The following is a 57671-nucleotide window of genomic DNA, read 5'->3' on the forward strand; positions in this document are numbered from 1 at the left end:
TTGCTTTAGGATTATATTCCATGACTTGCTGTATAACAATCTCTACACTTGATGTATCAAAATAATTTCTTTCTGGATCATAATCAGTAGGTGTTGATATTATCACATAGTCTGCACCTTGATAAGCCATTTGAGGGTCAATTGTAGCAAATAAATTTAGTTTTCGATTACTTAAATACGTAGAAATATCTTCATCAATAAGCGGTGAAACTTTACTATTTATCATATCAACCTTTTCTTCCACAACATCTAAAGCTAAAACTTCGTGATGTTGAGATAAAAGTATTGCATTGGATAATCCAACATAACCAATTCCTACTATTGTAATTTTCATCTAATTACCTCTTTCTTGACATAGATATCTTAAATTTATTAATCAGTATTTAATGTGAATTATAATTACTCAACAACTTTGCCTGGGTAATAGTATTTATTTATCCCCAATCTATGTGCCTTTGAATCTTTAATGACATCTAAGTTAAGCCTACTACAAAATATAAAATAGGCCTGATTTTCAGATTTTCTAAATGACTTAACTTTATAATATATCCATCTATACAAATGATATATATACCTATAGCTTGTATAGATAAGAGCAAATCTTGAATGCCTCTTACCCATATCTATTGCGTTTCTATATCCATAATAACTTTTCCAATTCAATCTTTTATTTTCATCAATTGTAGTTTTATGATAAATTATAGCACTGTTAACATTCTTAATTTTGGTATATTTAATGACTCTCATTGAATATTCTGTATCGTCATACCAAATAAAATACTCTTTAAGCGGCAGACCTATTTTATGGATTACCTCAGTACTAACCATTAAACCACAAAAAGTAGATAAGTCATAAAGAAAGGATGAACTACTATATTCATCAATTTTAACATCTTTTTTTTGCATGAGAATAGAATTTACAAGATTTCTACGGTGAGATGTATCTACATTGCCATTAACCAATACCGGGCCAGAATACGCAAAGATACTCTCCTCAATTTCATCATATATATTCTTTAAGAAGCAAGGATCTAACATGGCATCGTCGTCTATTAGTAATACATAGTCCATATTATTATCAACTTTAGTTACCCCTAGTGAAAATCCTCCTGCTCCACCAATATTTTTTTCTGTGGTATATATATTTAGTATATCACAATCATCTTTAATTTTAGATAGATACTTATCAGTACCATCCGTGCTACAATTATTAATTATAATAATCTCATCAAACTTTTTATTTTGATTTATGACATTTTCTAGACACTCTTTTAAAAGTTCTAATCTATTATAAGTTACAATAACAACTGAAAACTTAAAATCTTTCTTCATAATTACAACTCCATTCTAAGAAACTTTTACTAGATGGCATATCTTAGTAGATATATAATAAACTTAAAAATAAAACAATATAACTATAGTAATTAAGAAATAAATATATTCTCTGCCATATTTAAATTACTATGAAAGAAAATCAATAATACTCCCAATCTCTTTCTTAAACATTATTTAAAAATCCTGTTTTAAATATAACTTTTCACCAAATACCTTATCTATAAAATATGCATATAGTAAAATAATTATATAAATAGATTGCCCCCACATGTATGAATAAAAAGACAATGCTAAAACCGAGCTAATCCACGATGTACATACATCACAGAAAAAACTGGTACGTTTAGGATTATAAAATAATCCTGCAACTGTTCCCATCAAAAAAGGTCCAATTATAAAACCTGCAAATGAATAATCCATATAGAATGTTCTAAAAAAAGTATATACATTAGTACTTTCATGCGCAATATCTATAAACTCCGAGTGTGAAGAAAGAATACTATTATTACTAACGATATTTAGACGTGATAAAACTCGATAGAATATAGTAAAGGAATTTTTACCAAGTGCAACTTCGCTAGTATATAGTGATATGTACTTTGCTAAAGCTTCTACAGAACCAGAAAAATAGAAAAATGCTTTATTGATTACAACTTGAATGATTGATTCACCAAATTGACTATAATTTCTTTGCTTACCAATGACTAAAAGAAAACCAAAAATAACCAATGCCAAAATAGGAATATATCGCAAAAATATCCTTTTTTGTATTTTTATATTTATTAAATTATTCATACATGTTATAAATAAAACTGACAAAAAGACTATGAAACACATTTTAGACATAGTTACTATAGCATATAGTAATTCCAAGAGACTCCATACAAAGATATACCTTATTTTTATTTTCTTATTGATTGTTGAATATATTCCAACAGTAACATATCCTAACATAGCATTAATATTCAAAAAAAACTCTGTGAAGTTTTCTATTAGTCCACTTTCTCTAACTAGATACAAATTTCTTACATAGGTATTATTTGATAGAAACATAGAAAAAGATCCAGCTAATGAAAATACAACATAGGACATATATATTAGACGTAAAATCTCAATTATTGTTAATATAAACAATATCTTCTTCATTATATCTTCATTATATACATAACTACATCTATTAACATTAACTATATTCGTTTTCGCAAATAACCAAAATCCAATGGCTAAGGCTGTAATTCCACTTAAAATAAGTATATAAGCTGTATTTGTATAATACTGTTTTTCAAAATATAATTTATGAACAATCAAAACAAAAAACCAAACATATATAAAAATAGACAAAGGATTTAATATCTTATAATTGGTTTTTAAATATTGTTTATTTATGGTATTAAAAAGTATTATCATAATAATACAAATAAAGAACATGTTGCTACTCCTCTATGTTATTTTTATATTAATTCACTTTTTGATTGCATTTTTTCGTAATAGTAAATAATAGATTTTCTAAGTTCATTATTTTCATTAATATTAGATATTCCAACACTTCCATCTTCTTTATGAAGAATTAAAATATCTGTTGTAAATACGGTATTTATACCTAAATGTTTTAACTTATGAGCTAACAGGGCTTCTTCCGCAAATAAGAACATATTATTATCATATACTATATTAATTTTATCTAAAGCTTTTTTCGAAAAAATTATAAAACTTCCATGTGCTGCAAAAATACTTTTTTTATTTACTTTAAAAATTTTAATTATTAATAAAAAAAATACTCTAATAATTTTATTTAATGCTAGTCCGCAATAGAGAATTAGTGTTTTTTTTCGTTTATAACCATAATAAATAAAAAACTCAGCAGCTTTAAAATTTACTGCCCAATATGGATTTTGATTTTTTTTTGACAGAGTTACAATTTGAGGAGCAAATACCACTTCATTATGTTTGTATAGATCAAAATCTAAATCATTTTTTCTTATTATTATATCTGGATTTGATACAATTAAAAAATCAAAGATATAATTAGCTTTGCAATATTCTATTCCTTTGTTATTTCCATAACTATAACCTTTGTTATCTATACTTAGAAAATCACAGTTATTTTTTATAGCAATTTGTCGTATTTCCGTTTCAGAATATTCATCATAGTAAGAATTAACGATTATTATTTTATAATCCTTAAATTTATTTTTAAGACTCTCAAACAATTCAAGTAAATCACTATGGTCTCTGTAAGTTAAAACTACAATTACATAAGTATACTTTTTCTTATCCATGTTAATCTCACTTTATTAAGTATTTTCTTAATGCATTAAGAATAAACCAAAATGTGTTATAGTAAGCTTTAATTATATTCACTTTCTCTTGATATACTTGAACAGACCAAACTTGTTTAATACTTTTAAGTTTATTAGATGATAATGACCCTTTAGTAATTCGATACTTCACTAGCCCCTCATTTATTCCGTATGCCACTGCACCACCTCTCAGTAAAAAAAGCCAGGTTGCATAATCTTGTCCAGATCTTAGCATTGGCATGTGAAATACACCATGAAAATTTCTATCTACTATAACAGATGAAGTAGCAATCACTGTATTCTTCAATAAAATATTATAATCCAACTTATTAATTACGTTTCGTTTTTTTCTAATTACATTTCCCTGTTCATCGATCATTACAATTGCTGTATAAGAAATTGATGCTCGTTTGCTCTCCATCAATAAAATCTGCTTTTCTATTTTTATAGGTTCCCATATATCATCACTATCCAAAAAAGCTACATACTGTCCACAAGCTAAGTCAAGACCAATATTTCTGGCTACTGCAACTCCTTGATTATTAACTTGACGATAGTAAGAAATATTATTATATAATTCACTATAATGCTTTATAATCAAAGGTGTGCTATCTTTTGAACAATCATCAATGATTATAATTTCAACTTTTTTATAGGTTTGATTTATAACAGACTCTATTGATTGTTTTAAAAATCGCTCCGCATTATATACAGGAATAATAACTGAAACTAAACCATTTTCAAAGTTTCTATTTAAACTCATTATATTCTACCTATTAACTATATATTGGAGTAAGCCATTTAGAATACTCCTGTGAATCACCAGTTACAACTCTCAAATATTCTTTATGTATTTTATCAGTAATCGGGCCCTTCTCCCCATTATTTATCAGATACTTATCAATAGAAAAGATTGGCGTTATCTCCATTGCAGAACCACATAAAAAAGCTTCATCACACAAATACAGTTCCGTCCTATCAATACTCCGTTCCTGAACTGCTAAACCCAGTTCTTTCGCTATAACTATTATTGTATCACGAGTTATACTTTCCAAAACACTATCTGTTATAAGCGGTGTAATTAGTACATTGTCCCTTACTATAAATATACAAGACCCTGGACCTTCTGCTACCGTTCCACGGTTGTTTAGAAATATAGTAGTATCATAGCCATTATTTAAGGCTTCTATTTGAGCCATCCTACTATTGATATAATTGGCACCGCACTTAATTCTTGGAGATATTGAATTATCATTAATACGTTGCCAAGAGCTCACACAACAATTCAATCCATTTTTATTATATTCAGAATTTGATTTTGCTTTTGGTATGGGTGAAATAAACATATTTATGGTTCCATGTGAAGCCCATGAGCCAAATCCATCTACAAATATTGTTTGTCTAACCGAGATATCTTCTCTATATTCATTAGCAATAATTGTATTAAATAATGCAGCTTCCAAATCTTTTATTGTATATTTATCTTCTAGCTGCATTAATTTTTGTGATCTCTTAAGTCTTTTTAAATGATCATTTAAACGAAATGCATACAGATTTTGTTTCTTATCACTCCAATAGCATCGAATTCCTTCAAAAACGTTCAACCCAAATTGTGATGTAGGAGATAATACATTAATATTAGCCTCATTTACAGGCACTATTTTACCTCCTAACCACACCCTACGCTCATCGACTGTGAATTTTGCCATAATTAATACTCCTCTCTATATCGTTATTAGCTACTGATTTATTCTTCCTGATGTGCTCTTCTGATTATCTCGATTTCTTGCATTTTTGCAGACTCTTGGTCATCAATGATACCAGATATTTTATCTTCATATATGCTATTTCTCTTAAATACACTAGAAAATGTTTTTACAAGAATTAATAAATCTATTAGTATACCTCTTTTTATAAATAAGTCAATATACTCATTATCTAGATTAACCTTTTCATCCCACGTTATCTCATTTCTTCCTTTAATTTGGGCGTAACCTGTTATACCAGGTAAAACACTAAAACGTCTCTTATATCGTCTATTTAAGGTTTCATAGTCACCTAATTCATATGTTACACAAGGTCTTGGTCCAACCAAACTCATATCCCCTTTAATTACGTTAATTAGCTGAGGAAGCTCATCTAAGCTAGTATTTCTTAAAAAATCACCAAATCTTGTCACTCTAGGATCATTTGAATAATTAAACAGACCAGCTCCTGTCTTTTCTGCATTTACAATCATCGTACGGAACTTTAATATCATAAACTCTTTACCATTTAAAGATAAGCGGGCTTGCTTAAAAAAAATGGGCCCCCTTGAATCAATCTTTAAAAAAAGCGATATTACTATAAATAAAGGAATTAACAATAATAATAACGTAACTGAAATTAATATATCTAATCCCCTTTTGAAATAAAGATCTGATTTTCTAAATTTATACATAAATTTATGACTCCTATATTTTATTACGAAAAAGTGTACTTATAAAAATAAAAATTCACAATAAACTTAATTGAATTCAAAGCTATAAGTATGAAATATATCATCAAAATTTTCTTTTCTCTTTATTAACCTAACCTCTTCTCCATCATATTCAAGGACGGAAAAGTTCGGCAAAATAAAAGGAGGTTTTAATACTATGGAATATGACCCTACATTATCAAATACTATGTAATCCTCAACAGCTAATTTTCCTGTATAATTACGATAGAGATAATCTGATTCAATACAAGTAAAACCTCCAAAATCAATATTATTAAATAATTCTAAATTGGAGTCATTATTATGATAAACATTTATGGGAGGATTTTTTTTGTTCAAGGTTGGATTTATATTGTAAATACTTCCTAATAAAGTAGCTATATACTTTCCTCTAATATTTTTTATAGATACTACCTTAGTAGCGAATTTCATTACATCTCCTACTAATGCACTCCCAGGTTCAATAAAAAGCATAGGCTTGATACCGCTATACTTTTGTGCAAATTCATTTGCCACTATCTCAGCATATTCAACGTAAGATGGTATATATGAATCAAATTGCCTTTTTAATTCCTCACCCATTTTTCCATACAACCCACCGCCTAAGTCTATGCGTTCAGGAATCATATCAAGCTTTTCCTCTACCAAACTTATAATTCTTTCTGTTCGGGTATGCCAAGTATTTAAATCTCTTGTCGCAAAATGACAATGTAATCCATTTAAATTAATATTGGTATAATGTTTTACAGATGATATAATATCATCAATTTCACTAGTATTAGTATCTATACCAAAACGTGAGATTAAGTTATCGTTAATAGGAAAATTACAGCGTATTCCAACATTAATTGTTTTGTCTACATTATCTTCAGCTATTTTACAAATCAGTTTTAATTCATTCTTTGAATCAATGTTAACAGTCCCACCTGCAAGTAATAATTCTCTAACTGCATCTTGGTCTTTGTAAGGTCCATTAAAAATGATTCTTTCAGGTTCTACACCAATGCGCTTCGCTAACTCATACTCCATATCCGATACAACTTCTGCATAACCTCCAAGATCATCTACCATCTTGCACAGCCTTGGAATATAATTTGTCTTATATGAATATGCTATACAAAAATTAGAGTACCTTTCTTCAAAAGTCTCCTTTAGTTCTAGGTAATTTTTTTTAAATTGTTCGGTATCCAAAATATAAAAGGTTTCTCCATATTCTTTTTCAATCTGCTTTAAAAATTTATAATCTAGTTTCATTAATCTTTCTGTCCCTTTCATTTATTTCCACTAAAATATTATTAACCAAATCCTTTACCAATTTTTGATTAGACGAATAACACTCTTTGGACGATAACTCAATTAATTTTTCATATTCATGAATTTCACTAATTCCAATCCGAAATATCTCTTCAATTTGATCAAGGTTCATATTAGAAGAATCACAAAAACCTCTTGATAGAATTGCACATTCGGAGCCTAATCTATAATGCTCTGATATAATATACTTTGCCGGTAATTTACCTTCATTTAAGCGAGCAATTCCACCAAAACCATACGGAATTTTGGCATCCTTTATTGTAGCACACATCTCTTCGATAATTCCATTAGCTAGTAATTCGAACATGAACTTTTTTTTATATTCTAAATGCAAATCATTCAAACCTATATGAATTTCATTTACTCCCGGAACTCTAACAATATCTTTTAAATTCATTTTGGCTTCTATAGTCTCTACTAAGAGCATAGTCTTAGCCCTACCATTAACCAAATATACAAAGCGGTTTACTTCATCTATCGTTCTAAACATTGGTAGCATTACTATGTCTGCCCCCCGTCTAATCACCTCATCTATTTCTCTCTGTGATTCCTCATAGATTGAATTTACTCGTACAAGTAGATTTGAACTTTTTAAACAATTTTTAATATTAGATACATCTTCTATTACGTGATTTGATTTAACAGTATTTAAACCTTTCTGTCGCTCTTCCTTGCCTCTCCATTCTAAGTCAACCCAAATTCTATCAACACCGTATTTCTCCGCAATAATTGCCACCTCTGGCTTGTTTGTTATATACATTAACTTTAGAGACATAATCCTTAACCACCTTATAATTATTGTTTCATTTATTTCTTTAAAAGCCTTTTAAAATTATCAATAAAAAACTTATCTCTTAAAATAATTAACATTAAAATATAAACTACAGCACCAATCGTTACTAATATCAAAGAATTTACTAATGATGGGACTAAATAAAAAGATAAAATCCTCAAAAAAATATACATTATGATACCTGCCATCAAATAATTTTTGCACATTTTTATAATTACTAATGCTGACAGTTCTTTCCTTACAATATATAGCTGCAAGGTCGCTATAATTACTTCAGCAGTTACTGACGAAAGTGATGCACCAACTGATTGAAAGCGCGGTATTAAAATTAAATTCATCATAAAATTAATAATAGCTCCAACGCAAACACTTAAAGTAAAATAGTTTTGTCGTTTTGTGGGAACCATATATTGTATTCCAGTAACATTGTTTATACCAATAGCTAAAACCAAAAAGCCAAGAATGGATAAAAGTACAACCACTTTATCATATCCATCTCCATAAAACCAGGGAACTAAATTTCCAGATACTCCAATTAAACCAAAACATAAAGGTATTCCTAAAAGCCAAACAAAATTATATCCTCTATACAAATAAAGCTTAACATTCTCAATATCATTTTTATTGTAATAATGTCCAATACGAGGTACCATAACCGTTCCTAATGATGTTACAATAGTTAATGCCATTTTAGATAATTTTAAAGCCTGCTCATAATACCCATTTTCGGAGGGTTCATTCGTAAAAATACCTATCATTGTCTTGTCAAGTACAGTATAGATTTGAATTGCAATGGTAGGTATAAATAATGACATAACAAATTTAAAGTGGCGAAGTGGCCTTAATTTATTGAATTCAGGCAAATCTACATATAGTTTTAAAGAAGGCCATATTGATATTGTATTTAAAAATACAAGAAAGCACAAACCAAAGATGTATAAATTTAAATCACCTACTGACCTAATCATGAGAAACACGAATAAAATATTTAGTAATTTAGTAATTAAATTACGAACAACTATCCTCCCAAATTCTTCCATACCAGCAAATAACCATGTAATATCAGTGGCCACCGCTATAATAGATAGGCTTTGAATAATATATATTAAAGAAAATCCTTTACTTAAAATAAATATAAAGTATAAAGCCAAAACAAAGAACGTGCTTATTATACTTAAAAGTTCTATCTCCCAAAAGGTTCTAGTTCTTTGTTTGCGATCATTTTGTAAATATGATATTTCTCTTTGACCATAAGTTGCCGTTCCCATAGCTGCAAACAGAGTGAAATATGATACTATAGAGGCTGTAAAACTATAAATACCGATTGCATCAACCCCCAATACACGGGATATATAAGGGGTTGTTAATAATGGTACAATTAGATTCAGTATCTGATATCCTGTATTATATATATAATTCATTTTAATACTTTTAGGTTTCATTCTTTTAATTCCTTTATATTTTACAAACCAAATTTTCTACACCTGCATTCAAAAAAAATTGTCTTATCTCCTCAACTTCTGCATTGGAGATTGGAGGTGCGTAATACATTGATTTATTTAATGCTAAGTACTTCTTTTCTGCTAAATTATGTCCAAGTATAAGTTCTACATGTGGGTTTTTAAAGCTACTAACTAAATTAACAATATCTTGTACATTTTTTTTACTCGAGGTATAAGGGCTAATTAGTGGAATTCGAAAAACGATATTAGCTTTACCCTCATATAAGATGCTTAGATTATTCAAATATTCATTTATATTACCACCTATGATACTCTTACAATATAACTCATCTAAAATTTTAATATCTACATAAAAAAGATCTATATAATTTAATGCAATTTTAGTTAGAGAGGTAGGTACAAATAAAGCAGTCTCAACACATTGATGAATTCCTTCTTTCTTTAAACGGTCCAGAAGAGGCACTAACTTTTTCATCCAAAGTAACGCCTCTCCTCCAGAAAAAGTAACACCACCATTTGTATCATAATAGATTCTATCTTTCATTACCTCTTGATATAAATCGTCAATCCCCCACCACTGTCCTTGAAAATTTACATCCTGTTTATTTATATTAAACTCTATATTTTCTGGATTTGAACACCATGGACAGTGCAAAGAACATCCTTTTAAAAAAACTGTGGTACGTATACCTGGACCATCATGTAAGCTAAATCGTTGAATATTTGTAATTAGTAACCCCCTATTATCTGTCATATATACTCTCATTTTCCAGAGCTCTCTTTATAAGAATGTCTTTATATTCCTCAGGTAAATCACTAAAAAATGCACTAAACCCCCATACACGGACAATTAAATCAGGAAATTTATCAGGATTATTCTTAGCATCAATCAGCGTATTGCTACTTACTATGTTCATCTGCATTTGAAAAAAACCTTGTTTAATTGCGATTTGTAAAAATATAATAAACTTATCAAAATTCTTATTCATAAAATCAGGAGTAGAAATTATATCAACAACGTTACCGTTAAAGCCACCATTTCCATAATCTATTTTAGAAGCAAATGACATTATTTCTGTAAATGCTGTTGTTTGGGACGCCGAAATATGTGTGGCGAAAGCATCTCCTGCTTTTCGTCCATCACATGTCGCCCCAATTTCTTTACCACCTGTAAGATATGAGGGTGAACTCAAACCAACTTTATATCTTCCACCAAGATAATTTATCTTCACACTTATGACTGTTTTAACAGTATTAAATATCCTATTTGTCAATTCTATTACTTCCTCATTATCAGTGCCAAAATATGGCCTAATATTCATAAGTCTTTTGCGTATTTCATTATCATTTATATAATTATTTTTAATAGCTTCATTTAATTGACTAATGGTTAATTCTTTATTTATAAAAACATATTTTTTTATATTTATTAATGAGTTAACAGTTGAGGCCAGCCCTATAGTTAATAAACCATAATTATTATACTTAGCACCTCCAAATGCTATATCAACTTTGCTTTTAACACATTCAGTAAAAAACATAGAGAGCAATGGGTCTTCACTCCATTTAATCGACTCAATCTGGCTTACTATATCCATAGAATATACTTTTAATTGCTCTAAGTAGAAATCCAAAAATTGTTCATAGGAGTGAAATGTTTTTGCCATGTCCATAGTTTTTTTTAACGGTTCTACAAAGTTAATATTAATTAAGTTGTTTTGATCTAATGTTTTTCCTGGAACAAGTGGCTCCCAACAAGCTGAAACACAATAATTGTAAGCATCTTCATTTGCATACCCAAATTCTATCATTTTGGGAATAACTACATCGTCATTAGAAATAATAGGGCTTCCATTACCTGTAATCATGCATCTAACTGCTAATTCTAATAAGTCAATAGGAGTTTTTTCACAAACCCTTAGCATTAACTTAGGGTCAGGTAGGTTTAAGTTTATAACAACTTTTATAAATTCATACGTCAACCAATTACAAAAATATTCACCATTTTCCTCAAGCCCTCCAAGTATAATAAGCTGCCCAGTATCACCAAGCAATTCTTGACTTTTATATTCATAATGATTATGTAAGATAATTAAAAAATCCTTAATTACTTCCGTGTCTTCATTATTGACGCTATCATTAATTATTTCGTTTAATATCTTATCCAATCGTCCTAATCCCATTAATGTATGTCCACTCTGATGAAATAATGAGTTCCAGATTAATATTCTTTGAAAGGAATCTTCTAAATCACTAGCCCGGTGTGTCAATATCTTCAAGATTCTATTAGCTAAATAATTGGATTTTGAAGTTTGAAATGTAAATATATAATCAGCAATTTTTTTAATATATATTTCTATAGCATCTAACAAATCATCATATTTGTCATTATCTAGAGATTGATGATACTTTCGCAAATCTGCAATAGACCAATAAGAGCATTTCGAATAATCAATCGGCATATTTCCTAATAATTTATCATTATGACTCAGTATTAAATCTTCATCAATATAATAATAATATCTAGTTTCATTCCACATAAGCTTAATTTCTTTTAACATCAATAATAGTTGTTCTTTTTTAGTCCTTTTCTCCAAAATCACCCGGGAACTAAATATCGCATTTATTACTAAGGCAATTTTAGATTTGTTTCTATTTATTTTTTTCATTCCTCGAGCTCTATCATAGATCAAATGTTCGTACTCTAAAAGTTTATTCATAAAAATTATCCTCAAATCTAATATTAATAAAAATTGCGTTAGAGTGGGCTGTACCTATTTAAATATATTCAGCATTATACTAAACTTATACCATCGTTATAGTATAGCACTTATACTTTGTAAGTACAATCATAATACCATTATAATAACAGACTATTTACTTAAGTTTTCTTTAATAAAATATATTTGTCAGCAAGTTATATTTAAAAAAACTTATATTTTTATTAAGCATTATACTTAGCTGTTTAAATTTTTACCTAATTGTTTCCTGTGAAGCACTTATACCCAATAGAAGCCAAAATATGGGAGTAGTAATAGGTAGATTAATATTAACAACTGCTTGAATGCTATAACAAATAATACCAAATGTAACAGCCATAAAATAAGGATTATTCCTTCTACATTTAATGCAATTTTGTATACTACATATCAGAAACATCAAATAAGATAAAAGTCCTGCAAAACCGACCGTAAGTAGCAATTGAATGTATTCATTGTGGGCGCTATCAAATAATAACTTATATGGATTATTTGCTGTTTTAGCCAACAATAAAATGCCAAATGTTTCAGGACCATAACCAAAGATTTTTTTCCAAGTTGATAACCCTGAAAAGCATTCTATAGCATTCCTCCATATGTAACCCCTATTGGTTCCCCAATCATCATCAAATAAAAGATATGAACTTAAACTTCCATATTTCAAAGCATTTCCTAAGACATTTGCATCATATATAATATAAAAAACAATCACTAACAATATAGTTAAAGAAAGTAACCATATGTACTTTAGAATATTACCATATTCTTTTTCTTCTCTGAAATATTTACAACAGATATACTTGAAAGCAATAACAATGATCCACAGAATAATTACTAATAAATGTAGCCATTTAAAACTAATAATTATATTAAATGCGCTATTAATTCCTATTACATTTTTGCTAAAATATGTATTAATCCAATCAATACACTGAACCACGGTAAGAAAAGTTGCTATAACTATCAAGTACTTTTGTAGACTGTTTTTATTATTAAATAGGAAAAGTGGAAGTAAGACAAACAATGATACTAAACTTAGATATGCATTATCACTAGCCCCCATAATAATTGCAAAAAAACTTATAATCATACACATATAATAAAATATAGACTGCTTAATGCTTTTACTTAACGTGTATAATACGGTTGACATTGCAACAATTATACCTATATATGCTGTATAAGTATTTATATTACCTATCGTCGATGTAAATATGTTACGTTCCTCAATTATTAGCGGAGCCTTAAAATTTAGAATATCCATTTGAAAATAATCAGTGATGCCAAATATACAAACCAACAATCCTGCAAAAAGTATAATATCAATATATTTATCTTTTAATGACCAAAGCCTGCTAACACAAAAGTAAGATACTATATACCAAGTGATTAGAAACAAACCTGTCAATCTACCTTCATTCCCCCAGAATGACTCATATACATAATCTGAAGTTATTGTAGATATAACACTAATAGCATAAAATAATAATATAAAAAAATCAGCCAATGTAATACTTTTTATAAATGTCTTATATATTCCCTTTTTTACTGAGTTAACATTTTTTGTTTTGTTATATACAATACAACCAATTAGTATAATAATCATGGCAATAGTACATGTACAAAAAAAGTAATACTTAACAATAAGAATATCAAAATATTTATCTCTAACAACCAAAGGTAGCCCAAAGCCTATTAATACTACATATACATTAATTAGAAAAGATATAAACCTAAAGTTATTATTATTTTCATGGCTTAAAATGTTTAATTCCTTCATATCTGTTCCTTCCATTTTTTTCTAATTTACTACATTTTTTTCTCATTTAAGTATATCATCACAATAAATATAAAGCAACTTTATGCATTATATTTATTCTTACAATTTTTATGTAAATTATCATAATTTTACATATAATTACATTAAACGAAAAGTAATATAGTCAAATAGCTGTTGATTTTAAATTTTACATTGTATAAACTATAACTTTTTTTCGATAAATATTGAAAATATTTCTTTAACTTTCCATTTTTTTTGTAATAAATCTTTAAAATCTCCCCTTTTAACAAAATATCTATATACTCTCCAAAAATGATATGTATATAATTAGGGAGAATAAAACCAATTATGAAAAAAAGAGCAAACTTCGAGCGTAATATTCATTGATGCTTCTTATTTGAGGTAAATATTTAATTTTCTGGCGTTGATTAGAGATTTATAACCTCACACTAAGATTAGCATTAGCAATCATTATTTTATTTTGCCCCTTTAGCCTCACTTATCAAGAATGCACATAAATGATTTCAATAATTTATTGGTATAATTTTCTGAAGCACTACAGATAGAACTAAAGATTAATCAATATAAATTATTAAACGAAATTTAAAAATATGTAAATCTATGGTAACAAACTTCAACATGTAATAGACCACGTCAGCTTAGGATGGGCTAGATATGATTAACAAGTTCTATCAACTAGACTCCAAGCCTTACCTCAAGAATCAAGAGTAATGCAATAATTGTATTGCTATGTCAGAGACTTATAACATAAAATCATGTCCATACATAACGGATATATGCGAAATAAATTTCATGTATTTTCTAACTTTTGGCAACACTGGAATTACAAAGGAAATAACAACAAAATTGTATATATTTATTAAGTTTTTACGATTCAGAACTTCAGTCAACTCCTCTTCTATAATCATGTTTATATTTATTATTATAAATATGTACCGTAATACAGGCACTTTACTCTATATGTCCGAGATAGTATATAATAGGATCAGCATCGAAATTGGACATTGGTGCAATAGAGTAGGAGGCAGATGATTATTTCACCTACCGTCCTCTCCAACACCTTGGTACGGTTCTAGTATATGACGTTTCAATCTTATAACTAAACATGAACAAACTGATATTTGTCTAGTAGTGATACTAGACCGAACCTTTTTAATCTTTCGTTAGAAATAGTTGTGCTAAGAATCGATGAATTAGCAACACGTGCATATCCTAATCTAGTATTAGCCCATCGAATTGCTTCATAGTGCTTAATCCCCAGTTTCCTGAGGTTTTATATCTTGTTTTCACTTTTCTTCCATTGCTTCCATGTACACTACGTAAGCAGAATCTGATATGTTTATCTAGCTCTCTACACAGCTTTTTCATATGACTTATTTTAAAACAATTTACCCAACCTACTATTAACTGTTTAAGTTTTATAACTCGATATGTTGTACTGACTTCCCAATTTCTTGATGTCAATTGTTTCAACTTTTCCTTTAGCTTATTTACCGATATCTGGTGTGGTTTTGCCTTGAATTGATGACTAAATACATCACAGTAGAAACCAAAACCCAAGTAGTTTATTCCGTTAGGTCTATACACTTTACTCTTGCTAACATTAACTCTTAAACCCAGCTTCTCTTTCAAGAACTTTGTTACACTTACCATCACTCGGTTTGCATTTTTTCACTCTTTATCAAAATAGATACAGTTGTTTGCATATCTCACAATGAATAAGCCCCTTTCTTCGAGTTCTTCATCAAGTTCATTAATCAATGATACCTAGAAATGGGGATAGATTTCCACCTTGTGGTGTTCCTATTATTGTTTCCTTATATTAGTCATTAATTATTACTCCACTTACGAGATATTTTCTGATTAGTGATATAACATCTCCATCTTTAACCGTCTTAGAAACGATGTTCATTAGCTTATCGTGATTTTCGTTGTCAAAAAACTTTTCTAAGTCTATATCTACTAACCACGTATAACCTTCATTCATCATCTCAAAGCATTTGATGATTGCCATTTCTGCACATCTACCGGCCTGAAACTATAACTGCTATCACTGCACTGCTCCTCATAGACCGGCATCAGCATTTGGGTTATCGCCTGTTGAATAAATCGGTCTGTTACTGCGGGAACGCCTAAATTCCTGATACCTCCGTCCAGTTTTGGTATTTCTATCCGTCTTACCGGCTGTAGTTTATACTTTCTGCATCTTATCTGTTCTTTGATTACTTCGCGATTCGCTCTCAGGTATTCTCCGAGATCCCCGACTTTCATTCCGTCTACTACATATGCACCTTTGTTGCGTTTGACTTGCAGGAATGCTTCATTCAAATTTTCCAAACTCAGTATCTGCTAGATTATCAGTTTTCATGTTCGTTACCTTCATTCTTCTCGTGGTTTCTTTGCCATTACCATACTTTTCAGTAGAGTGCTATATACACCTGATGTTGCAATGATACACAATCTCGATTCTAGTAACTGATAAGATTGTTCAGTCATTCGCTCCTTCTGGCTTTCATCACTACTAAGGTTTCTGCTAACTTCTGACATATAATTCTTATATCACTGCAAGCCTTTGGTGTAACATATGAGGCCTCCCCTGTTAAGAACGAACCACTTCCCTCCACCTATCCGCCAATTTACTTACTCCTACAAAAGTCGTAGTTATTGGACTTCACTTTGTTTTGCAAGCCTATCCCTCGGAGAAAAGCCTTATATGTGATTTCTTTACATCGGACCAGAGGTATGCCTCCAGATTCCGCCTCACGATGGACACCCTTGCTTTTGGCTATGTACTTCCCACCACGCATGGTATGTTCAGGACTTTCACCTGTAAGAATTCACCCAGCATGGTCGAAAAAAAGGAGTGAGATTCATATGAATCTCACTCCTTTTTAATAAAGAGCTTTATAAAAAATAAATTTATTAGTTCTCTGTAAATACTCTCTTGATGTTACCGCTAGCTAATACTTCGTAGCAACGATCATTACCATCTTTTGCTTTGCTCTTGCCCTTCTGAACAGTACCAGCTGTATTAACTAATCTATACTCTACATTAGTATTAGCAGCAACTGCAGTTGATACATCATATTCCTCAGAATACTTATCAGCATTTGTTACATCGTTTTCTACTCCAAGCGCTCTCATTTCAGTGATAAATTCGTCAGTAGTAAGAAGCTCCATATGAGAGTAGTTAGAACCATCTTTAGTTGCTTTAACTACAGCATACTTATCATCTTTATCTGCTGCCATTAACATACCAGACTGATAATATTTCTTATTATCAACACCTGTCTTACCGGCGCCCTTATAGCTACCAGACTTGTTAAGAAGGAAGCTATTAGATTCGCCATCAATGTCGATATTTACTTTGTTAGTCTTCATCGCTCCGTCATCGCCTGAACCGAAGTAATAGAACTTGTAGCCTGAATTTTCCCAAGATGAAGCATGCTTCTTAAAGCCATCTACTGTATCAAACTTATAGTTGGTATCTTCTACCAGAGCATGCTCAGGCTCAGCAGAAGTATCATTCTTAATAATCTCTACGATGGTTTTGTTATCAGAAGCAAGCTGAAGGAATCTATATCCATCAATCATAACACCACTCTTGTCGAAAGCATATTTCTTTCCACTGATTGTCTTGATTTCGCCTGCTACAAGCTTACCATCTTTATCAGAATAATACCAATTTTCAGAATCATCATTGAAGTCGCCTTCATCTAAGTAAGAACCTGGTACAACCTGGAACCAACCCTTAGTTTTTCTAGCGCCATCTTCTGGGCTACCATAATATCTGAAGCCCTTTGTATAAGCTGCTGTTCCCTGAGTAGCAGTAGCTGTGGTTGGTGTAGCATCCCAGTTAACCCACTCAGCATTCATACGGCCATTTTCATCAAAGCTGTACTTTTTACCATTAATGGTCTCACCTTTTTTGTCAACCATCTTCTTGCCGTTACCCTTGAAGTAGAACCAACGATCCTGTTCTTCATCATCAAAAGTATCTTTGCTGGAAACGCCCTTACTATCATCATCCTGCCACTGAGTATCTGTGATATGAAGGAATACCCATCCATTAGCCTGAGCTCCGTCATTTTCATCGCCACAGTAGTAAAGACCGCCTGTTGAGCCATCACCTCTCCAAGCATCATCACCAGTTTCTCTCTGGCCTGATTCGTTAATCCAGCCATATAACATCTTACCTTCTTCATCAAAGATGTACTTTTTACCATTAATTGTCTTGAAAGAAGCTGTTCCGCTTGAACTTGCAGTTTTGTAAGCCTTACCATTGTTACCAAAATAGTACCAATTGTTAACTGGCTCATTATCATCACTACCATCATAATCAGCATTCTCAACGGAAACCCACTTATTAGCAACCATGGAACCGTTCTCATCTACATAGTAGTAGTTATCATTGTATTCAACGATAACGTCGGTAGCCATCTCGCCATCTTCGTTTAAGTAGAACCAGTTGTCACCGGATTTCTCCCACTTCTCTGTTTCCTTGTCGCCGTTCTTGTCATAGTACACCCATGTACCATTTTCTTCCTGCCAGCCAGTAGCTGCGAAAGAGGACATGGAAGCGCCTAAAGCAAGAAGTGCTGCTGTTGATAAAACAGCAACTAATTTAGTCTGCTTTCTCATAATAAATGCACTCTCCTTTTTCTTCTTGAAATACTTTTCTGAAATTCCTAATAGCATTACGAGGTAATTATACTTCCTCAAATGGAAATTATCAATACTTTTTTTACATTTTTTGCATATTTTGCAAAATATAAATAAAATTAACATTTCCGGAAGAAGCTATCAATTCCTCCATCACATGGAACAGTATAATACATATTCTGGGAAATTACTATAACTTTTCTCTGTTCATTTTCTTACATAATTATTACGAAACTGGATTTTGCATCAGCAATTGTACTTTTATCAATACAAATCACGTGTTTAGGGAGAAAGCAGGGTCTGGATGCGTCTTTTTAGATTGATATTTTATTATGAATGTAATATTGATTTTTACCATTTCAATGGTATAATGTTCACATAATCATTATTTGGCATTAAGATTGAACATGCTATTATATTTTATTTTATACTATCATACTTATTATTTATATACGGAGGCGTAATGCTATGGATCGTAATGTTATTGTTTGCCGCTCAATTTTTGAAAATCCTGCTGTGACTCAAAGAGAGCTTGCAAAGGAACTTCATATTTCCCTGGGAACAGCTAATAGTCTGGTTAAGGAATGTCTGGATAAACAGCTGATTGAAGTTAACAAGGGAAATGAAACTTATGAACTTCTTCCCGAAGGACAAGCTCTGCTGGAGAAGCATAAAGTGGATGGTGCTGTTATCATTGCGGCCGGCTTCGGTTCCCGCTTTGTTCCATTGACCTTTGAAACACCAAAAGGACTCCTTGAAGTGTTTGGTGAGCGTATGATTGAACGCCAGATCCGCCAGCTTCATGAGGTAGGAATCACTGATATTACCATTGTAGTTGGATATTTGAAAGAAAAGTTTGAATACCTTATTGATAAATATCAGGTCAAGCTTTTATATAATCCGGAATACTCCAAGAAGAATACACTTACCACCATTTATCAAGCCAGAGAGCTTTTTCGCGGAAAAAACATATATGTTCTATCATCTGATAACTGGATGAGACACAACATGTACCACGCCTATGAAGGCGGTGCGTGGTACTCCTCCTCTTATATGGAAGGCGAAACTTCAGAATGGTGTCTTGATTATAATAAGAAAGGACGCATTCTAAACGTTTTTGTTGGAGGTAAGGACCAGTGGGTCATGTATGGGCCTGCTTTTTTCTCTAAATCATTTTCCAGTAAGTTTCTACCAGTACTGGAAGAATACTACCATCTTCCAGGAACAGAGCAGTTCTACTGGGAAAATGTCTATATGGAAATGCTATCCGGGGAAGCAGCAAAGCGACTGCCGAATCTCCCAGAGGCAAAGGAAGAAATTGAGATGTATATTAACCGGAGACAGGCGGATGAGGTCTATGAGTTTGAAAACCTGGAAGAGCTTCGTCGGTTTGATGTGAAATATCAGCGCCACTCGGATAATGAAGCGATGGAACTGGTTTCTAAAGTGTTTCAGGTTTCGGAATCTGAAATCACAGAAATCCGCTGTTTGAAGGCTGGTATGACCAACAAATCATTCCTCTTTAAAATTAAGGACCGCCATTATATCTGCCGGATTCCAGGGCCTGGTACTGAGCTCTTAATTAATAGGCAGCAGGAAAAGGAAGTTTATGATGCCACCCATGACCTGGGAATCACAGAAAAGATCGTTTACTTTAGCGGGGAGACGGGATATAAGATTGCAGAATTTTATGAAGGGGCTCATAATGCAGATGCGGAAAATGAAGATGAAATCAGTCGCTGTTTAAAGCTTGTGCGCAAATTCCACCAGTCTGGTTTAAAGGTCTCTCATTCCTTTGATTTTAAAGAAAGAATTGAGTTTTATGAAAAGCTTTGCAAAGCGAGTGGTGACATTTTATTTGATGATTATAACCTGGTACGGGGGTGTATGAAGGAGCTTTTGAATCGCCTTGACGGGCTTGGACATGAGAAGGTGCTCTCTCATCTGGATACGGTAGTGGATAATTTCCTCATTCTTCCTGATGGAGATATCAGGCTGATCGACTGGGAATATGCAGGTATGTGCGATCCATTAGTGGACATTGCCATGTGCGCAATCTATTCCTATTATAATGAAGAGCAAACGGATCGGCTCATTGAGATTTATTTTGAACGTAAACCTTCCATGGAGGAACGGTTTACGGTTTATGCATATATGGCTCTTGGAGGATTTTTATGGAGTCTATGGGCTATTTATAAGGCTTCTCTTGGAGAGGAGTTTGGCGAATATACGATTATCATGTATCGGTACGCCAAGAACTACTATAAAAAATGTAGTAAAATTGTATTAGAATGACATTTTTGGAAATTTGTCTGCAAATCGTAATAAAATATTTAGGTATTCTATCTGCTCCTATGCTATAATGGCACTATGTGTAAATAGTTATGTTAGAACAGGAGGAAGAGAACGGTATGCGATATGGAAAAAAGGCAACGGCTTTTTTATTGGCTGGGCTTATAGGGACCGCTTCCCTTATACCTGCTGGTACAGCCTGGGCTGCCACCGGTTGGGTCTCAGAGGGTTCCCAGTGGAAATACATTGACCAGGATGGGTCTGTTCATAAAGGATGGGTCAAGACATCAGACGGCAAATTTTATTTCCTTGATCTTTCAACTGGTTTAATGTCGACTGGATGGAAGCAGATTAACGGAAGCTGGTACTATTTTCATTCCAATGGTGCCATGGCTACCAAGTGGATTCAAAATGGCGGAAAATATTATTATCTCATGGATGATACAGGGATCCTTGTTAAGGGTTGGCTTAAGATAGGCAATGATTATTATTACATGAAGGGCGACGGAGCTATGGCTACCGGTTGGCGGGAGATGGACGGCGGCTGGTACTACTTTAAGGACGATGGCAAATGTGTCATTGGCTGGGGACAGGTAGGAAATGACTGGTTCTATTTCGGCTCTGACGGAAAGATGGTTACCGGCTGGAATAAGATTGAGAATTCTTATTATTATTTAAATGGTGATTCTAAATCTGTATTAGGCAAGATGATGACTGGGTGGCTCAGTGACGGCACCAATAAGTATTATATGGATACAAGCAACGGCAAGATGGCCCATGGCTGGAAACAGATCGAAGGATCCTGGTATTATTTTAATGATTCTGGTCATATGATGACTGGGTGGGTTCAGCTCTCTAATGTTTATTACTATCTTGATCCTTCAACCGGAAAGATGGCAACAAACACCACTTTGACCATTGATGGAAAAAGCTATTCCTTTGCTTCTAACGGAGCGTACCAGAACAATAACGGCACTCCGACTTCCACATCGTCAAACGGAAATTCTTCAGATACCACTCCTGGCAATTCAAACACAACACCAGGCGGGACTAACTCATCTGGATCTGGTTCTGGCGGACCGGGAGGTACTTCTTCCGGAAATAATACATTAAGCGGAACTCCGGGCAGCTCCTCCAATGACACACCTGGAGGCTCCTCGAACTCTTCCAACAGCGGCGGCGTATACCAATTATCTCCTGGACTTACCAATGGTCCTGGCTGATTGATTTGATTTAGTATCTGTGTGGGTATCTGCAACAAGGCGCAGGTACCCACTTTTTTGCTTTATTACATAAAAAGTTACCAAATAATAGAATTACAAGCGATAAGGAGGTTTTGTTTTGAGACACAAAAAGATAGTTATTCGGTTTGCAGCGGCTACGCTTTGCGCTTTTATGGGCATTTCAACCGGTTTTTATCCTGCTATGAATTCCTGGGCAGCAGCCGGTTATGAACGGGTGAATGGTACTTATCAGATGAGAGATGGTACAGTTTTAGATAAGGTCATTGCAAGAGGTATCGACGTTTCCAGATGGCAGGGCAACGTAGACTGGACAGCCGTGGCTGCCAATGACGTAAGCTTTGCTATGCTGGGAACCAGGTCAAAAGGCGTGATTGATCCTAATTTTCATACCAATATCCGTGGAGCTTCTGCGGCTGGGATTAAAGTAGGTGCATATATCTACTCTCTGGCTACGACTCCTGATATGGCACGGGAAGAGGCTGATTTTGTGCTTAACCTGGTCAAGGATTATCCTGTTAATTTCCCCATTGCATTTGATGCAGAGGACAGTGCCACACTTGGTTCTCTTCCTCCTACTCAGGTCAGCGAGATCATCAATGCGTTCTGCGACCGCATTCAGGAAGCCGGATATTATCCAATTGTTTATGCAAACGATTACTGGCTGACCAATAAGATTGATCTATCTCAAATGAAACGTGATGTCTGGGTTGCCCGCTATGAGGCGCAGCACAAATATTCAGATCCTATTATGTGGCAGGTTACCAGTACCGGATCGATTCAGGGCATCAACGGCAATGTTGACATTGATTTTCTTTACAAGGATCTGACTCCAAAGCTTCCTGGAAATCTCTGGAGAACCATTGGCGGCAAGACCTACTACTATCAGAATTATGCGGTTCAAAAGGACAGCTGGATCAACGATGGAACTGGCTGGTTCTATATGAATGGAGAGGGCCTGGCATCCACCGGATGGCTGGAAAAGGATGGCCAGAAATATTACCTTGATGAAAGCAATGGACGTATGAACACTGGCTGGAAACAGCTTTCTGACCGTTGGTATTTCTTTAACGGAAGCGGTGCTATGAATACTGGGTGGCTGACGGATAATGGATCCCGCTATTATTTAAATAATGACGGTACCATGGCATCCGGCTGGTCTACCATTGATGGAAAGAAATATTATTTAAATGATTCCTCTGGTCAAATGGTCACTGGTTGGAAGAACCTGGACGGTAAATGGTATCATCTTCAGGACGATGGCGTAATGTCTACCGGCTGGAAGGATATTAACGGAAAGCGGTATCATTTGAACAATGACGGAGTGATGGCTACTGGCTGGTTCACAGAAGGTGATTCTAAGTACTTCCTTGGTGACAGCGGTGCAGTTACTACTGGCTGGTCAAAGCTTGATGACACCTGGTACTATTTTAATCAGGGCGGAAGCATGGCATCAGGATGGACGAATGTGGACAATACCTGGTATTATCTGTCCAAAGAAGGAAAAATGCAGACTGGCTGGCTGGATGACAGGGGCACTAAGTATTACTTAAGCACCTCTTCTGGTAAAATGACCGTTGGCTGGAGACAGATTGATGGCGCGTGGTACTATTTCAATGAAGGCGGCGGCATGGCAACCGGTATGGCACAGATTAATGGGAAACAGTATTATCTGAATCCTTCTGATGGTAAGATGGCGGTTTCTACGAACATTAATGTTAATGGTGTTTCCTACACGGTAGATTCCAATGGTGTTTGTACGGTAACGCCTCAGGAGACTCAGGGAACCCCTACTCAGGAATCCCAGGCACAGACGAATCAGCCAGGGGATGGAAGCACTCAGACTCCACCGGCTGAGACTACTGCTCCTGCTCAGGGTCCTTCCAAAGAGGTTGGTCCTGGTGTTGGGTTGTCTAAATAATCTATTAGTATGATTAAGGGTTGCTGACACACTTTCGACTAAGAGGATGTCACAACATAAATTTATGACAGAATTCTATACAATAATATCATATAGATGACAAAAATACGTCTTGAGACGGGGTTCTAAGTCTGATATGCTACCGCAGCATATTAAACTGTAGCTAACCACCGATTAAGACGTATTTTTTATAACAATATTTTCACTCTACTTGCCCAGCTGATAGTTTCAAACAAATCCATCAGTAACAAAATTCAATGCTTGTATGCTATATTTCACCTATAACAAAAGATAATTGTATATTTTTAACTTTACATTTGAAGAACACTAGTTCTTATGGTAAAATATTCATATGGAACAATCATGTTAATACAAGGAGGTGGCCTTCCATTTTACATAAGATGGGAGGTGATGCAGATGGATTTTGACTTTAAAGACCTTATGGCTTTTGGCATGTTCATCATTGCATTGCTTACCTTTATTTATAATAATCGTAAGTAAAGTTTTTCTTTAAACCCAAAAATGGGTACAGAAAAACCACCCTTGTATACTTTGACCGGTATCAGGTGGCGATTCTGTCCATTTAATATAGGCCAACCTCTTGTATGAGGTGGTTGTTCCTCTTTATATATTAATTATAATCAATTCTGTTTCCAAATTCAAGTGATTTCTAAAAATATCCTATAACCCGCATAAAATAACAACAGAGATCGGATATCTACTCTTCCACATTCTTCGTCTCTCCCACAATATATATGGGCCTATCCTTTAACTCCGCAAAGAGGATTGCAATATAATTTCCAATAACGCCTACAATTAGAAAAAGAACCGCGAACATAAAGCAGATCAGTACAATGGTAGTTGCATATCCATTGGGAGTTCCCACTCTGGCCCAGCTCCATATGGTGTAGATCATCATAGCCAGACCCAGGACTCCAGCACCGCAGCCGGCGTAAATGCCAAGCTTAAGAGGAAGGTTGGAAAAACACATAATGGTATTCAAAGAAAATGCGATCAGCTTTTTGATGCTGTACTTACTCTCTCCTGCTACTCTCACTCTGGCTTCGTATTCAATCGTAGTTTTGCGAAAACCAATATTTTGAACATAGCCTCTTAAGAAGCGTACCTTTTCTCTGTAATTGTCCTTTAAGACCTTTCCAGCCTTCTTCGATATGGCGAAGAAGTCTGAGGCATTTGGCTCAAATTTAACGTCAGAAAGGACGTTAATGAGATGGTAAAAGGCAGATGAGGCAAGATTTTTAAACCAGCCTGCTGATTCATTCTTGGTACGAACCATATTGATGACATCATACCCCTCCGATAACTTCTTTACAATTTCAGGCAGATATTCCGGTGGGTGCTGCAAGTCTGCATCCATGCAGACGATACCGTCCCCTTTACTGTAATCCAGTCCGGCAATCATAGCTGCTTCATGGCCGAAGTTTCGGGAGAAGCTGATGACTTTTACTTTTTTGTCTCCTTCTGACAGCTTGGTCAGCACCTCCATGGTGCTATCCTGGCTTCCGTCGTTGACAAATATGAGTTCGTAATCCCAGTCAAGACTCTTTAGAATGCCTGCTGTCTCTTTATAGAACTGGTCGAGAGCCAGTTCTTCGTTATAGCATGAGACTACGACCGATAGTGTTTTTTCCATAATTTATGCTCCTCAAGCAGGTACCTTCATACTCCCAATAGGAAGGGCTGCGTTGTTAATTTTTCAATGATTCACGGGAATGGAATATGCTGTAACCATTTTCCTTTAGAATAGTAAGTGCGCTGCGCACCTTGGCACCGCTGTCCTCGCGGTTTTTTCTATATTCAAATTTATCCCGAAGCTCATCGTCTGACAGATTTTCAAAATCAAGTGCCAGTTCTACCCTTTTTTCATATATTTCCAAACGGTTGGGTGCTTTTTTTATTTCGTAGTAAGTGGTGTAGATATTACCCATGAGAAATACCGCAGCGGCAACAGCTCCCACGAGGCGGACAAACTTTTCAGGCCTTCTTTTTCTGCTTTGAACAACCAGGCAGAAGGTAAGCAGAATTCCCAGAATGCCAGTCTGAAACTGCAGAGCATACCTGGAGCTTATCCCGTAATTTTCCTGAAGAAAGATCCATCTGGAGATGACAATTAGTACATGGTTTAATCCTCCTGATACAATGAGGATCAGTGGAAATATGGTTTTCTCATAGAGGCGATATTTTAGGTTCCACCAGAGGGCTATAAGATACAGGGCTATAACAAAGAATCCCAGGATCAGGAACGGGAGATTTGTATGAAAAATCTTTTCTGCCCTCTCCCCTCCTATTACCATGGAGGAAAATGACTTTACAAAGAACCGAACAAAAAAGCCTGGGGTTACTTTTAGCTGTTCCAGTATGGATCCTGTAGCAGGGGCTGCATGATCCTCGATTGCATAGGAGTTACTCCAAAGATACAAGCCCAGGGAAAGGAAGGCGCTTACTCCATACAAGCAGTAATCCAATTTCCCTCTTCCCTTTTTTAAGAGGAATAGTACGCCGCAGGCTAATATTACGGTTACGGAATAGATTGCACAGTATGGGCCTGCCACTAAAAGAGTGGTGGCAAATGGCAGTAATAAAAGCTTTAGCTTGTCATGAGGTTTTTCCTCTCCGCTCCATACACGGTCTAAAATCTCATAGTGATAATAGAAGCATACAAAGGATAAAAAATGGGTCCAACCACTTCCATTGGTCAGCATTTCCCATTTATTCAGACTGAAAAGGACCACCATAAGAAGGGAAAACCAAAGGAATGGTATCTTTTTTCTCAGGCAGTAGGTGGCAATTACACCTCCGGATAATCCTAAAGCAAGTACACCCAGGACACGGTCAAACATGGTGTTGTAGCCAAATAAATAGATATTTATAATTCTTCCAAGATAATTGGCCGGTACCCTGGTCAGGATATCAGGAACAAAAAACTTGGCTGGGTTCCATACATCTGGCAGGTAGCTGTTTACCAGGCGGACATAATCGGAATAGATTCCGTCGCAGGTAGCGGAAAAGATATACCAGAGACCGAATACCGTTCCTAAGAGGGGTAAGAGATAATACAGATATTTACGTTTCATGCTTCACCTTACCCTTAGTTTGCTGTGATATCCGCTACCACGGACAGACGGTCTTCCCCTCTTTGCTCCGTTGCTGCATCATAGAAAAAGTTGCTTTCAAAGGTAAACTCGGACACCTGGGAAGGGGCTACATCAAATTCAGCCGTTACGGTACTGGCATCGATTGGAATGACTCTCTGTTCGCTTCCGTTGACGGTAATAATGATGTGTTCCATGCCGGTAATCACTCCGGGATAATAGAATTTAAAGGTAATCTTTCCTTCATTTCCTGCCATGATACGGGCCTTGGCATTCTCATCAAGCCAGCCGTCTTCATAGCAGCCGTACACTCTCTCAAACTTTAAGTTACGAACGAAATCCGTGATATCCTGGAACGCATTATGGGCTGGGTCCTCCCTTAATATGAGCATATTGGGAGTGATGAGTCCAATGGATCCCATGGAATCGATGAATGTCACTTCCGTGCCTTCTGCTGTCCGTTTCTTATCAAAGGTCTTAAAAAAGGTACGGGCGGTAAAATCACTCATTTTATAAGTATTGCCAATGATATATATTTTCTTACCGAAAAGCTTTTCCTTATAGTTTCCGTAGGTCTCCTCTGCCAGGGAATTGTAGCGGAGCTGATTGGACCAATAGTAGAGATTATCGTATTTTCCGCGGTAAAAGCTTTCCACCGGGAACATAATCAGGCCGTAAAGAACAAACAGGCCGCAGTATAACAGAGGTTTGGAAAGATTTGCATTCAGCTCTTTTTTCGGCACCGTCACCCCGCACATATAGGCGGCAAACAGCCAGGCGGCTGTCATGGAGACATAAATCCAGCGGGTTTCCACACGTATGGTGACGCTGGAGGAACCGATGCACAAGGCAATAAAGAGAAGGAACAGACCAATGACTTTTAACCTGATTTTGCGGTCCTTTTTTTCTTTGATTACTACGGCAAGAAATATAAGGGTCATAATTGCCAGCATAAGGCCGGAAACCATGACAAGGACCCGAATCCAGGCAGGTGATGCGTCCCAGCTTAATCCGCTTAGATGCTCCGGGCCTGCATTGATTCCAAAGATATAAAGAATCTGGCTCACGGCATATTTTAAAACACCGGTTATTTTAAAGGTTTCTGCGACTGTAGTTCCTCCGGTTCCTGCCGGAGAAATGCTGCCGATGGTGAAAAAGCGAATCGCCTGAACCGCTGCAAATGCCAGAGTGGTGGATATCCAGGGGACTAGCTTTCTCTCTTTTTTCATCAGAAACGCAACGTAGAAAAGAGGCAGAAGAACCATATACCGTTCATGGATAAAGCAGATGGCAAAGTAAAGAGCCACGGAACAAGGAATGAGGGCTTTTTTTGCAGGTTCCTCTGTGATATAACGATACAGGCAGTAAAGGATTCCAATGGCTGCCCAGAGAGCGAGAGTTTCCATTAAGCCGTATACCTGGCTGATCTGATAGTAGGACATACGGGATAAGAGATACAGGATACCTGTTAAAAATCCCATGGTCCACCTTCCGGATAAGCGTTTTCCAAAGCGGTATACCGTATAGGCGATACAGACATTGACCAGTATATTGATTGGTACAAACCAGCCAATATGATTACCTGCGATCATAAGCTCCAGCCATGAAATCAGATTAAATACGAAACGGAACCGGGTGCTTCCTAATGGGAAGACATACTCCCTAAAGGATTGTTCTCCGTAGCAGGACCACAGATAGAGGTCATCCATGTAAAGTCCTTTTATTTCAATGCCCCTGTTAATGAAGAAAGCAAAGGCCAGCAAAAGTACGGCTGCTATGATTTCATCTTTCCATGCGGCTTCCTTGCCTATCCATTGTCTGTCTTTCATCTCATCCTCCTGTGTTTTGGGCGAACCCGTTTAAAAGAACCGCTCTTCCAGCATCAGGCACAGTGCGTGATAAACAGGAAGGTGAAGCTCCTGAATTTTAAATGTCTCTGACTCAGGTACTACAATGGAAACGTCGGCTGTCTTTTTTAACTGGCCTCCGTCTTTTCCCGTAAGTCCTATGGTCTTCATGCCTAGTGCCCTGGCGGCTGTCATGGCGTACATTACATTTTTTGAATTGCCTGAGGTGGAAATACCAAGGAGTACATCTCCCTTTTTTCCATATCCATAGGTCTGCTGGGCAAATATCATCTCTCCATCCACATCATTTAAAAAGGCGGTGGAAAGGCCAGGGTGACCGGTCAGTGCAATAGCTGGAAGTCCTCCCTGAAGCTTTTCAGCCAGGGCGCTTCCCAGTTCTGGGTCTATTTCTTTCAGTGTCTCTTGAAACTCAGGAGATACGCTGCGGCGTTTTACAAAGCCTTTCATCAGTTCTCCAACGATATGTTCTGCATCGGCACAGCTTCCGCCATTTCCTGCGATGAGAAGCTTACCGCCATTTTCATAACAGGCTTCAAGAATCTCATAGGCATTTTTAATCTCTTCCTTGATACAGGAAAGAGAAGGGTAGCGTTCCATCAGCTCTTCTAAGTATTTCATGGGTTCCATGTTATTTTCCTCCTTCTCTGGTGAGTATAAAATCAGCTGCTTCCTTCATGGAAGGGGCGTAAGAAGCAAATGCCGCTGATCTCTCTTCCTCTTTCATGGAGTCATAGATATCTTTTCCGTATCCGGTTCCAACTAAGATGGAACTTACGCCATACCGTTTGCCGGCTTCTGTGTCCAAAAGCTTATCACCGATCATATAGGAATGGGCCTTGTCCACTTGGAAATATGCTTCTGCCATTTCAAACATTCCTGTTTCTGGTTTACGGCAATGGCACTCCGTTTTATACTCCGAAATTCCATGTACCGGGTGATGGGGGCAGTAGAAAAATTGGTCTATTTCAGCACCTTCCTCCGACAGATGCCGATTTAATGCTTCATGAAGGATCTTGACATCTTCTTCCTTATAATATCCTCTTGCAACGCCTGCCTGATTGGTGACCACCACAAGGCGAAAGCCATGTTCTTTCAGACGTCTTAGAGCTCCTGTTACTTCAGGTAATATTACGAGGTCTTCGGGGCGGTATAAGTAGTCTACTTCTTTGTTGATGGTTCCGTCCCGGTCTAAAAATACGATTTTATCCATAATGTTCTGATTCTCCTGGTGCCGTGTTCTTACAGGTTAAATTTATATTCTCCGCCCGGTATCTTCACCCGGATATCAGAATAGTCCCAACGTGCTTCATCGGTGATCCACGCCTGGGCTCCTCTTAATTCAAAGTTCCAGTCTGTGAGCTGTCCGCCTGCGGCTTCCATGCGGGCTGCAACTTTGTGGCGCACGTTATAAGGGCAGTATACCAATAGGAAACCACCACCGCCTGCACCTAAAAGCTTTCCGCCAAGGGCGCCTGCTTTTAAGGCCTCCTCGTAAAGCTCGTCGATATGAGGAGTAGTGATCTTGGTGCTCATACGTTTTTTGCTTTTCCAGCCGTAATCTAGAAGCTTTCCAAAGCTATATAAATTTCCCTTTAACAGCTCATCTTTCATGGCATAGGCAAGGGCTTTTACCTCACACATAGCATCAAAGGGATCTTTCTTTTCATAGTTGGATACCTGGTCTTTTATGATGTTGGCGGATACGTGGATATTGCCGGTATAGCATAAAAGAAGGTTATACTGTAGCTCGTGAATAATCTCCTTTTTGATTCGAAGGGGATTTACCACTACGTTGTTACGGCCGTGGAATTCAATAAAGTTAAAGCCGCCGAAGGTGGCTGCATACTGATCCTGATAGCCTCCGTCGATCTTTAAATCCTCTCGTTCCACCTTATAGGCTAAATCAGCCATGGCATAGCTGTCCAGCTCAATTCCCTTCCATTTAGCCATGGCGGTCAGAAGTGCTACCATAACGGTAGAAGAGGTTCCAAGACCTGAGCCTGGAGGTGCATCGCACTGTAAATAAACTTCACAGCCCTGCTTGATGTCCATGGCTTTTAAGGCTGCCGTTACAAGGTCAAGTCTGCCATCGTAGACATAGTTTTCATTGGTGTTGTATTTAACCGTCATGTCAAAGTCCAGGGAATGGACGATGATCTGGTCGTCTTCTCTTGGGACTATGGAGCAATAGGCGTACTTATTAATGGTACTTCCAATAATAGCTCCTCCCTGTTCCACACAGAAGGGGGCCACATCGGTTCCGCCTCCTCCAAAACTTACACGAAGGGGCGCACGTCCTCTGATAATCATATGGTCACCGTTCCTTTCCTTACGTCTTCATCAAACCGGTAATAATCTTCTGGGACTCCAATATCAATAAAGTAGCCGTCATTGACAAAGCCGCCAAGCTTCTTTCCCTCTGACAGCCACTTGGGAATCATATCATGTTCTAAGGATACCTTTCCTTCCGGAATTTCCTCAAGAAGGGAACGGCGAAGGTAATAAACGCCTCCGTTGATGGTTCCTCTTACGGATTCTTCTGTTTTCTCGTCAAAGGATTTTAACCAGCCATCTTCCAAAAGGGCCTGTCCATACCGGGATACGTCAGGTACTTCCCGCAATACCAGAGCCATATGAAGATCCCGCTCCTCACTTAAGGCAGTCAGTCTTTCATAATCAATCTGATAGAAGGTATCTGCATTCAGTGCCAGAAACCGGTCGTCGGTCACGAGGCGCCCAGCATTCTTAATCGCTCCGGCTGTGCCTAAAAGCTCTTCTTCATAGGCGTAGGAAACCTTAATTCCCCATCTTGCGCCGTCTTCAAAATATTCCTCAACCATAGAACCTTTATAGCCTACGGCAAATATAATCTCTTTGACTCCATGCTTTTTAAGCTCCAATACCACATATTCCATGAAGGGCTTGCCTTCAATCAGTGCCATTGGCTTTGGCCTGTCATTTACCACGGAACGGAGCCGTGTACCAAGACCGCCTGCCAGCAATACTGCCTGCATACCGGATTCCTCCTGTTATACTCATCATTAGTTCTAACGTCGAAACATTCTTATTATATCATAATTCCTTTGGAACAATCCACTATAATTCCCATTAAGCTGGAAAAGACCGTCCGCAAAAAGGCTCAGCCACCTTTTTTGCGGTCCAGTCTCTTATCCCGATTTTAACAGGCCTTAGAAATCTTCCCCAACCACGCTCCAGGCTGCATCAATACTGTGATATCTGCGGATGTAATTCTGGGTTTCTTCACAGATTTGTTTGCAGCGTTCTGTATCCTGATACATGGAAACTACCTCCTGAGCAAAGCCCTGAGGATCATCGGTAACAGCCATAACCTTCTCTGCATCAGGGATTCCTTCTGCTCCGATGGAGGTCGTTACGATAGGGGATCCATGATAAAGGGCTTCAATGACTTTTCCTTTTACGCCAGCTCCATAACGGAGGGGAACTACTACCACACGGCAGGAAGCATACAGCCTGGAAAGCTCTTCATCAGATACAAAGCCTTTGACTATGATTCCATTCCCCGGCTGCTCCAGGGCCTTAATCTCGTCCGTTACCTTGGAACCTACGATGTAGAAATTCACCGGAAGTACCTGACGGATTAGTGGGAATATATCATTGGCAAACCATAGGACTGCGTCAATGTTCGGCGGATGGGCAAAGCCTCCTACAAACAGCAGTCCTTCCCGCTTGGAAAAATCATCGGGAATGCGGCTTAAAAATGATTCAAATACGTAAGCGACGATGGCCTTTACATGAATGGAGGGCTCTATTTCATGAATGGCTTCCCGTTCTACATAGGAAGGATAATAGGAAACAGATGCCTTTCTCATGAGGCGCAGCTCCATGGATTTCCAGTACTCCGAGGACTCCCTCTTTTCCGGATCTCCTGTCAGCTCGTACTCTCTTCCTTCTCGTAAGAAATGGAGGTCATGGCCGTAGTAGATTACCTTTATGTTAGTTTTGTTTTTAATAAAGTCGATATATTTGGCTGCGATATGAGGACGGTTTAAATAAGCCACCTTAATATCATCGCTATGGTCTTTTAACCAGTTCCAGATTCCTGCCTGGTATTCAGGGCCATAAAGAATCTCGATTCCCATCTGCTGTAAAACGGTGGAATAAGGTTCTTCATGAAGGAAGTTATCCCCAAGGAATTTTACCACGTAACCTTTTTCCACAAACATCTGAAGATACTGGAAGGTGGTCTTGGAGCCGGCATCCTTATCATAGGTGGGGACATAATGATCTACCACGAGAATGATGTCCTTATTCTGGCTTCGCTCTCTCGCGCGGAAGGGGTCTGGGTTTCCGTCATTTTCACATTGCTTTTTAAATTCTTCTGCCCATTTTTCCTGAAGCTTTCGGCTGTTTTCTACCTGATACCGCTTTAGGCCGGTACCATTGACATCGGTGCCGTTTGAGATACCTTCAAAGTGAATGACCTTGGAAAGAGGCTGATATACCGCCCTCAGTCCTGCTTTTCTTACTTCAAAGGCCAAATCGGAATCCTCGCAGTAGGCAGGGGCAAATCGTTCATCAAAGCCGCCGATCCGTTTCCAAAGCTCATTGGAAAGTAAAATGGCTGCACCTGAAATATAGTCCACGTCTTTTACATAATTGTATTCCGGCTTTTCCGGATCGTCCAAACGTCCGTAATTCCAGCCGGAGCCGTCACTCCAGAGAATCCCTCCGGCTTCCTGAAGGCGTCCGTCTGGATAGACCAGCTTAGAGCCTACCATACCAATGGTGGAGTCGGATTCGATTAAGTTCACAAGACTAGACAGCCAGCCTTCTGTCACCTGGGTGTCATTGTTTAAGAACATGACATATTTTCCCCTGGCGGCCTTAGCTGCCTGGTTGCAGTTCTTTAAAAAGCCCTGGTTTGTTTCATTTCTGCAGATCACTACATTTTCTGTAAATTTAGTAAGCTCTGAGGTGGCATCGGTGGAAACATCGTCTGCAATGATTACCTCATATACCACATCTTTTGTATGCTCCAAAATAGAGGCAAGACAAGCGTAGGTATAATGAATCTGGTTGTAAACCGGGATGATGATTGAAACCATGGGATGGCCTTCTTTTACGAAACGCAGCTTTCCATGCTTTCTGTAAGCCTCCCCGATCTTCATATCTCCTTCTATTACATTCCTGCCTTCCTCTGTGGTATAAAGGCGGATGGATTTTATGGGATGAAGCAGTGCATTTTTCGTATAATAAAGCAGCTTTCGCTTTCTTGTACCTTCTGGGAATTTCTCGTTAAAGAGGCGTTTTAACCTTCTTCCTACCCGGTAGAACAAAGCCTCGTGACGTCTTAAACGGTTGATGATCTCTTCCATGTTTTCACAGTCTTTACGAAGGGTGGTGATGATCATATCCTGATTGGTCACGTGGTTATCCGTCAGACGCTTTACTTCCTGCTGCTTTGTGATGGTCACATCTTTTTCATGAAGCTCCATCTCCATCTGGGAAATCTGCTCTTTGGTATCATCAATGATCTGGGATACTTGAAACATATCATCTGGAATGGCATGGGTCTCATGCATGTAGTTTACCAGATAAATCTGCTGATTTTCTCCATGGACGTATTCCTGGAAGCTGCGTTCCATCTCCTGATAGAGAGACAGACGATCCCCATCTACTCCGAATTCCTCTAAAAATGCTTCCATGGAATCGTAGGTCAGGATGCTTTTATACTGCTCATAGAAATAATAGAGTACCCGGAATTTAATGAAGTTAACTGGAACCGGGAAGGTAAATACCCATTCATAATCGAGACAATAAGGACCATTTTCAGTTAACATAATATTCTCAAAGAGACAGTCTATATTCGATGCCTGGAAGGTCCAGTCTTTTTTGATTTTCTCATCGGCCTGGGATAAGTCACCAAAGACCTCCTTAAATTCAGGAGTTAAGTGAAATGGAAGCATGCAATCTTCCTTTACGCTTAAGATCATGGAAATGGCGTCTTCCATCTTAGAGACAGAAACCTTCCCGTCCTTGATCTCTCTGCCCAAAATTTCAGATAAGGTCTCTCCCTTTAAGAATTCAAACCGGGCGGTCCGTCCATCAGGGCTTACAGAGACCTCTGCCACCTTTAACCTCTGGTTCTGCTCCATAAGACTCTTATATTTGTCGCCCAGGGACCGGATATGAGCGGTGCCTTCCGGAGTCAGGGCTGATTTTTCCACATAGGGAACTCCGCCTTCCTCCACCAGACTGGTGCGGATCTGAAAGGCGTCCCTGCGGGTTTTATTGTATTTTACAAAGTTAATCTTCTTCATGGCGGCTCCAAATGGTTAAAAATGAATTGGCAAATGTCTGAAACTGTTTTCCCTCGCAAACTTCATCAAACATCTTTCCTAAATCAAAACGCAGATATTTGGGATAATCGTAAGCTAAAATAGCATGGGTCAAATCTCCCTTGGAGGGAAGATAAGAATCGGAATATATGGTAACAGGAAGCTTATAATCCGGCATGGGATAATAGAATTCTACGTTTCCCTGGCATTTTTCCTCTCCACATAACAGTTCTAAAAGCTCCTGTCTGGAAAGTTTTGTTTGATCGGAGACAGCTCCTGCCTGATACTTTAAGCCCAAGCGGTTGCACAGGGAAAGAATCAGTTTTCCTTCTGGCTTTAGAAGTGCCTTTGCCTTCCCGATCTGTTCCTGATAAGGCTCTTCTAAAGAACCAACCATGACCACATAATCGAATTGCTCTTCGGTATAGGTATCAAGGCTTCCGGTAACGTATTTGATGTTGTCCCGTTTCTGGTGGCGAAGGCGGTTAAAGGATAAATTGTTCTGATTGGATTCTAAGACAGTCACCTCTTTTACTCTGCGGCTGTATAGGCCGGTAAGAGCGCCGTAATCGGAACCGATCTGCAGGAGGGAGGCGTTTTCTTCAAACTGGTACCATTCCAGCAGATTTTCTCTGATGTCGGAAAGGGCATACATATAATCCAGGTTGGGATTATCTTTTAGAATCGCTTTTGTGTCTCCCTGATATTTTACATACAGATTTCTGATTTCAGGGCTTAAATCGTTCATTGATGCTTCCTCCTCACACTCTGTCCCGATGCAGCATAAGACTTACTTCCGGTTCCATATCATAGATACCCACTGTATTCTTGTTGGAAATAACCGTTATGTTAACAATATCATACAGACGGTGGTAAACAACATGTTCTCCGTTTTCAAATCCGGTACAGCTCATGGAAAGCAGATATTCCCCTCCTTGAAGGGTCATTTTCTGTTTGAATTCCACCTCATATTCATCGCCGTTTTTCACCGACTCAACGTCTGAAGCTTCATACATGGTATTGGTGCCGGTCAAATCGGCTCCCCGTTTGTCCTTTATGGTGTAAGTAAAAATAGGAGCTTCGATGTCTCCGTGGAAATGGATTCTCTCTTTGATCGTGAAATACTCACCCTTTAAAAGAAGATTGGAAACATTTCCCCGCTCATCAAGGAGACCGAAATCTACGATTTCAGCCTTCTTATCTCCGTATTCGGTACGGTTTGGATTCACGGTCAGCTTATCCTTCATAAAGCCTTCCTGGGCTGCATTTGCTTCTTTTCTGGATTTCACATGTTCCCCGGAGAAGTCATTTAACTCTCCGCTCCTTATTTCTGCCAGTTCCAAAGACAAATCATCCATCTGATTGGCTAAGATTTTCTTATATAAATCTACCATTTTTCCTGGCTCGCCCTGAGCAATGAAGTTACCCTTGTTTAATACTACGACCTGGTCACAATATTTTATAATGGCACCCATATCATGTGTAACCATTAAAATGGTGGTTCCATTCTGGCGGATTTCTTCCATACGGCGGTAGCATTTTGCCTGGAAGAATACGTCTCCTACGGAAAGGGCTTCATCGACGATCAGTATCTCCGGCTCTACATTGATGGCAAGTGCGAAGGCAAGACGGACGAACATACCGCTGGAATATGTTTTTACAGGCTGGTATACAAAATCTCCGATATCTGCAAAATCCAGGATATCCTTAAGCTTGTCATCCATCTCTTTTCTGGAGAATCCCATCATGGTTCCGTTCATATAGATGTTTTCGATGCCGGTATAATCCATGTTAAAGCCTGCGCCTAACTCCAGTAAGGCTGAGATAACGCCATTTACCTCCAGAGTTCCGGCGGTAGGGGTCAGGACACCTGTAATGATCTTTAAAATAGTGGATTTTCCCGAACCATTGGTTCCGATGATACCCACGGTTTGTCCTTTTTTCACATCAAAAGAAATGCCGTTTAAGGCATAGAAATCCCGATGATAGTTTTTATGGGTCGGGCTCATGGCTTCCTTTAAGCGGTCGATGGGCTTTTCGTATAGCTTATATATTTTTGTTACGTTATTAACTGATATTGCATGATTGTTCGATTCTACGGACATTGAATCCTCCATACTAAGCTTGTCACAACACATCTGAAAAATGAGGACGCAGCTTTTTAAATACTTTTAACCCAAGGAGCATGATCACGATTGTCACGGTCCAAAAATAAAGTCCAAGGGTGGGTCTTTCTACCAGCCAGTTACCAGACAGCATGCTGTCTCTGTATCCTGCAACAATGTAATAGAAAGGATTTAATTTAAGCAAGGTCGGCAGCCAGGAAGGAAAATTCTTAAACATTTCCGGTGCCCACATGATAGGAACCATCCACATGCCAAACTGTAGGCAAATGCCGATGATCTGTGCCATGTCCTTGAAGAAAACCTGAATGGCACTTGTAAAATAAGCAATTGCAAGGGAAAACATAGAGCTTGCAAAGGAATAATAAACGATTTGAATCCAGCTTGCTTTTGGAAACACACCATAGCAAAAGAATACTACGATCATGATAAGAGCAAAGATTCCATGTACCATAAGGCAGGAAATCAGTTTGATGACCGGAAGAATTTCCACACGGAAAACCACCTTTTTCACCAGATAATTATATTCCTGCAGGCACCCGGTTCCAAGGTTTAATACCTCACTGAAAAAGAACCAGGGTACAATGCCTGGGATCAGCCACAGTACATATGGGTAATTGGGCACCGGCGGTACACTTTTAAATCCCATCTGGAATACAAAAAAGTAGACCAGTACCGTCGCCATAGGCTGTAAGAACATCCAGGCAATTCCAAAGTAGGAACCTACGAATCGTTTCTTAAAATCTGCTTTTGACAGCTCCAGGATTAGCTTTCTTTTTGTTATAATTTCTTTTAACAAGGAAACCAGATAATTCATGGTTTTCTCCTCTCACTAAAATTTAAAGGTATCCTTAATGCTGCCCCACTTCTGATCCTTTTCAGAAATGATCAGCTCCATACCTTCTTCAATCGGCCACTGGATTCCGATTTCCGGATCACTCCAAAGAAGACCGCCCTCATCACCAGGATGATAGAAATCAGTGCATTTATAAGCAAATTCTGCTTCATCAGACAGAACCAGGAATCCATGGGCAAAGCCTTCCGGAATATAGAACTGCTTTTTGTTTTCTGCTGTCAGCTCAACGCCGAACCATTTTCCATAGGTTTCGGAAGTGGAACGAAGATCTACTGCCACATCAAATACTTTGCCCTTGATTACGCGCACCAGCTTTCCCTGTGGAAATTCCTTCTGGAAATGAAGACCACGAAGAACGCCCTTTACTGACATGGACTGATTATCCTGTACGAAATTCATGGTAAGGCCTGCTTCTTTAAAATCGTTCTGATTATAGGTCTCTACAAAATAGCCTCTGGAATCTGGAAATACTGTTGGCTCAATGACATAAAGTCCTTCTATTCCGCACTCTGATACTTTTATCTTTCCCATAATTTATGCTCCTTTATCATTTAAAACATTCTTTTACTTGTAGCATTCTACCACAACTCAGCTCAGATTTCCATATATAGCAAAATATTTATTGGTTTCGGCCCCATTCAGGACCTGTTTTTCCCCTCTGGTGTCAAAAATGCCGCCTGACTGACGGTTCATCAGCCAAGCGGCACACATTATGCTTTATCCTTTAACCCTTATCCAATTTGTCATACAGTGTACTGACTTACTTATGCGCCGGTCCAGGCACCATCGCTTCCCACCAGATATCCGTCTGGAGTGGTTGCACTTGAATACATCGCGCCGTCAGCCCCACAGTAATACCATTTGGAATTCCAGGATACCCAGCCGGTTACCATGTATCCGTACTCATTAAAATAGTACCATCTTCCGTCAATGGACTGCCAGTTGCTTACGGTATAGCTTTTATCGGCGTTGCAATACCACCAGCCATTGTTATCTTTTAACCATGCGCCGGTACCTTGAGTCGTTCCTGGACCGGAAGAACTGTCTGAGCTGCCGGAGGTACCGGAACTGTTTGATTTTATCTCTTCTGCTTCCGTTGAGGACAAATACCAGGAATCGGAGGTTTCCCAGCTCCCCTTGTTAGAAGAATTATAGACACCTCTTACCTTGAATGTATAATAGCCGCTGGAAGTAAAATAGCTGGAGAAATTATAGCTGGAACCAGTTGTGGTGAATACAGAGGTAACAGCGGTGCTTCCCCGATAGAGTCTTACTTCGTATTTATTGGCATCCTCAACCTCTTCCCAGCTTGCTTCTCCGTTTGATTCATCCCAGGTCAGATCACTGACGTCCAGATCATAGCTACTGCTGCTATCATCATCTAATGCATCAAGGGTAATATAGACTATGAGTTCTGAGGAGCTGCTTCTGCTTACTGAGATAATGGTACCGTCTGAACCGCTGATACTCACGCTGCTCTTTGAGAACCCGCTGGCAAAATAATAATCGTCATCTGCCTCTACATACACCTTAAGCTTTGGCTTATCTCCATCTTCCCAATCATCATTTGGCGTGTTTGTCACCGTTGCTTCTTCCACGCTATATTTACTGGAACTGGTTGTGACGGTTACATCACTGCTACTGCTTCCTGCTTCTATATCCGAATCAATATCCAGGGAAACGCTGCTTATTTTGGTTTGAGTGGCTGCGATTGAGGAAAGCGGGAATGCTGCCATAAATATTGCAGTGCTTACTATGGCTATTACTTTTTTGTATTGAAACATATCAGATCCCTCCTGCATTCTATGGTCCGGAGCGCCTAAAGGCGCCGCCGGAATGTTTTATGTTGCCTGAAATTTTACCACAGACTGCTTAAATCAGTCTTAAATATTCCAGAAATTTGCAAAAACAATTTGTAGATGCAAGAAGAACCTGTATTCTTTTTCATGATAGCATTACTGTTTGGCGATGAATGATTTTCTCTTGCTCACTACATCAAAGATAACTGCTGCCATTAGTACCGCTCCCTTAACTACTTTCTGGAGGTTCTGGTCTACTCCCATAATGCTCATTCCAAGGTTTAATACACCCATAAGCGTAGCACCTACAATAACGCCTGGTACGGTTCCGGTACCGCCATAGGCAGAGGCGCCTCCGATAAAGCAGGCACCAATAGCGTCCATCTCGTAGTTGTTTCCTGCGGTTGGGTTTGCGGAATTAAGACGGGCTACGGTTACCATGCCTGCTACGGCTGCTAAAAGGCCCATGTTTAAATACGCAAGGAAATAAACTTTATTGGTATCAATACCAGATAATCTTGTGGCCTTTTCATTGCCTCCTACGGCATAGAAATAACGGCCAGTGGTTGTTTTAGAGGAAATGTAGCTGTAAATTCCGATGATGACTGCGACCCAGATAAGAGCGTTTGGAATGCCTTTGTATTTTGCCAGCTTATACATAAAGGCAAGAATGACAAGGCTGATGAGTGACAGCTTTACAATGGTTCCAAATAAGGGATCTACATGGTAGCCTTTTTGTTGTCTTCTTCTGCGGCTTAGAAGCTCCAGAACGATAAAGACCAGGCAGGCGATCACTCCAATTAAAAAGCAGGTCAGGTTAAAGCCTTCCATTCCAAAGATATCCGGGACATAGGAATTAAACAGGGATAGAAATGGATCCGGGATTGGAGATAAGGTCATTCCCTGAAGAACCACGTTAGACAAACCACGGAACATGAGCATTCCGGCCAGGGTTACGATAAATGGAGGAATTCTTACATAGGCAATCCAGAAGCCCTGCCATGCACCGGCTAAAATTCCGATGATAGCCATTGCAAGTAAGGTCAGATAGGGGTTGATGCCAAAGGTGATCATCATGGTTCCCCCAACGGCTCCAATAAAGCAGACCAGGGAACCTACGGATAAATCGATATTGCCTCCGGTGAGAATACAAAACAGCATACCGGTAGCAAGAATAAATACATAGGCGTTCTGTGCGATTAAGTTATTTACATTCTGGGGCAGAAGCATTTTCCCGCCTGTATTGACTGTAAATAGAATGACCACTACTAAAAGAACGATTATCATGGTATATTTTTTTAATCCCTCAGATAATTTAATCTTATTCTTCATTGCTTACTCTCCCTTCTGCTGCTCTGCCCGTTCTAAGGGGGCTGGTGCTGTCCCATCAGAGTATTTATCTGATTTTAAAATACAGGCCATGATTTTTTCCTGAGTTGCCTCTTCTGCATCGATTTCTCCTACCATCTTGCCTTCATTCATTATATAAATGCGGTCAGACATTCCAAGGACTTCCGGAAGCTCGGAGGAGATCATAATCACTGATTTTCCTTCTGCTGCCAGGCGGTTGATGATGCAGTAGATTTCATATTTGGCACCTACGTCGATTCCCCTGGTAGGTTCATCTAAGATAAGAATATCCGGCTCTGCAAACATCCATTTGGCAAGCAGCACCTTCTGCTGGTTCCCACCGCTTAGATTTCCTACGTTTTGTTCCACGGAGGAGCATTTCGTCTTTAATTTATCCCGGTATTCCTGGGCCACACCAAACTCTTTGTCTTTATCTATGATGGTCCGGTGGCTGATGGCCTTTAAATTAGACAAGGTGGTATTGATTTTAATGGGATTTCCAAGAATGAGCCCATTGCCTTTCCGGTCTTCTGTTACATAGGCAAGCTTATGTTTTATGGCGTCCTTTACCGAGGATAAGTTCACCTCTTCCCCATGAATGCGAACGGTGCCCGAAATATTGGCGCCATAGCTTTTGCCAAAGATACTCATGGCAAGCTCAGTTCTTCCTGCTCCCATCAGGCCGCAGATTCCAAGGACTTCTCCTTTTCTTACATGAAAGGACACGTCACTTACTACCTTCCGGTCGGAATAGAGGGGATGGTAAGCATTCCAGTTCTCCACCTCCATGGCCATTTCTCCAATGGTCACATCGTGGCGTTTCGGGAAGCGGTCTACAAGCTCCCGGCCTACCATTCCTTTGATGATACGGTCCTCAGAGATGTTATCTACCTTCCGGTCCAGAGTCTCTATGGTCTGACCATCTCTAAGAATGGTTATCTTATCTGCCACATAGGCTATCTCATTCAATTTGTGGGAAATGATGATGGAGGTCATTCCCTCTTTTTTGAATTTTAATAAAAGCTCCAGAAGAGCTTTTGAATCGTCTTCGTTCAGTGATGCGGTTGGCTCATCAAGAATCAACAGCCTTGCCCGCTTGGCTAATGCTTTTGCAATCTCTACTAACTGCTGCTTTCCTACGCTGATATCCTTAATTAATGTATGGGAGGATTCTGTAAGACCCACAGTCTTTAAGTATTTGTCTGCCTCTCCATAGGTTTCATTCCAGTCGATGGCATATTTTTTTCCCTTTTCATTTCCAAGATACATGTTTTCTGCAATTGTCATATATGGAACCATTGCAAGCTCCTGATGGATGATGACAATGCCTTTGTGCTCGCTGTCACTGATGTCGTGAAATTCACAGATTTGTCCGTCGTAGATGATGTCCCCCTCATAGGACCCATATGAGTATATCCCGCTTAACACGTTCATGAGAGTTGACTTTCCTGCTCCGTTTTCGCCCACCAGGGCGTGAATTTCGCCTTCCTCCACCTGGAGGTTCACATCACTTAATACCTTAACACCAGGAAATGTCTTTGTTATGTTTTTCATTTCTAGCAGTATTTTAGCCAAGATTAACCCTCCCTTCCCATTATCATGAAAGGGCGTCTCCCGCTTGGCAGAAGCCGCCCCTTAAGGAAATCATTTTATTTCAGCTGATCTTCTTTGTAGTATCCGGATGTAATTAACATATCTTTATAGTTATCTAAGGTTACAACCACAGGATCACAAAGATAGGTCGGGATAATTCCGGTTCCGTTGTCATAAGACTTGGTATCGTTGATTTCTGCTTCTCCACCCTTAATGATGGAATCTACCATCTTAACAACCTGGGAAGCAAGAGTACGGGTATCTTTAAATACGCTCATGGCCTGCTTGCCCTGAATCATGTTCTTTACATTGGCGATGTCACAGTCCTGACCAGTGATAATCGGATATTTTCCGGTATAGGAGGATGCAAGCGCATTTTCTACACCAAGAGCGGTTGAGTCGTTGGAGCAAAGAACTGCATCAAGTACGGTTCCGTCAGAGTAGTTTCCTGCGATAATGGTATCCATACGGTTCTGAGCTTTTTCAGAATCCCAGTTAGCAGTAGCAACCTGCTCAAATGCGGTCTGGCCGGATTTTACAGTCAGCTTGCCATTGTCGATGTATTTCTTAAGGACATCCATAGCTCCTCCGAAGAAGAACTTACAGTTGTTGTCTGCCGGGTCACCGGTGAACAGCTCAATGTTCTTAGAATCTGTTGCTTTTTCAAGTCCTAATGCTTCTACCAGATACTCACCCTGCTTCTGGCCTACTTTATAGTTATCAAAGGTTGCGTAATAGGTTACGGCATCGGAGTTCATGATCAGACGGTCATAGGCAATGACCGGAATGCCCATTGACTTTGCCTGAGCCAGAGGCTCACCTAAGGAGCTTCCATCAATAGAAGCAATAACCAGGAGCTGGCAGCCGTTTGAGATCATATTTTCGATCTGGGATACCTGGGTCTGAACGTCATTGCTTGCGAACTGAAGGTCAACCTTATAACCGGCATCTTCCAGCTCTTTTTTCATGTTGGTTCCGTCCTGGTTCCACCGCTGAAGATCCTTGGTCGGCATAGCAACACCGATTAAAACACCATCGGCTTTTCCGGCCTTTGTTTCTTCTGCTTTGCTCTCTGCTGCTTTTGTCGTCTCTGCTGCCGTTGTCGCTGCCTGAGTCTCTTTGCTCTCGGATACAGAGCTTGTTTTGCTTCCACAGCCTGCTAAGGTAGTAGCAGCAAGGGCAAGAGTCATTGCAACTGCTAAAAGTTTTCTTTTCATGGTTCTTTGTTCCTCCTCCAATACTTTATTTGTAGTTTTATCTTATCACCAACCTATCTGGATATGTTTGTGAACCATTAGCACTCATTCATCCACATAAAAAAAGCCCTGACCCCCCAGGACTTTTTCGTTTCAAAAAAATGCTATGCTGTTTATTGGTACTACTGTTTTACATTTAAGTAGACATCCTCTTTGGAATGGAATCCGCCCTTAATGATGACAGAATCCATATTTTCCTTATTCACTGCTACCGGCTTCAGTTCCAGATAAGGGACCTCATAGGTGCCGTCGTAAATGGTTTTATTAACCCCATCTAAAGGCTCTCCCTTTCCAAGCTTTACGGCATATTCTGCCCCAAGCCTGGCTTCCTCTTCCACATACTTAAATGCGGTCATGGTCTGGGTTCCCTCCATAATTCTCTGACATGCCATTAAATCCCCATCCTGACCTACCAGATATACCTTGCCAGCCAGACGGTCCTCGGAAAGAGCCCGAAATACCTGGGTGGCCAGATCGTCATTGCCGCACATGATCCCCTTTACATCGGGGTGAGCCTCCAGGGCTTCTTTTGCATGGGTATAGGCATTTTCTGCCAGCCAGCCATCACAATTGTTTTCATATACGACTTGAAGGTTATTGTTGATTTTCGAATCAAAACCATCACGGATTAAGCGTACGTTATTGTCTGTCTCAGGTCCCTGTATCATGAATATTTTCCCTCCCTCTGGAATATTCTGATTCAGGCTTTCTGCCATCAGCCGCCCCACCTCTTCATTATTAAAAGATATGTACATATCTGCGCCTGCATTTTTTATCAGGCGGTCGTAGCTGACGGTTTTAATCCCCGCATCCTTTGCTTTTTTCATCACATCAGAAAGAGCTTCACTGTCCCCCGCTACTACCACAATGACGTCCATCTGTTTTTTGATGAAATATTTGATTTGTTCAATCTGTTCATTTACATCCCCATTTGCATTCTGAACATTTACTTCCGCCCCTAAGTCTTTTGCCGTAGATACAAACACATCCCGGTCTCTGATCCATCGTTCGATGACGAAGGAATCTATGCTGAGACCGATTGTTACGGGCCTTTCACTTTCTTCCTGTCCGGTTCCTTTGTCCATCTCTGCAACAGCATCTCTGCAGCCAACCATAAAAACGCAGCAGAGCATAATCATCAGTAACCATTTCCCTCTCCACATTTTCATAACCTTTACCTCTCCCTGTATTCACTCGGCGTCATCCCTTCGTATTTCTTGAAAATACGGCTGAAATAGTTAGGGTCGCCATAGCCGGACATTACACACACCTCCTTGATGCTGTACTTGGGATCCTCCAAAAGATGTCTCGCATGCTTCATCCTGACTCCTGTTACATATTCAATAAAATTTTCTCCCACCTCCTGTTTAAACAATTTACTGAAATAATATGGACTGATATCCACCATTCTGGATACATCATCAAGTGAAATATTTTTTGCGTAATTCTCATTGATATATGCTTTTACCCTGGAAACCACATTTTCATATTCCCTGTCCCTGGCTGTACTGATGCAGTCGCAAATGTCCCTTGTCTTTTCCTGGAACCACAGCCTCAGGCTCTCGGTATCTGCGGCTTCTCTTAATTCGCTTAAGTAATTCTCCCGGTAACGGAAGCCATACCTGAGATTGCCGCCTTCAAAGGCCATTTTTTCAAGCCTCATAATCAGTTCTAATATCTTTACTTCAATGTTGGATCGGTTATTGTTGTTATGTACCAGCATCCAGTCAAAGAATTCATTGGCACAGGATAAGGCTCCTTCCCGGTCCCCTTTCGCCCCTCGCTGCAAATACATATGTTCAAGCTCCAGGGGATATTCTCCGTCGTAATCTGCCACGTTTGGAATGTCTGTGATATGCACCACGTGGCTGTCACTTTCTCTCAATGATTTTAAAGCTTCTTTATAAGAATCCCGGATTGCGGTCAATGGCTTTACAGAGCCAATGCCGCCCCTGCATTTGATGTCTGCGCTGTTTTCCAGCTTATGAATCATATTTCTCGTTCTGGTGATGATCTCCACTCGTTCCTCGTAGCGCATCTTTTCTTCTTCAAAGGTCAGGAACAGGACAAGACGGTTTCCCATCACCGGGCCGATAACACAATCAAAATAATCCTTAAGAATCTCCCGGATCATGGCATAATATTTGCTGACACGGACGCCCACCCCAATGGCGTTTGTCATGGTACCGCTTTCAATGCTGTCCCCAAATTCCAGAACCATCATAAATCCATAGGAGGTCTGGATATCCAGCATTTCCGCATACCCGTTATTTAAAATGTCTGAGTCATCCTGAAGAACGTTATAGATAAAGCCGCTTTCTATCATGGGTATTACGATTTCCAGCTTCTCTCTGATTTTAAGATCGTCACTTAACTTCTGTCTTGCTTCTTCCACCTGGTGCATGGCCTTTACGCAGGTCTCTAAAATCTTCTTTTTATTCACCGGCTTCATAATAAATTCCATGACCCCCAGATTTACCGCCTCCTGGGCATAAGAGAATTTATCAAAGGCTGTCATGATGATAAAGACGATGGAAGGATTGAACTTTCTGACCTCCTTGATAGCCTGGATGCCGCTTAAGCCTGGCATCTGAATGTCCACAAAGGCGATATCCGGCCGAAAGAAGCCAGCCTGCTCGATGACCGCCCTTCCTGTCTTAACACAGACGATTTCGCAATCACTTCCGAAATTGGACTGTATGATGTTTTTTATTGCTTCCAGCATGATTCCTTCGTCATCCGCCACCAATATCCGAAACATATGAAACCCCTCCTCTTTTAGGAATCCTTAAGACTATCGTGGTGCCCTTGTCCTCTCCTTCGCTAAAGATGTGGAAAATGTCGTCATAGTTGTAATACAGTCTTAATCTGGAAATGACATTGTAAATACCAATTCCGGTGGATTCCTTTTTATCGCCGTTCTGACGCCCGGCTCGTATTCTTTCTAACGTTTCTTCATCGATTCCCTTCCCATTGTCTTCAATGCGAATCTCAATCTCATCTTCCCTGTCTTCTACAGACAGATGGATTTTCCCAGGCCATTCAATGTTTCGGATTCCGTGGGTCACAGCATTTTCAACCAGTGGCTGCAGGGTCATGCTGGGAATGGTAATGTTTAACGCTCCTTCATTAATGGAGGAGCTGTACTGGATATCTCCTGCAAATCGTACATTTAAGATATAGATATAGTTCTCCACGGTCTCCACCTCTTCTAAAATGGTGGCATCCTCGGAACCTTTTTTTACGTTATAACGGAAAAAGTCCGCCATCTTTTCCATGAATACAGAGGTTTTTTCCGCATCCTCCATCATGGCAAGCTGAACTCCCGCATTTAAGGAGTTAAAGAGAAAATGAGGATTGATCTGAGACTGGAGGTATTTTAGCTGAGCCTCTTTTAAATGGTTCTCCATTAGAAGCTCTCGTTCCTTCATCTCCTGTTCTTTTTCCGCACTTTCTTTAATTTTCTGAACGTATTCATCCAGACTTTCTACCATCTGATTAAAGGTTCCGGTTACGATTCCAAGCTCATCTCCTGCCTGAACCGATGGTACCTTTACATTAAAATTGCCTTCACCCACCAGCTTTGCCGTGTGGGCTAAGTTAATTAAAGGTGTTACCATATCCTTTGTAATCATCATCATGACGGTGATGCTGGTGATCATGACTATGACTAGAATGATGGAGCTTATGACCTCCAGATACTGGAGGGCTGCCTGCAGGGTCTGGTAGCTGGCTGAGTTATTTTTAAATTGAAGGCTGTTTAAGACGGAGACGTCGTTGCCGATAAAACGGTAAAGTTTTAAGGCGGATTCATAGGAAACCTTATATTTCTCTACATTTTGGCCCCGCTTTGCCTGGACGGTTTCATCGGTTATGGCCAGATAGCTGTCTGACATGTTCCTGATGTTCTTTTCCAGTATCTGGATCTGATTATCGGTGACCGATACGTTAAGCCCTTCCAGCAGCATTCTTAAATCCTGCTCGGCTCGGTAATAATTGGTCAGGGATTCGGAATCCTTTACCTGAAGGTAACGGTACATATAATTTTGTACATTGGAAAGGCTGTCTGATAACTCGTTTAGGTTTACATTGCTCATATAGACAGAGTTCATCCGTTCCACCATCTGGTTGATCTGGGCATAGATAAACAGGTTGCTGGAAAAGAGCACGACAGCCGTTACGGCGATTTCTAAAAACAGTTTTCGGGTGATGGGGATATTTTCCCATACATGGATTAACTTATTTTTCATGGCTGCTCCACTGGTCATTTACGAAACTTAGGGCATTTTCCTTTGATATAAACTCTAGGTCCACGCTGTTAAAGGAATTGGTCCTTCCATCATGTATGGACTCTGTTAAGGCTTGTACACTGTATATTCCCATCTGTCTGGTGTCTATGTAAAGCGACATGGCCATTGTCCCTTTTAAAACGGCATCCAGGGTGGCCTTTGATTTATAATAGCCAATCACCTGGGTCTTTCCCACACTGTTGTAATCAATCACGGCCTGATATACAGCTTCTGTATCCACCTCATCCATGCAGATAATGATGTCAGGCGGGCCTTGATCGTTCTGGAAGAGATTGCGGACGATTTCTTCTGATTCAAAGGCTCGTCCTGATGGAACCTTGATTTCCTCTACTACGATGGGGTTTGCGGTATCACTGGAAGTAACCAAACGGTTATTGATCTGGTTGAATATCTGGGATTGGCTGCTGTCGGAGGAATTGTCATGGAGAAACATCATGACTCTCATCTTCCTGGACTCTTTTGGAAGTATTTTTATGATCTGGTTTCCATATTCCTGTCCCAGCTGATAGGAATTGATTCCCACAAAGCTTTGTCTGTTTGATGTGGGGGCATCGTTTAACATGGTTACCACTGGGATTCCTCTGGCTGCTGCCTCGTTGATCTTATCCTCCAGACGGGATTCCCCTGTGAATTCCAGTAAGATTCCGTCTACTTTTGCTGCTATGCTCATATCCATAAAATCAACTGTGGTATATTCCGAGGACTGGTCCTTTCCCTTTAGCTCTACATAGGCATCGTGAAGAGCCGCCTCTTCCTTTACACTTTTGTATACGTCGTTCCAGAACTGGGAATCCAGATTATCTATGATCATGACATAATGATATTCATAAGCCGAATTCTTTTCTCCATGCTCCAGTCCTGTTTTTTTCAGGACGTATCCGTAGAAGGAGGAGGTCAGCCTCGTTAAGAATACGATAACGAGTAATCCGGCAAATACTAACAAAAGCAGGCTTTTTTTTCTTTTATCCATGGGTATCCTCTTGTCTCAATTTATGCTGTTTTTATTATACTAAATTGGGGTGGAAAACGTAAGCAGGAGAATCTTGCGGGGGAGTAGCATTTTTTTGTCATGGGTGTGATGATAGGTATTATGGATTAGAACAACTTTACTGGTGATGTTATTTCTATGTAATGAGAAAAGCACGGTCATTCCGCGCTTTATCCTGTTTATGTAGTACATATGTTTATGTTTATAATGGAATTGATTCATTCCGTATCAGAGGATTTTATATCGCATTAATAGAAATCACAATATACTTTCCAATCAGATATTTGAGGATTGTAGAAGAAATAGATTTTTCCACTATCTACAATATTAAATAGGGCTTTTACATCGGACGAGATTTGCATAACAAATTCATATCCATCTCCAAAACTAAAACCAGATTGGCAAAAAGCAGGATAGCCACCAACCTTGTGCTGGGAATATATTTCTTCACATATATCATCAAAATAATCGATTCCTTCTGTTGTTTCTAATTGGAGGATTATATCTTCCATTTCTTCTGAAATTCCCCCTCCGTCCCAACAGGGATAATCATTTTCTATTAATTGAGGGATTAGTGGAAAAGGCTTTATCATATCAGTTTGGTACTCACACGGGACTAATTGCTCTAAGGAAGGATAGGTACGGATGCAGAACCATGGACTCAAATCATCTGATTTAAGGTTATCCCAAACGTCTTTTGACATGAATACTGTGACAAGCTCGATTCCAGTTAATTCTATCGGGACAAAGGGTAAATCTTTTAAGAATATTGTTGCGACAGGAGCCATGTTATTTCCGCTTTTATCTTTAGGAATGTCCTCACCTTCATGCTGCCAGCAAACACTTCCAATCCAGCTTTCTAGTAACTCTCTGGTTGGTCTTTTTCCTCCTGTCTCAAAAATAACAGCCTTTTTTGCAAGCTCTTCCTTTATTTCTTTTACTGTCATATTGGGCGCACCTCTTATGTATTGTTTAATAATATTTATTCTTCAGATTCTTGATAAAAATTGCTTATATATAACGGAATTTATCCCATTGTAAAATATAAACGTTTTAACCTTTCAAATTGAGACTTTGGTCTGTTTGAATGCCTGATTCTTTATCTGTAGTAGCACACACAGCAAAGATCACTCCCATAATAATAAAAATAATCCAATACAGTGAGACAAAGGGTATCATTCCAATGCTGATATAACCCACAAGTTTCAAAACAAGAAAAACAATATAAACCAATAAAAGAATTATATTTATAAATCCAAAAAACCTTTTTATTATGTTGGAAATTTTAATGTCAGATAGTTTAATAAAGATAGTCACAATGCAAGCAGATATTAAAAAGTAGAATAGAGGAATTACCATAAAACTATAAACTGTATCCAGGAAAATATTTATATTACGATAATAGATTACTGTTTCATAATAACTCATAACCAATAAACAGCATACAGAACCCAATGCAAATAATGCTTCACTATTGATTTTATGACTTCTCAATATCTCATCATCTCCTATTAGTAAATTAACACTATATACGTTTAGCTAATTATAATTGTTTTCCAGACTTTTCACAACCCAATAATCAAAAAAAGGCAGCCCGGCCCATGAACTCTCGTCCACAACCAGACTGCCTTATAGTTACATTTTCCCTTGAAATCCAGGTTCCTTTTTCCAATAAGACTGATTCATGGTAAATCTTAAAATCAGCCAGGTTGGAAGCGAGCGATACCGCTTCCCCGCAAGGTACCCCATATACTTAAATCCGCTCTTTACAATCACTCCTGGAACCAGCCAGATCTTTTTCTCACTCACCAGCCACGCTATAGTCTTCTTTACAAGACGGATTCCTTCACTTTCCGACCGGATTCCTTCAAATACTTCCGGGTGGTCCGCCTGGGACACGGCTAAGTCAAAGTTTCTTCTAAATTGTTCCATGCATCCGTAATTATGAGAATGATACACCTTTGCCTCTGCCGCATAAGCTACGGCCTGTCCCCGGTATCTGATTGCATTTCCGGCATAAATCATGTCTTCATTAAAAATAGTGCGACTGGTGAATCCACCAGCTTCTAAAAAGGCTTCTCTGTCATAGGCACAGCACACATTGGAAGCAAAGAAGGTCTTGATTCCAAGCCCCTGCAAATCTTCCCTTGTCTTTACTCTGCTGTTTTCCGGGTAATTAAAGGACCGGGTATACTGCTCTACCAGACCGCAATCTTGATTGGGAAGCTGTCTTCCATAGGCCATCACTACCTTTTCCCCATTCTTTCCTTCCTGGTCAAATGCATTTACCAGAGCACCGATCAGGTTTTTATCCGCAGGGACTGCGTCATCGGTCATAAAGACCATAATATCAGCTTTTGAGTACCCGGCTCCCTGGTTTCTCGTTCCGCCGTGGTCAAATTCTTCTTTTGTCACATGGTGGACTTCCAGGTTTTCTATATGATCATAGACATGGTCCTTCCAATAAGACTTTTCCGTATTCACTGCAATGATGCGGCGAATGGGATAGTTCTGTACGGCCAGTCTCTCCAGCAAACGTCTTAAGGTATCGTCTGGCTTATAAACCGGAATGATTACGTCTACGGTCTTTTTCTCTGTTTGTTTTTCTTCCATTCCCATTTCCTACCTTCCTGTCAATAGCGCAGACATGCCGTGGAGCAGATGCGTATCAGGGCGTAAATGCTGACAAAGCATTGCAGGAACCAGGCACTTTTTCTTAAATCAACGGTCAGAACCAGCCGTTTATCAAATATGGTCAGTAAAACCAGAGGAAGCAGGGGGATAAAATAGCGCCCCTGAACTCCGGTGATGTAAGTCATTTCTCTTGGAGTATAGCCAAGAAGCATGGAAGCCAAAATGAGACAAGCGCTTAAAAATACCAGCAAAAGAGTAAACCATTTCTGCCATCTCTGAAAAGGAACCACTTCTCCTTCTCTTCTCACCACACTGATGAAAAGCCCATAGCACAACAGCAGCAGGCAAAATGGAGGTACCGTAAGATTGGGATCTAAATTTCCTAAAAAGCCGCCCAGCATTGTCACCAGATAATAATCAAGCTGGGTCACAAAGGTATTATAATAAATCATGACAATATCATATGGCTTGTTTATTACATCAGATACGGTATAGCCTGCTGCCTCACTCCAGCCAACATAGCTTTCCGTCTGAGTGGCCCATATGCCAAGAACCAGATGGTTTACCAAATATACCGCAAGGAGCATAGCTCCCAGGACGCAGGCAAAGGAAATCCAGTACCGTTTCTTTGACTGGAATTTTGCAGTTGGAATAAAAAGGCAAATACCTGCCAGAGGAAGATACACGATTTTACCCGGCTCTAATAGAATTAACAGCAGGCCCAGGATGACGGTATCTTTTATGGTCACCTCTTTTTTCTCAAAGGCAAGATAAAAGCACCAGGCAATAAACATCAGGGAAAGGCCAATAAATCCACTGTCATAGGAATAAGAAGCCGCCAGATGAAGAGTCATGGGCAAAGCGGATACAGCCATAATTACCTCTTTTTTAAAGGGCATGACCCGAAATGCCAGATAGGACATGGCAGTAAATGCAAGGAGATTAAAGAACCGTCCCAGCATGACCATGGGTACGTATCCCATATGGAATACTCTTGCAAGGGCAATTCCAATAGCCTGAGGAAGATATATAACGGGTGAGGTATTGACAGGAATCTCACTGCGGACGGTTACTCCCTGGCTGTTATCCTTTGAAAATAACTGAGTGATCATCATATTATAGGAAAACTGCTCCGGCTCTGATTCAAAGCCATTGACATCGTCTCCACTCCGAACTAAAACATTAGCGCCACGGCTGATCCGGTCTTTTTCCTCTTTCGTGGCCTGGGATAAATAATCCTTATCTGCTACTGCCTGCTTTCCCATGATCTGGCTGGATAAGCGGTAAGAGCTGATGAAATGTGCCGCTTCATCCGGGGCAGTAAATGGCGGAAGGGCGATTAAGTAAAATACTCCTAAAATCAGGATAACCACCGGATACATCCATTGATACAGCTTTTTACTTATCCACAAAACTGCTCCCAAACAGAAAAGAAATCCACAACCTGCCAGTATGAGCCACCAGTAAAATCGCCGGACAGACTCAAATTCCGGGGACGGAATGCCGATAATGGTTTTATGATAGGGCAGCAGGAAAAGAAATGCGAGAACCAGGATACTTCCTGCCGTCAGTGCCAGGCCTTTTTTATTCCCAGTTAGATTCACGTTTTGTCTCCTCCTTTTCCTTATCTTCTTCCCTGTCCAGGGCAAAAGCCTGAATGAGCTCTGTCACCCGCCGTTCCAATTGTGAGATTTTTACGGATTGGAAGAATACCTTTAAAAGCAAAATAAAAATCATAAAGGTAAAGATAAAGTTTGCTGTGGAATACGTTCCCACCATACCTGAAATGAAATCCGCCAGCCTTGGAAACAGGCTGAATACCACCAGTAAGAGTGCAAACATTACCCAGAAAATAGAATCCTCGATTTTCATTTTAGAATGGCGTATCCTTCTGAGCAAGTAACATGTCAGCAGAATGGACACGCATATCAGTACGCATCGAAGTATAAATGTCATTGACAACTCCCCCTTTTATCTTCTGTCCCTGATACGGAAGCTTTGAACCAGTAAAATGGAGAAAAGCATTTTCCCCATATACCGTGCCGCATTCAGTGGATTTAAGTAGCTTTCGCCAAGAATTCTCTCATCCATCACCACAGGAATTTCAGCTACCTTGGCACCATGACGGATCAGATAAGAGATGGTATCCGGCTCCGGGCCATAATTTAAGCCATCAGCAAATTCCTTGATCATCTTATGGCTGAACATACGCATTCCGGAAGTGGGGTCTTTGACCAGAACTCCTGTGGTGAACCAGATGGCACCGCTTAAGAGACGGCTTCCAAACATACGCAGGGAATGAGGTTTCCTTTCTGATACATACCGGGAACCGATGACAATATCGTAGCCCTCATTCATTTTTTCCTTCATGGGAAGGATATACTCTGGCCGGTGCTGTCCGTCTCCGTCAAACTGTATGGCATATCGGTAGCCATGGCGGTGGGCATATTTAAGACCTGTCTGGAATGCACCAGCGAGCCCAAGGTTCACCGGAAGGTCGATGATCCGCCAGTTATGCTTCCGGCATATTTCTGCCGTATTGTCCGTGGAGCCGTCATTGATGATCACGTAATCGAACATGGGATAGTTTTCAATAACGCCTCCTACGACGCGCTCGATATTCAAAGCTTCATTATAAGCAGGTATTACTACCAAAACTTTATCCGTCATTTTAATAACCCTTTCTTTTCCTTTATCAGTACGTAAGCTGCCTGTCCCATAAAGCAGAGCATGAGGAGCAGCATGGAAAGCAGATAGGAGAACGCTCCTCCGTTAATTCCTCCCGCTTTCACCAGGGAAAAGGAAAGGAAATATGACAAAATACAGACTGGAACATAGCCAAAAAAGATCCGCTTCTGCTGCTTCATAATTACAAGGACATAATAGAATAAGTTCATCAATGCAAACAGACCACCGCCAAAAACAATGGCAAGTAAGCCCCAAAGATATGGATTTAAGTCTACATTATAGATTGCACCAAGTACCGGAACTCCAATGGCCCAGGCACCTATGAGGGCGATTACTGTAAGAACTAAAATCACGCCGGATAGCTTACTGATTTCCCTGACAAAGCCATGATAACTTCTCTCTTCCCAAAGGTAGGACAGCTTAGTAAGGAACGGCCGAATCACGAAATTGGCCGCAAGATTGATTACAGAAGTGGGCATAAAAATAGCCACAAAAATGGCGTTATCAATGGAAGTCATCTGGGCATCTACCGCATACTTTGCCATAGCAAAGATAAGCCCGTCGAGAAATACGGAAAGAAAAAGCAGAAATCCTTCCTTAAGGATCTCCCACTCCTTGCCTTCTCTCCTATGAAGGGCAATTTCAGGCATATTTCCTGCCATACCCTTGTCAAAGATCAGGATTCCAGCTCCCTGTGAAATCACCGCGACACCGCTGGATAACACAAGATTTTTTGTTATAATAAGTGTGGTCAAAAAGCAGAACACAGATAAAAGAGTTCGGTACGTCATAGCCTGTCCCGTACGATAGAGACGCCCCACTCTTTGAAATTCAGATTCATATACATCTGCAAAGCCGTCCAGCACTTTATAAAGCACCATTAAAAATACCACCAGACATTTTTCCAGGGTATAATCCGGAGAGGCTACAAAAAGCTTCCAGACGATATAACCGATTCCCAAAATGACCGCTGCCACACAGGATAGATATCTGGCTCTCCGGTATTCCGAGAAGGTGTAATTCCCGGAAACGTCCGTACTCTGAATGGGTCTCATGCCAAAATAGGCCACCAGAAACATCTGCTGCCCAAATGTGCTGAAGGCAAAACCAAAGATTCCTCCCTGATCCGTGCCTATAATATGATTGACAAGGGCCGTAAGAAGCATGCTGGAGCCAGCATAAATAAAGCTTCCAATCATGTTCCAGGCCACATTTTTTCGTTCCATATATATTCCTCTGATTTCCTTACCGTTCCCTTTATTCTACAATAACAGACTTTAAATGTAAACCGTAACCCCTATATTACGATTCTTTTCCAATTCCTGCTGTTTTGCAAAGGTACAAAAATGCTTCCAGACGGAACAGCCAGGAAAGGCCTGCGTAAACAACAACTCCTACCAGAATCTGTACCACCAGAGTGAGAAGCGTTCCTTCTATTAAATACTGTACGCCGTATACAACAAGACCCATGACTGCCGAGATAATAAGGGAAGGCATCACGTCCTTCCATTGCTCGTAAAAGCTGTAATTTAACAGCTTTTTATTGGGGTGGGCATTGATAAAGGTACAGATAAAGTCGGTTACCGCACGAAGAGCCACCATGGTGTAGATTCCTAAGGGAATGCTGATAATAAGGGCGACAACACTGACTGCCTTTTTAATGATCTCCAGCTTTAAAAATATCTCACTTCTTCCCAGTGCGTTAATGGCCTGTAAGTTAGCTACATGAAGGGGCCAGGTGGCATAGGCGATGCAAAGCAGCCGGAGCATCGGGACGCAGGGGAGATACTGATCGGTAAGGAGCAGCTTCACCATGGGTTCTGCCACTGCCATTAGGCCTGCCATCATAGGAAACACAAGATATGAGCTTGTGACGATGGATCTGCGGACCATGCCTTTCACCCGTTCCCTGTCATCCTGAAAGGCAGAAAAAGCAGGAAGCATGACCGACTGGATAGCAGCTCCCAGGTTATTGGCAATAAGGGAAGGGAACTGGTTTCCCCTTGAGTATTGCCCCATCATGGCGGAATTATATACTTTTCCAATGACTAATCCATAGACATTGGTAAATACCGTATCAATAAGACCGGAACACAGGATTTTCCAGCCGTAGGAAAACAGCTCCTTGGCTTTTTCCACGGAAAACAAAAGTCTGGGGCGCCATTTTACAAGAACGGAAAGAGCTGCCATTAAGAAAAAGCTGTAAAAAAACTGCTGCATAGCAAGAGCCCAGACTCCATAGCCTAAAAATGCCATAGTAACTCCTATCACTCCAGAGCCAAGAGCAGCCACAATACTGGCAATGCAAAGCTTACGAAACTCCATGGTTCTTGCAATTGCCGCAGACTGAACGGAAGTTACTGCACCAAAAAACAAGGTAACAGCAAGGGTTCGAAGGACCGGACGGAATAGG

At 39.1% G+C, this 57671-nt stretch carries 47 protein-coding genes (2 of these 47 cut by a window edge); 4 read left to right on the top strand and 43 right to left on the bottom strand.

All coding sequences use genetic code 11. The annotated features are described in order from the left end of the window. From T546_RS0117320 to T546_RS0117395, 16 genes are all read right to left on the bottom strand, one after another. A protein-coding gene (locus tag T546_RS0117320; protein WP_026892706.1) for a nucleotide sugar dehydrogenase crosses the window boundary here: on the bottom strand, positions 1–334 show its 5' portion. Its footprint begins 851 nt before the window's first position; 334 of the gene's 1185 nt are visible here — the first part of the coding sequence; it begins with the start codon at positions 332–334; the stop codon falls past the left edge of the window. A 65-nt stretch (positions 335–399) separates the two neighbouring features. After that, positions 400–1332, bottom strand: coding sequence for a glycosyltransferase (locus tag T546_RS23885; protein ID WP_051629932.1), 933 nt, complete (start codon positions 1330–1332; stop codon positions 400–402). A gap of 177 nt (positions 1333–1509) precedes the next feature. Then, the gene (locus tag T546_RS0117330) at positions 1510–2742 is read right to left on the bottom strand and encodes an O-antigen polymerase (RefSeq protein ID WP_166429833.1); all 1233 of its coding nucleotides are present in this window, start codon (positions 2740–2742) and stop codon (positions 1510–1512) included. A 44-nt stretch (positions 2743–2786) separates the two neighbouring features. Further along, on the bottom strand, positions 2787–3614 hold the full coding sequence (locus T546_RS0117335) for a glycosyltransferase family 2 protein (RefSeq protein WP_034599795.1): 828 nt from the start codon (positions 3612–3614) through the stop codon (positions 2787–2789). Positions 3615–3621: 7 nt separating this feature from the next. Continuing rightward, a complete protein-coding gene (locus T546_RS0117340) occupies positions 3622–4398 on the bottom strand; it encodes a glycosyltransferase family 2 protein (RefSeq protein ID WP_034599798.1) in 777 nt (258 codons plus the stop codon). A 13-nt stretch (positions 4399–4411) separates the two neighbouring features. Beyond that, positions 4412–5344, bottom strand: coding sequence for a branched-chain amino acid transaminase (locus tag T546_RS0117345; protein WP_034599802.1), 933 nt, complete (start codon positions 5342–5344; stop codon positions 4412–4414). A 38-nt stretch (positions 5345–5382) separates the two neighbouring features. Next, positions 5383–6075 carry a sugar transferase gene (locus T546_RS0117350; protein ID WP_026892711.1) on the bottom strand — a complete coding sequence of 231 codons (693 nt, stop codon included), beginning with the start codon at positions 6073–6075 and terminating at the stop codon, positions 5383–5385. Between the two features lie 66 nt (positions 6076–6141). Continuing rightward, positions 6142–7389, bottom strand: a complete 1248-nt coding sequence (locus T546_RS0117355; RefSeq protein ID WP_242842253.1) for a type III PLP-dependent enzyme domain-containing protein — start codon at positions 7387–7389, stop codon at positions 6142–6144. Beyond that, the gene (locus tag T546_RS0117360; RefSeq protein WP_026892713.1) at positions 7352–8203 is read right to left on the bottom strand and encodes an aldolase/citrate lyase family protein; all 852 of its coding nucleotides are present in this window, start codon (positions 8201–8203) and stop codon (positions 7352–7354) included. The genes T546_RS0117355 and T546_RS0117360 overlap by 38 nt, the downstream gene beginning before the upstream one ends. 32 nt (positions 8204–8235) lie before the next feature. Next, positions 8236–9663 carry a flippase gene (locus tag T546_RS0117365; protein ID WP_026892714.1) on the bottom strand — a complete coding sequence of 476 codons (1428 nt, stop codon included), beginning with the start codon at positions 9661–9663 and terminating at the stop codon, positions 8236–8238. A 13-nt stretch (positions 9664–9676) separates the two neighbouring features. Then, entirely contained in the window at positions 9677–10438 is a 762-nt protein-coding gene (locus T546_RS0117370) for a 4Fe-4S cluster-binding domain-containing protein (protein ID WP_026892715.1), read from the bottom strand. After that, the gene (locus tag T546_RS0117375) at positions 10428–12404 is read right to left on the bottom strand and encodes a pyruvate formate lyase family protein (protein WP_026892716.1); all 1977 of its coding nucleotides are present in this window, start codon (positions 12402–12404) and stop codon (positions 10428–10430) included. Before T546_RS0117375 ends, T546_RS0117370 begins: the two co-directional genes overlap by 11 nt. 253 nt (positions 12405–12657) lie before the next feature. After that, on the bottom strand, positions 12658–14223 hold the full coding sequence (locus T546_RS0117380; RefSeq protein WP_034599805.1) for an O-antigen ligase family protein: 1566 nt from the start codon (positions 14221–14223) through the stop codon (positions 12658–12660). A gap of 1233 nt (positions 14224–15456) precedes the next feature. Beyond that, the gene (locus tag T546_RS26375; RefSeq protein WP_026892718.1) at positions 15457–15897 is read right to left on the bottom strand and encodes a group II intron maturase-specific domain-containing protein; all 441 of its coding nucleotides are present in this window, start codon (positions 15895–15897) and stop codon (positions 15457–15459) included. A gap of 333 nt (positions 15898–16230) precedes the next feature. Further along, positions 16231–16572, bottom strand: coding sequence for a hypothetical protein (locus T546_RS26255; RefSeq protein WP_330371948.1), 342 nt, complete (start codon positions 16570–16572; stop codon positions 16231–16233). 594 nt (positions 16573–17166) lie between these two features. Next, positions 17167–19032: a hypothetical protein gene (locus T546_RS0117395; protein WP_330371949.1), complete on the bottom strand. Its 1866-nt coding sequence runs from the start codon at positions 19030–19032 to the stop codon at positions 17167–17169. A 342-nt stretch (positions 19033–19374) separates the two neighbouring features. On the opposite strand from T546_RS0117395, the gene T546_RS0117400 reads away from it, so the two are divergent. The 4 genes from T546_RS0117400 (at position 19375) to T546_RS26380 (ending at position 24861) form a co-directional block, all read left to right on the top strand. After that, a complete protein-coding gene (locus T546_RS0117400) occupies positions 19375–21201 on the top strand; it encodes a phosphotransferase (RefSeq protein ID WP_026892720.1) in 1827 nt (608 codons plus the stop codon). Positions 21202–21317: 116 nt separating this feature from the next. Next, on the top strand, positions 21318–22421 hold the full coding sequence (locus T546_RS0117405; protein WP_026892721.1) for a cell wall-binding protein: 1104 nt from the start codon (positions 21318–21320) through the stop codon (positions 22419–22421). Positions 22422–22539: 118 nt separating this feature from the next. Continuing rightward, positions 22540–24360, top strand: a complete 1821-nt coding sequence (locus T546_RS0117410; RefSeq protein WP_026892722.1) for a GH25 family lysozyme — start codon at positions 22540–22542, stop codon at positions 24358–24360. Between the two features lie 441 nt (positions 24361–24801). Then, entirely contained in the window at positions 24802–24861 is a 60-nt protein-coding gene (locus tag T546_RS26380) for a putative holin-like toxin (RefSeq protein ID WP_278246313.1), read from the top strand. A 217-nt stretch (positions 24862–25078) separates the two neighbouring features. Here the strand turns inward: T546_RS26380 and T546_RS0117420 are convergent, their stop codons facing one another. The 27 genes from T546_RS0117420 to T546_RS0117560 form a co-directional block, all read right to left on the bottom strand. Then, a complete protein-coding gene (locus T546_RS0117420) occupies positions 25079–26014 on the bottom strand; it encodes a glycosyltransferase family 2 protein (RefSeq protein WP_026892723.1) in 936 nt (311 codons plus the stop codon). Positions 26015–26069: 55 nt separating this feature from the next. After that, positions 26070–27455 carry a hypothetical protein gene (locus T546_RS0117425; RefSeq protein ID WP_026892724.1) on the bottom strand — a complete coding sequence of 462 codons (1386 nt, stop codon included), beginning with the start codon at positions 27453–27455 and terminating at the stop codon, positions 26070–26072. Positions 27456–27469: 14 nt separating this feature from the next. Continuing rightward, positions 27470–29302 (bottom strand): hypothetical protein, encoded by a 1833-nt coding sequence (locus T546_RS0117430; RefSeq protein WP_026892725.1) that lies wholly within the window; start codon positions 29300–29302, stop codon positions 27470–27472. Positions 29303–29332: 30 nt separating this feature from the next. Then, on the bottom strand, positions 29333–29968 hold the full coding sequence (locus T546_RS0117435) for a D-sedoheptulose-7-phosphate isomerase (RefSeq protein ID WP_026892726.1): 636 nt from the start codon (positions 29966–29968) through the stop codon (positions 29333–29335). 1 nt (position 29969) lies between these two features. Continuing rightward, entirely contained in the window at positions 29970–30551 is a 582-nt protein-coding gene (locus tag T546_RS0117440; protein ID WP_026892727.1) for a D-glycero-alpha-D-manno-heptose-1,7-bisphosphate 7-phosphatase, read from the bottom strand. A gap of 29 nt (positions 30552–30580) precedes the next feature. Continuing rightward, entirely contained in the window at positions 30581–31651 is a 1071-nt protein-coding gene (locus T546_RS0117445) for a GHMP family kinase ATP-binding protein (protein ID WP_026892728.1), read from the bottom strand. Then, positions 31648–32355, bottom strand: coding sequence for a nucleotidyltransferase family protein (locus tag T546_RS0117450; RefSeq protein WP_026892729.1), 708 nt, complete (start codon positions 32353–32355; stop codon positions 31648–31650). Before T546_RS0117450 ends, T546_RS0117445 begins: the two co-directional genes overlap by 4 nt. A 174-nt stretch (positions 32356–32529) precedes the next feature. Then, complete coding sequence (locus T546_RS0117455; RefSeq protein ID WP_026892730.1) at positions 32530–35643, bottom strand: glycosyltransferase; 3114 nt, start codon at positions 35641–35643, stop codon at positions 32530–32532. Beyond that, positions 35630–36409 (bottom strand): class I SAM-dependent methyltransferase, encoded by a 780-nt coding sequence (locus tag T546_RS0117460; RefSeq protein ID WP_026892731.1) that lies wholly within the window; start codon positions 36407–36409, stop codon positions 35630–35632. Before T546_RS0117460 ends, T546_RS0117455 begins: the two co-directional genes overlap by 14 nt. Positions 36410–36422: 13 nt before the next feature. Next, positions 36423–37766 (bottom strand): ABC transporter ATP-binding protein, encoded by a 1344-nt coding sequence (locus T546_RS0117465; protein WP_026892732.1) that lies wholly within the window; start codon positions 37764–37766, stop codon positions 36423–36425. A 22-nt stretch (positions 37767–37788) separates the two neighbouring features. Further along, positions 37789–38601, bottom strand: a complete 813-nt coding sequence (locus tag T546_RS0117470) for an ABC transporter permease (RefSeq protein ID WP_026892733.1) — start codon at positions 38599–38601, stop codon at positions 37789–37791. 15 nt (positions 38602–38616) lie between these two features. Continuing rightward, a complete protein-coding gene (rfbC, locus tag T546_RS0117475) occupies positions 38617–39171 on the bottom strand; it encodes a dTDP-4-dehydrorhamnose 3,5-epimerase (RefSeq protein ID WP_024837362.1) in 555 nt (184 codons plus the stop codon). Positions 39172–39404: 233 nt separating this feature from the next. Next, a complete protein-coding gene (locus T546_RS0117485; protein WP_242842256.1) occupies positions 39405–40376 on the bottom strand; it encodes a hypothetical protein in 972 nt (323 codons plus the stop codon). A gap of 219 nt (positions 40377–40595) precedes the next feature. Continuing rightward, on the bottom strand, positions 40596–41771 hold the full coding sequence (gene mmsB / locus T546_RS0117490; RefSeq protein WP_026892735.1) for a multiple monosaccharide ABC transporter permease: 1176 nt from the start codon (positions 41769–41771) through the stop codon (positions 40596–40598). A gap of 3 nt (positions 41772–41774) precedes the next feature. Then, positions 41775–43364, bottom strand: a complete 1590-nt coding sequence (mmsA, locus tag T546_RS0117495) for a multiple monosaccharide ABC transporter ATP-binding protein (protein WP_026892736.1) — start codon at positions 43362–43364, stop codon at positions 41775–41777. A 74-nt stretch (positions 43365–43438) separates the two neighbouring features. After that, positions 43439–44599 carry a multiple monosaccharide ABC transporter substrate-binding protein gene (gene chvE / locus T546_RS0117500; RefSeq protein WP_026892737.1) on the bottom strand — a complete coding sequence of 387 codons (1161 nt, stop codon included), beginning with the start codon at positions 44597–44599 and terminating at the stop codon, positions 43439–43441. A gap of 161 nt (positions 44600–44760) precedes the next feature. After that, a complete protein-coding gene (locus T546_RS0117505; RefSeq protein ID WP_242842257.1) occupies positions 44761–45753 on the bottom strand; it encodes a sugar ABC transporter substrate-binding protein in 993 nt (330 codons plus the stop codon). A gap of 59 nt (positions 45754–45812) precedes the next feature. After that, complete coding sequence (locus T546_RS0117510; RefSeq protein WP_026892739.1) at positions 45813–47399, bottom strand: helix-turn-helix domain-containing protein; 1587 nt, start codon at positions 47397–47399, stop codon at positions 45813–45815. Further along, positions 47374–48888, bottom strand: a complete 1515-nt coding sequence (locus tag T546_RS0117515; protein WP_026892740.1) for a sensor histidine kinase — start codon at positions 48886–48888, stop codon at positions 47374–47376. Before T546_RS0117515 ends, T546_RS0117510 begins: the two co-directional genes overlap by 26 nt. Next, positions 48878–49918: a substrate-binding domain-containing protein gene (locus T546_RS0117520; RefSeq protein WP_026892741.1), complete on the bottom strand. Its 1041-nt coding sequence runs from the start codon at positions 49916–49918 to the stop codon at positions 48878–48880. Before T546_RS0117520 ends, T546_RS0117515 begins: the two co-directional genes overlap by 11 nt. A gap of 266 nt (positions 49919–50184) precedes the next feature. Then, positions 50185–50883 carry a DUF1963 domain-containing protein gene (locus T546_RS0117525; RefSeq protein ID WP_026892742.1) on the bottom strand — a complete coding sequence of 233 codons (699 nt, stop codon included), beginning with the start codon at positions 50881–50883 and terminating at the stop codon, positions 50185–50187. Between the two features lie 688 nt (positions 50884–51571). Next, the gene (locus tag T546_RS0117535; protein ID WP_026892744.1) at positions 51572–52549 is read right to left on the bottom strand and encodes a glycosyltransferase; all 978 of its coding nucleotides are present in this window, start codon (positions 52547–52549) and stop codon (positions 51572–51574) included. Between the two features lie 20 nt (positions 52550–52569). After that, a complete protein-coding gene (locus T546_RS0117540; RefSeq protein ID WP_026892745.1) occupies positions 52570–54174 on the bottom strand; it encodes a DUF2142 domain-containing protein in 1605 nt (534 codons plus the stop codon). Next, positions 54155–54526 carry a DUF2304 domain-containing protein gene (locus tag T546_RS0117545; RefSeq protein WP_026892746.1) on the bottom strand — a complete coding sequence of 124 codons (372 nt, stop codon included), beginning with the start codon at positions 54524–54526 and terminating at the stop codon, positions 54155–54157. Before T546_RS0117545 ends, T546_RS0117540 begins: the two co-directional genes overlap by 20 nt. A 15-nt stretch (positions 54527–54541) precedes the next feature. After that, the gene (locus tag T546_RS0117550) at positions 54542–55240 is read right to left on the bottom strand and encodes a glycosyltransferase family 2 protein (protein WP_026892747.1); all 699 of its coding nucleotides are present in this window, start codon (positions 55238–55240) and stop codon (positions 54542–54544) included. Next, positions 55237–56484 carry a lipopolysaccharide biosynthesis protein gene (locus tag T546_RS23895; protein WP_051629934.1) on the bottom strand — a complete coding sequence of 416 codons (1248 nt, stop codon included), beginning with the start codon at positions 56482–56484 and terminating at the stop codon, positions 55237–55239. Before T546_RS23895 ends, T546_RS0117550 begins: the two co-directional genes overlap by 4 nt. 76 nt (positions 56485–56560) lie before the next feature. After that, on the bottom strand, positions 56561–57671 hold the 3' portion of the coding sequence (locus T546_RS0117560; protein WP_026892748.1) for a lipopolysaccharide biosynthesis protein. Its footprint extends 335 nt past the window's final position; the window shows 1111 of its 1446 coding nt (coding positions 336–1446); its start codon lies off the right edge, out of view; it ends in the stop codon at positions 56561–56563.

It is taken from the genome of [Clostridium] aerotolerans DSM 5434, from assembly GCF_000687555.1.
Lineage (GTDB): Bacteria > Bacillota > Clostridia > Lachnospirales > Lachnospiraceae > Lacrimispora > Lacrimispora aerotolerans.

Bases quoted from the DNA above. Each gene is read 5' to 3' on its own strand.
- T546_RS0117460 (WP_026892731.1), bottom strand. From the start codon at position 36,409: ATGAACGATTTAAGCCCTGAAATCAGAAATCTGTATGTAAAATATCAG.
- T546_RS0117465 (WP_026892732.1), bottom strand. From the start codon at position 37,766: ATGTCCGTAGAATCGAACAATCATGCAATATCAGTTAATAACGTAACA.
- T546_RS0117535 (WP_026892744.1), bottom strand. From the start codon at position 52,549: ATGGAAGAAAAACAAACAGAGAAAAAGACCGTAGACGTAATCATTCCG.
- T546_RS0117365 (WP_026892714.1), bottom strand. From the start codon at position 9,663: ATGAAACCTAAAAGTATTAAAATGAATTATATATATAATACAGGATAT.
- T546_RS0117425 (WP_026892724.1), bottom strand. From the start codon at position 27,455: ATGAAACGTAAATATCTGTATTATCTCTTACCCCTCTTAGGAACGGTA.
- chvE (WP_026892737.1), bottom strand. From the start codon at position 44,599: ATGAAAAGAAAACTTTTAGCAGTTGCAATGACTCTTGCCCTTGCTGCT.
- T546_RS0117505 (WP_242842257.1), bottom strand. From the start codon at position 45,753: ATGGTTGGCTGCAGAGATGCTGTTGCAGAGATGGACAAAGGAACCGGA.
- T546_RS0117455 (WP_026892730.1), bottom strand. From the start codon at position 35,643: ATGAAGAAGATTAACTTTGTAAAATACAATAAAACCCGCAGGGACGCC.
- T546_RS0117435 (WP_026892726.1), bottom strand. From the start codon at position 29,968: ATGGAACCCATGAAATACTTAGAAGAGCTGATGGAACGCTACCCTTCT.
- T546_RS0117445 (WP_026892728.1), bottom strand. From the start codon at position 31,651: ATGATTATCAGAGGACGTGCGCCCCTTCGTGTAAGTTTTGGAGGAGGC.
- T546_RS0117545 (WP_026892746.1), bottom strand. From the start codon at position 54,526: ATGACATTTATACTTCGATGCGTACTGATATGCGTGTCCATTCTGCTG.
- T546_RS0117370 (WP_026892715.1), bottom strand. From the start codon at position 10,438: ATGACAGATAATAGGGGGTTACTAATTACAAATATTCAACGATTTAGC.
- T546_RS0117450 (WP_026892729.1), bottom strand. From the start codon at position 32,355: ATGCAGGCAGTATTGCTGGCAGGCGGTCTTGGTACACGGCTCCGTTCC.
- T546_RS0117400 (WP_026892720.1), top strand. From the start codon at position 19,375: ATGGATCGTAATGTTATTGTTTGCCGCTCAATTTTTGAAAATCCTGCT.
- T546_RS0117405 (WP_026892721.1), top strand. From the start codon at position 21,318: ATGCGATATGGAAAAAAGGCAACGGCTTTTTTATTGGCTGGGCTTATA.
- T546_RS26375 (WP_026892718.1), bottom strand. From the start codon at position 15,897: ATGGTAAGTGTAACAAAGTTCTTGAAAGAGAAGCTGGGTTTAAGAGTT.
- T546_RS0117550 (WP_026892747.1), bottom strand. From the start codon at position 55,240: ATGACGGATAAAGTTTTGGTAGTAATACCTGCTTATAATGAAGCTTTG.
- T546_RS0117510 (WP_026892739.1), bottom strand. From the start codon at position 47,399: ATGTTTCGGATATTGGTGGCGGATGACGAAGGAATCATGCTGGAAGCA.
- T546_RS0117360 (WP_026892713.1), bottom strand. From the start codon at position 8,203: ATGTCTCTAAAGTTAATGTATATAACAAACAAGCCAGAGGTGGCAATT.
- T546_RS0117335 (WP_034599795.1), bottom strand. From the start codon at position 3,614: ATGGATAAGAAAAAGTATACTTATGTAATTGTAGTTTTAACTTACAGA.
- T546_RS0117345 (WP_034599802.1), bottom strand. From the start codon at position 5,344: ATGGCAAAATTCACAGTCGATGAGCGTAGGGTGTGGTTAGGAGGTAAA.
- T546_RS0117525 (WP_026892742.1), bottom strand. From the start codon at position 50,883: ATGACAGTAAAAGAAATAAAGGAAGAGCTTGCAAAAAAGGCTGTTATT.
- T546_RS0117340 (WP_034599798.1), bottom strand. From the start codon at position 4,398: ATGAGTTTAAATAGAAACTTTGAAAATGGTTTAGTTTCAGTTATTATT.
- T546_RS0117350 (WP_026892711.1), bottom strand. From the start codon at position 6,075: ATGTATAAATTTAGAAAATCAGATCTTTATTTCAAAAGGGGATTAGAT.
- T546_RS0117380 (WP_034599805.1), bottom strand. From the start codon at position 14,223: ATGAAGGAATTAAACATTTTAAGCCATGAAAATAATAATAACTTTAGG.
- mmsB (WP_026892735.1), bottom strand. From the start codon at position 41,771: ATGAAGAATAAGATTAAATTATCTGAGGGATTAAAAAAATATACCATG.
- T546_RS0117430 (WP_026892725.1), bottom strand. From the start codon at position 29,302: ATGAAAGACAGACAATGGATAGGCAAGGAAGCCGCATGGAAAGATGAA.
- T546_RS0117395 (WP_330371949.1), bottom strand. From the start codon at position 19,032: ATGTTAATTTTATTTATATTTTGCAAAATATGCAAAAAATGTAAAAAA.
- T546_RS23895 (WP_051629934.1), bottom strand. From the start codon at position 56,484: ATGGAACGAAAAAATGTGGCCTGGAACATGATTGGAAGCTTTATTTAT.
- T546_RS0117440 (WP_026892727.1), bottom strand. From the start codon at position 30,551: ATGGATAAAATCGTATTTTTAGACCGGGACGGAACCATCAACAAAGAA.
- T546_RS0117515 (WP_026892740.1), bottom strand. From the start codon at position 48,888: ATGAAAAATAAGTTAATCCATGTATGGGAAAATATCCCCATCACCCGA.
- T546_RS0117330 (WP_166429833.1), bottom strand. From the start codon at position 2,742: ATGATAATACTTTTTAATACCATAAATAAACAATATTTAAAAACCAAT.
- rfbC (WP_024837362.1), bottom strand. From the start codon at position 39,171: ATGGGAAAGATAAAAGTATCAGAGTGCGGAATAGAAGGACTTTATGTC.
- T546_RS0117520 (WP_026892741.1), bottom strand. From the start codon at position 49,918: ATGGATAAAAGAAAAAAAAGCCTGCTTTTGTTAGTATTTGCCGGATTA.
- T546_RS0117355 (WP_242842253.1), bottom strand. From the start codon at position 7,389: ATGAAAGGGACAGAAAGATTAATGAAACTAGATTATAAATTTTTAAAG.
- T546_RS0117470 (WP_026892733.1), bottom strand. From the start codon at position 38,601: ATGAATTATCTGGTTTCCTTGTTAAAAGAAATTATAACAAAAAGAAAG.
- T546_RS23885 (WP_051629932.1), bottom strand. From the start codon at position 1,332: ATGAAGAAAGATTTTAAGTTTTCAGTTGTTATTGTAACTTATAATAGA.
- T546_RS0117420 (WP_026892723.1), bottom strand. From the start codon at position 26,014: ATGGAAAAAACACTATCGGTCGTAGTCTCATGCTATAACGAAGAACTG.
- T546_RS0117375 (WP_026892716.1), bottom strand. From the start codon at position 12,404: ATGAATAAACTTTTAGAGTACGAACATTTGATCTATGATAGAGCTCGA.
- T546_RS0117485 (WP_242842256.1), bottom strand. From the start codon at position 40,376: ATGGCAGCATTCCCGCTTTCCTCAATCGCAGCCACTCAAACCAAAATA.